This is a genomic window from Kitasatospora sp. NPDC059160 (genome assembly GCF_042755465.1).
Lineage (GTDB): Bacteria > Actinomycetota > Actinomycetes > Streptomycetales > Streptomycetaceae > Kitasatospora.
In genome coordinates this window covers 1-56,827 of sequence record NZ_JBHZCN010000062.1, presented here as the reverse complement: position 1 = coordinate 56,827, position 56,827 = coordinate 1, and the positions used below count along the sequence as shown (strand labels likewise).

Sequence of the window (56,827 nt, the reverse complement as noted above, 5' to 3'; positions counted from 1 at the left end):
CGATCATCGCCAGCCGGGCCCGGTTGGCCAGGACGGTGTAGGCGCCGGGTTCGTACAGCGCCTTCATGTCGGCGCCGACGCCGAACCACGGGAAGCGCCCGTTGAGCTGCTCGGCGTTCCAGACCTCGTGCGCGATGCCGCCGGTCTCCGCGGTCTGCCGGCTGAGGTCCACCACGCCGCTGGACTCGGCCCCGACGAAGACCCCGCCGGTGCGCATCAGCAGGGTGTCCCCGTACGCGGCCTCCAGGTCCGTCCACCGCTCGTGGGCGCGCTCCAGCAGCGGGAGGTAGTCGGTCCCCTCCCAGTAGGCCCGCCGGAAGATGCGGGTCTCGCCGTGCGAGGACCCGAAGCGGTGCGTCGGGCCGTGGGCGTCGACGGCGAGCACCCGCGCGCCCCGTTCGGCCAGTGCCTGGGCCGCCGCCGCGCCGAACACCCCCAGGCCGATGACCAGTACGTCGCCCGTTCTCACAGCCGTACCCCCTTCTCGACCGGTGCCGCGACCGGCCCGGACTGCGGACGCGCCCGGCGGACGCGCAGCGCCGATTCGATGACGATGGAGACCAGTGACAGCCAGACCACGGCGAAGCAGATCAGCGTGTTGGCGGACGGCCGCTGGTGGTACCAGACCAGCGCGACGACGAGCTGGGTCGTCGGCAGCACGTACTGGATGAACCCCGTCGCGGTCAGGCTGACCTTCTTCGCGCCGAAGGCGATCAGCCACAGCGGTGTGACGGAGACCAGGCCGCACACCGCGAGCAGCACGAAGTCCGTGTGCCCGGCGGACGGCCCCGGGTCGAGCGAGTAGCCCGTGGTGAGGACGGCGATCCCGATGCCGAGCGCCAGCAGGGCCGTCTCCAGGGTCAGCCCGGTGACCGGGTCGGCGGTGGTGAGCTTCTTGAGGAAGGTGTACACCCCCCACGTCAGGCCGATCGTGACGTACACCCACCAGTCGAGCTCGGTGCTGCGCACGATGAGCAGCACGACGCCCAGCAGGCACAGGCCGAGCGCGACGCGGCGCAGCCGCCCGAGCGGTTCGCCCATCACCAGCGTCCCGAGGACGACGGTGACCGCCGGGGCGATGAGGTAGCCGAGGCCGGTCTCGATGACCCGCCCGTGGATCGAACCCCAGATGAACGTGAGCCAGTTGATGCAGACCAGCACCGCCGCGGTCAGGTGCACCAGCACCAGCCTCGGGGTGGCGGCCGTGCGGGCGGCGGCCCGGAACCGCCCCAGCAGCGCGAGCGCGCCGCACAGCGTCACCAGCGACACCAGGATGCGGTAGCCGAGCAGCGTCTCCGGCGGCACGTGCGCCAGGGCCCGCCAGAACAGCGAGGACGAGCCGAGGATGACGTTGGCGACCGCGATCGCGGCCAGGCCCGCCGGAGCGCCCCGGCCGCGTACGCTACCCATCCGCCCGCCTCTCCCCCCGGCGGGCCAGGCGGCATTCGACGATCTCGTACGACCAGTAGAGGGTCCCGTCGCCGGCGATGCTGAAGGCCGCGCCGTGGTGCTCCTTCCAGTGGTGGAACTCCCTGGTCAGCACCTGTCTGGAGGCGTGCCACTCCCTGGTGTACAGGAACAGCGGGAAGCTGTGCCGCTCGATCAGCCGGAACTCCAGAGGGCCGGCGCTGCCCGCCGGCCCGCCGAGTCGGCGGAGCACGTCCTGGATGCCCGTCATGGAGTTGAGGCCGACGACGGCGCGCCCGGTGTCGGTCAGGTGGTGCGGGAGGTCGCGCAGGAAGCCGAGGAGGACCTCCTCCCCGGAGAACATGGCCGACAGTTCGAGGTCGGCGAGCCCCTGCTGCCGCAGTTCGCGCCGGCAGTCCGCGGACGGGGTGCGCCAGCCGGGCGGGTTGAAGACGACGAGGTCGAACCTGCGGTCCGCGGCCGGGCTCTGGAACAGGCTGCCCGCGTCGTACCGGACGATCCGGTCGCCGAAGTTGAGCTGCTCGTTCTCCGCGGCGGTCTTCAACGCGGGGATCGACACGTCCGTCGCCACGATGTCGCGGGCGCCCAGGCTGCGCATCAGCAGGGCCAGGGCCCCGCTGCCGGTGCCCATGTCGAGGACCGAACCGCCCAGGACGGACCGGTCGAGGGTGCGCACCAGGACGTCGCCGAGGCTCAGCCCGGCGGGGCTGACCTTGAAGACGCCTTGGCGGTCCTGGAGTCGGAGGCTGTGCCCGAGGCCGAAGTACACCTCGTAGTGCTCCTCGGAATGCACCGCCGCGGTTCTGTCGCCGGGATTGTGCTGCCGGATCACGCCCAGCATGATTCCCCCTCCAATGGAATTCTCGGTCGAGTTCTCGGCCGGTTCCCCGGCCGCACCGCATTCACCGGGGCGGCGGCCGCCGTGGCACGCGCATTCACCGGCCGATTCCGCCCAGTTCACGCGAACGGTCGGCGGAGCGGGTCAAACCCCCCACGAGCACGCCTTGCAGCCCCAGCTCCTGGAAATGGAAGATTCCCTGTTCGGTCGTTCCCCCCGGGGTCATGACCTGTCGGCAGAGCTCCTCGGGAGAGTGCTCGGTCGCATCCAGGAGTTCCGCGGTGCCGCGCAGTACCTGGGTGGTCATCGACCGGGCCTGGGCCCGGTCGAACCCGGCGGTGACGGCGAAGTCGATGAACGCCCCGGCGATGTGGGCGACGAAGGCCGGTCCACCGCCGCAGAGCGCGGTGGCGTCGTCGATGAGGGCCTCGTCGCGCACGGTGAGGGCCCGGCCGATCGAGGACAGCAGCCGTTCGGCGGTCCGCACGTCGGCCACCGGCACGGTGGCGCCGGGGCACAGCACTGTCATGCCCTGCGCGACCTCGGACGGCGTGTTGGGAATCGCCCGGACGACCCGGTCGGTGCGCAGCAGTGCCGTGATGGCCGCGATGCTCACCCCGGCCATCACGGAGATGACCAGGGCCCCCTCGAACGCCCCCGCCTCCTGGTCGGCCGCGAACCCCTCGAAGGCCTGCGGCTGGATGGCGAGGACCACGGCGTCGCCGGGCTGCGGGCGGTACCGGACGACGGGTTCCAGGCCGAATTCCGCGTGCACCAGGCGCGCCCGGGGTTCGGCCGTCTCCACGATTTCGAGCGGAAGGTCCGGAGTTCTCTTCAGGAGTCCGGAAATGATGGCGGTGCCCATGTGCCCGGCACCGATGACGACGACCCGGTCCACGCCGGTTGTCAGACTTTCCCCACTGGTCACATTTCCCCCACTGTCAACGGGCGTCACTCTGGACGCACCAAGCGACGGTCATCACGAATGTGCCTTTTCGGAAGCTTTACAACACCCGCGCCAGCCTATTTATGTGATCATGGACCGACAAGGGACCAAAGGCGGATGGACCGGACAGTTTTTACGACCGTACAAAAACCCATTCGACGGTCGGGCCGCACCACCGCGCCGCCCCTCGCCGTACGTCCGCGCCGCCCCTCGCCGCACCTCCCCCAACGCGAAGGAGCCCGCCGTTTCCGGCGGGCTCCTTCGTGGTGCGATCGTCGTCAGACCGCGATCACCGTGATCAGCGCGACCAGGCCGAGCAGCGCCGGGACGATCACCCACCAGCACCAGCGGACGACCACCGGGCCGGCGGCGTCGGGTCGGCGGCCGTTGCGCTCGGCCATCCCCTGGAGGACGTCGGTCACCTGGTCGGACCAGGCCCGGGTCGGGTCCGAGGACCCCTGGACGACCGGGTTGGTCCGGGCGGCGAGGCCCAGCCCCAGGCCCGTCCGGGAGGCGTGCTCGGCGTTGCCGCGGCTCAGCGCCCGGTTGGCCCGCTTGCGCTGGCGCAGCGACACCGGGACGGCCCACACCTGGTACTTCTTCTCGCCGGACAGCAGCTCGACCGAGTACCCGGCCCGCAGCGCGTCGACCGAGGCCCAGGGGACGGTGATGGTGCGCCAGGGGTTGCGGACCACCAGGCGCCGACTGTCGGCGAACACCGCCGGACGCAGCGTGTAGGCGATCACCGGGAGGGCGAACACCGGCAGCGCCGCGAGCGCGACGTACGGGGTCCTGCCGGTGCCGGTCACCGCCGCGTCGCCGATCAGCCAGGCGGCGACGGCGAGCAGGAACACTCCGGAGATCACGCCGGGGACGGAGCGGTACACGCGGTCCGCGTACTCGGGGTCCCCGTCGGGGGCGGCCGGGCCCTGGTGGGGCTTGCCGTCGGATTCGGTCATGGCGTCGATTCTGCCCCATGCACCCCTCACCAGCGGGTCTCGGTCCGGCCACGAATGGCGCCCCGACCCCGGCCGGGGCGCACCCCGGTCGGCACCCCGATCGGCACCCCGGGCCCGGCCGGGCCGCGGCCGGGCCGCGGCCGGGCGGCCCCGTTCGGCCGAGGTCTCGGTCCGGCCACGAAAGGCCACCGGAAAGGTGGGCGCTCTAGCGGTCGGCTACGCGCGTAGATATGCTGGTCTGGTGACTATGTCCACTGTTGCAGCCAATGCCCCCGGCGTTGCGGGCAGCGGCCTCGCGGACGTTGCGGCGTCCGAGGCCTCGCTCCGCCGCTTCCTGCACGGCCTGCCCGGCGTCGACCAGGTCGGCCTCGAAGCCCGCGCCGCGTCCCTCGGGACCCGCTCGATCAAGACCACGGCGAAGGCCCGCGCCATCGACCTGGCGATCTCCATGATCGACCTGACCACGCTCGAGGGCGCGGACACGGTCGGCAAGGTGCGCGCCCTGTGCGCCAAGGGCAGGACCCCCGACCCGACCGACCCGACCACCCCGCGCGTCGCCGCCATCTGTGTCTACCCGGACATGGTCGCCACCGCGAAGGACGCCCTGCGGGGCACCGACATCCAGGTCGCCTCCGTGGCCACCGCCTTCCCGGCCGGCCGCGCCGCCCTCCCGGTCAAGCTCGCCGACACCGCCGACGCGGTGGCCGCGGGCGCCGACGAGATCGACATGGTGATCGACCGGGGCGCCTTCCTCTCCGGCCGCTACTTCGACGTCTTCAACGAGATCGTCGCCGTCAAGGAGGCGTGCAAGCGCGCCGACGGCAGCTACGCCCACCTCAAGGTGATCTTCGAGACCGGCGAGCTGCAGACCTACGACAACGTCCGCCGGGTCTCCTGGCTGGCGATGCTGGCCGGCGCCGACTTCATCAAGACCTCCACCGGCAAGGTCGCCGTCAACGCGACCCCGCCGGTCACCCTGCTGATGCTGGAGGCGGTCCGCGACTTCCGCGCCGCCACCGGCGTCCAGGTCGGCGTGAAGCCGGCCGGTGGCATCAAGACCACCAAGGACGCCATGAAGTACCTGGTGATGGTCAACGAGACCCTCGGCGACGACTGGCTGAGCCCGCACTGGTTCCGCTTCGGCGCCTCCAGCCTGCTCAACGACCTGCTGATGCAGCGCCAGAAGCTCGCCACCGGCCGCTACTCCGGCCCCGACTACGTGACGGTGGACTGATCACCATGGCCAAGAAGAAGAACATCGAGGAGCCCGCGGCCCAGCCGGCCGGAGGCCTCTTCACCTACGCCCCGGCCCCGGAGTCCCCCGCCGCCGCCGGCGACATCGCGACCTCGTACGGCCACTTCATCGGCGGCGAGTTCGTCGACTCCTCCGGCAGCGAGGCCCTCAAGACGGTCAACCCGGCCACCGAGCAGGTGCTCGCCGAGTTCGCCCAGGGCACCGACGAGGACGTGGACCGCGCCGTCGCCGCCGCCCGCAAGGCCTTCGCCGACTGGTCGGCGCTGCCGGGCAGCGAGCGCGCCAAGTACCTGTTCCGGATCGCCCGGATCATCCAGGAGCGCGCCCGCGAGCTGGCCGTGCTGGAGTCGATGGACAACGGCAAGCCGATCCGCGAGACCCGCGACTTCGACATCCCGACCGTCGCCGCCTGGTTCTTCTACTACGCGGGCTGGGCGGACAAGCTCGACTACGCCGGCTACGGCGCCAACCCGCGCCCGCTGGGCGTGGCCGGCCAGGTCATCCCGTGGAACTTCCCGCTGATGATGCTGGCGTGGAAGATCGCACCCGCCCTGGCGACCGGCAACACCGTCGTCCTCAAGCCGGCCGAGACCACCCCGCTGACCGCGCTGCGCTTCGCCGAGATCTGCCGCCAGGCCGGTCTGCCGAAGGGCGTCGTCAACATCGTCACCGGCGACGGCCGCACCGGCGCCGCGCTCACCGCGCACCCGGACGTCAACAAGGTCGCCTTCACCGGCTCCACCCCGGTCGGCCGGGCGATCGCCAAGCAGCTGGCCGGCAGCCGCAAGAAGCTGTCGCTGGAGCTGGGCGGCAAGGCCGCCAACATCGTCTTCGACGACGCGCCGATCGACCAGGCGGTCGAGGGCATCGTCAACGGCATCTTCTTCAACCAGGGCCACGTCTGCTGCGCCGGCTCCCGCCTGCTGGTCCAGGAGTCGATCCAGGACGAGCTGCTGGACGCCCTCAAGCGCCGGATGGGCACCCTGCGGGTCGGCGACCCGCTGGACAAGAACACCGACATCGGCGCGATCAACTCGGCCGCCCAGCTGGCCCGGATCACCGAGCTGACCGCGGCCGGCGAGGCCGAGGGCGCCGAGCGCTGGTCGCCGGAGTGCGAGCTCCCGGGCACCGGCTTCTGGTTCAGGCCGACCCTGTTCACCGGCGTCAGCCAGGCCCACCGGATCGCCCAGGAGGAGATCTTCGGCCCGGTCCTGTCGGTGCTGACCTTCCGCACCCCCGACGAGGCGGTCCAGAAGGCCAACAACACCCCGTACGGCCTCTCCGCCGGCATCTGGACGGAGAAGGGCTCGCGCATCCTCTGGACGGCCAACCGGCTCAAGGCGGGTGTGGTCTGGGCCAACACCTTCAACAAGTTCGACCCGACCTCGCCGTTCGGCGGTTTCAAGGAGTCGGGTTACGGCCGCGAGGGTGGCCGCCACGGTCTGGAGGCCTACCTCGATGTCTGACACGACCTTCGCGCGTCTTGACGTCCTCAAGACCTACAAGCTGTACGTCGGCGGGAAGTTCCCGCGCTCCGAGAGCGGGCGGGTGTACGAGGTGACCGACGCAAAGGGCGAGTGGCTCGCCAACGCCCCGCTGGGTACCCGCAAGGACACCCGCGACGCCGTCCTGGCCGCCCGCGCGGCGGTCAAGGGCTGGGCCGGCACCACCGCGTACAACCGCGGCCAGGTGCTGTACCGGGTGGCCGAGATGCTGCAGGGCCGGCGCGAGCAGTTCGCCGCCGAGGTGGCCGTCTCCGAGGGCATCGGCCCGAAGAAGGCCGCCGCGCTGGTGGACGCCGCGATCGACCGCTGGGTCTGGTACGCGGGCTGGACGGACAAGGTCGCCCAGATCGCGGGCGGCGCCAACCCGGTCGCCGGGCCGTACTTCAACCTCTCCACCCCGGAGCCGACCGGCGTGGTCGGGATCGTCGCCCCGCAGGCCGGGTACGGGCACTCGCTGCTCGGCCTGGTCTCGGTGATCGCCCCGGCGATCGCCACCGGCAACACGGTCGTGGTCGCGGCCGCCGCGGACGCCCCGCTGCCCGCGCTGTCGCTGGGCGAGGTGCTGGCCACCTCGGACCTCCCGGGCGGCGTGGTCAACATCATCTCGGGCCGGACCGCGGACATCGCCCCCACCCTGGCCTCGCACCAGGACGTCAACGCGCTGGACCTCACCGGCGCCGTCGCCGCCGACGGCCCCGGCGCGGCGACCGCGCTGGAGGCCGCCGCCGCCGATACCCTGAAGCGGGTGGTCCGTCCGGAGCTGGACCCGTTCGCCCAGGACTGGACGGATGCGCCCGGTACCGACCGGCTACTCTCCTTCCTGGAGACGAAGACGGTCTGGCACCCGATGGGGATCTGACCCTCCGTCGGTTCCGCATCACAACTCCACAGACTGGCCGTCCCCAGCGCCCTCTCCCCCCAGGGCCCGGACGGTCATTGGACGGACCCGCACCTCTCCCCCCCTGGTGCGGGTCCGTCGACTTTCGTCACCGCCCGCGCGACTTTCGGCGCTCGCCGTGCGTGTGCGTCCGGACCAGAATCCCCGGTACCGACACCACCGAGGAGGCGCCGTGGGAGAGTTGATCGCCGAGCTGATGCCGCTGCTGACGGACGGGTTCGTCCGCCGCTGGCACGTCGCGCGGGTCCGCCGCCGCCTGGCCGCCGGGAAGCCCGCCCGACTGCCCTGCTCCGCCCGGTCCGACCGGCCGGGCTGGCAACACCGCTACACCAACGGCAGGTTGGACGTCACCCCGGGTGCCGCCGCGGTCACCTTCCGCGCCCGCGGGGCCCGCCCGCTCGAACTGCCCACCGGGGGCACCTTCCACGAGCCCGAGCCCGACACCTGGCACTCCCAGGACTGGGCCGCCACCGGCTACCAGCCGCCCGGCGGCGGGCGCCAGGTGTACCTCCAGCTCGACAGCCGCTACCTGCCGGCGCTCCACCTCGCCCTCGCCGGCCCCGACTTCCGGACGGCGTGACGGAGGGCGCCGGCCGGAAGGTGTGATGCAGAACGGTTTCGGCAACCGGCCGGGATGCGTCAGACTGGTGTCCCGTGAGTGACTCCCCCATGAATCCCGTCCCGACGGCCCACGCCCGGGTGATCCTGCTCTCCGGGCCCTCCGGATCGGGGAAGTCCTCGCTGGCCGAACGCAGCGGCCTCCCGGTGCTCCAGCTGGACGACTTCTACAAGGACGGGGACGACCCCACCCTCCCCCGGCTGCCCGACGGCGCCGTGGACTGGGACTCCCCGCTCGCCTGGCACCGCGACCAGGCCGTCGCCGCCATCCGCGCGCTGTACGAGCGCGGGCGCACCGAGGTGCCGGTGTACTCGATCCCGGACAACGGCCGGATCTCCACCCGCGCCCTGGACCTGGACGGCGCCACCGCGTTCATCGCCGAGGGCATCTTCGCCGCCGAGATCGTCACCGAGTGCACCGCCGAGGGCCTGCTCGGCGACGCCCTGTGCCTGCGCAACGGCGCGCTCACCACGGCCTGGCGCCGACTGCGCCGGGACGTCCGGGAAGGCCGCAAGTCGCTGCCGGTGCTGCTGCGCCGGGGCTTGCGACTGATGCGGGCCGAGCGGGCCATCGTCGGACGGCAGGTCGAGCTGGGCTCGTACCCGTGCGCCGGGCCGGAGGCGGAGCGGCGGGTCCGCGCCGCCTCGGGGCGGCGGGAGCTGTCGGCGGTCTGAGCCGCGCCGGGCGGGACCGCCCGAGGACGTACGACGACGGGCCCGGTGCGTCTCCCCCGCACCGGGCCCGTCGCCCACCGAACGGCTTGGGCTCCCCACGAGCGCCGCTCCCCCGAGCCGGCGCCCCCGAACCGCAACCGTCCGCTACCCGTCCCCCGACGGGAGTCCTGTCCCCTGCTCCCCGCTCGCCGCCGTCAGGCGACCAGCTCGCCGAACGCCCGGACGGTGTCGCCCGACTTGTTCAGGTGCTCGTCGTCGCGCAGCCGGCGCAGCGCGCGCCAGATGCTGCTCTTGACCGTGCCGACGCTGATCCCCAGCACGTCGGCGATCTCCGGGTCGGTCTTGCCCTCGTAGTACCGCAGCACCAGCATGGTCCGCTGGTTCTCCGGCAGCTTCGCCAGCGCCTGCCAGAGCACGGTGCGCAGCTCGGTGCCGCCCATCGCGTCGGTGTCGCCGGCCGTCTCCGGCAGCTCCTCGGTCGGGTACTCGTTGACCTTGCGGCGCCGCCAGGCGGAGATGTGCAGGTTGGTCATGGTGCGGCGGAGGTAGCCCCCGACCGCGGCCTTGTCGGTGATCCGGCCCCAGGCCCGGTAGGTGCTGAAGAGCGCGCTCTGCAGCAGGTCCTCGGCCTCGTAGCGGTCACCGGTGAGGTGGTACGCCGTGGCGTACAGGGAGGCGCGGCGCTCGCGCACGTACGCGGTGAACTCCGTGATGTGGTCCTCCGCGACGGCCGGGTGCTCCCCCTGCGCGTCTCCCTGTCCCGCCTCGGTGGTGCGGGCCGGCGCGGGGTTCAGCCGCAGCAGCGTCGCACCGGCGGCCCCGCGACCGGCCGGCTCCCCCGAGCCGACCGTCCGCAGACCGTTCTTCCTCTGGTCGCCCCCCCGGGCGTCCGTGCCCTCGACGCGGACGGGGAGGATCCCCCGCAGCGTGAGGGTGTTGCCGGAGTCGGCCGTACTCCCCAGTCGGCCGATCCCGTACAGCTCCCCCGTCCTGCCGCCGCCGCTCACCCGGCGGGCGACAGGGTTTCCACCGGTGCTGTGCGCGCACCCCCGTACGGTCACGGCACCGGAGTTCTCGTCGGTCCTGATCTCGTACCGGGTCCGGTGGGTGGTCGCTGAGGAACGCGCGGTGCGGACAGCCGGGTTGGTCCGGGTCTGAAGCATGGCGTTCATCGTGCGCCCCCTTGGTTCGGTACGAGCGGTTCCTGTTGCCGCCCTCCAGCCGGCCCTTGCGGCCCGCTGTCCTGCGGCGACATGGAAAATCCTGCCCGCCGGTTGTGATGGCGCTGTCCGCCGACTGTCACAGGGGTGTCACAGGGCCGGGCCCTTCGACCCGTTCCTCCTCCCGCCGTTCCGGACGCCGGCGGCCGTCCTTCCGGTTCCCGTACGGGCGGTGACCGGTCCGGGGGGTGATTCGGCGCTCCCGGTGGGCCAAAATGGGGCCGTGCCTTTCCTCCTACTGATCGAGGACGACGACGCCATCCGGACCGGCCTCGAACTCGCTCTCACCCGCCAGGGCCACCGTGTGGCCACCGCCGCCTCCGGCGAGGACGGTCTGAGGCTCTTCAAGGAGCAGCGGCCCGACCTGATCGTGCTGGACGTGATGCTGCCCGGAATCGACGGCTTCGAGGTCTGCCGTCGGATCCGCCGCACCGACCAGCTGCCGATCATCCTGCTCACCGCCCGCTCGGACGACATCGACGTGGTCGTGGGTCTGGAGTCCGGCGCGGACGACTACGTGGTGAAACCGGTCCAGCCGCGCGTGCTGGACGCCAGGATCCGCGCCGTGCTGCGGCGCGGTGAGCGGGAGAGCTCCGACTCCTCCGCGTACGGCACCGTCGTGATCGACCGGGCCGCGATGACCGTCACCAAGGACGGGCAGGACCTCCAGCTCACCCCGACCGAGCTGCGGCTGCTCCTGGAGCTCAGCCGCCGCCCCGGCCAGGCGCTCTCCCGCCAGCAGCTGCTGCGGCTGGTCTGGGAGCACGACTACCTCGGCGACTCCCGCCTGGTGGACGCCTGCGTCCAGCGGCTGCGGGCCAAGGTCGAGGACGTGCCGTCCGCGCCGACCCTGATCCGCACCGTGCGCGGAGTGGGCTACCGACTGGACCCGCCTGCCTGAGCCCCTCGCCCCCTTCCTGAACTCCCGTACGACGACAGGCTCTTGTGACTGACCATCAGCAGACTGCCCGACGGTTCTCGTCCGGCCCGTGGCGACGGCTGCGCTCCTTGCGGGTGCGGCTGATCGCGGTGTTCGCGGCCGTCGCGCTGCTCGCCGCCGTCTCGGCCTCCGGCATCGCGTACTGGCTGAACCGCGACGCGGTGCTCAAGCGCGCCCAGGACACCGCGCTGAACGACTTCCGGGTCTCGCTCAGCCGCAACGTCTCCGACCTGCCGCTGAACGCCAGTTGCCCGGACCTCGCCACGCTGGCCTCCAACGTGGCGAGCTCCGGCCTGTCCTACGACGTGGTCGTGGTCGACCCGGCGCACCCCGAGTGCCCGGCGGTCTCCTCCGCCCCGACGCGCTTCACCCTGGCCGACGTCCCGGCGGCGCTGCAGTCCACCGTCGCCAAGCCGCGCGAGGTCACCGAGAGCAACCCGTACCCGTACCACCTGTACTGGCAGCGGCAGAACCTGGACGGCCGCCCGTTCGTGATCGGCGGCACCAAGGTGCTGCCGAACGGCCCGACGGCGTACATGTTCAAGTCGCTGGAGAACGAACGGGCCGACCTCAACACCCTGGGCTGGTCACTGGCCATCGCGACCCTGCTCGCGCTGATCGGTTCGGCCCTGCTCGCCCAGGCCGCCTCCTCGACCGTGCTGCGGCCGGTCAAGCGGCTCGGGGAGGCCGCCAAGCGGCTCGGCGAGGGCCACCTGGACACCCGGCTGGAGGTCGAGGGCTCCGACGAACTCGCCGACCTGGCCCGGACCTTCAACCGGGCCGCGGAGTCGCTGCACGAGCAGGTCGAGGAGCTGAGCGCGCGCGAGGCGCAGAGCCGGCGGTTCGTCGCCGACATGTCGCACGAGCTGCGCACCCCGCTGACCGCGATGACCGCGGTGACCGACATCCTGGAGGACGAGGCCGAGTCGCTGGACCCGATGATCGAGCCCGCCGTCCGACTCGTGGTGAGCGAGACCAGGCGGCTGTCCGACCTGGTCGAGAACCTGATGGAGGTCACCCGCTTCGACGCCGGCACCGCCAGGCTGGTCGCCGACGAGGTCGACGTCGCCGACCTGATCATGTCCTGCATCGACGGCCGGGCCTGGTACGACGCGGTCGAACTGGACGCCCCGCGCGGCATCCTGGCCGTGGTCGACCCGCGCCGGCTGGACGTGGTCTTCGCCAACCTGATCGGCAACGCGCTCAAGCACGGCGGCTCGCCGGTGCGGGTCAAGGTCCGGCAGTCCGCGGGCTCGGTCGTGGTCGAGGTCTCCGACAGCGGCCCCGGCATCCCCGAGGACGTGCTGCCGCACGTCTTCGACCGCTTCTACAAGGCCGACCGCGGCCGGGCCCGCTCGGAGGGCAGCGGCCTGGGGCTGTCCATCGCGATGGCCAACGCCCAGATCCACGGGGGGACCATCACGGCGGCGAACGGGGAGGTAGGCGCGGTGTTCACCCTGACGCTGCCGCTGACCCAACAGCCGTCGCCGTCCGCGGGCGGGACCGAGCTCGGCCCCGCCGGCGACGCCGAGCTCAAGGACGCCACGTGACCGCCCCCACCCGCACCGCCCTGCGCCGCACCGCCGGCGTCCTGCTCCTGCTCGCGCTGGCCTCCGGCTGCGGCATCCGGCCGACCGCCGTACCGGTCGACGCCGGCGCGCCCGCCAGCCGGACGGCCTGCCCGAGCGCCCCGCACATACCGACCGCGCTGGCCACCCCGACCCCGCCCGCCCCGGCCGTCACCCCGTCCCGCGGCGCGGCCAAGGCGAGCCCGAGCCCCTCGCCCACCCCGGTGGTGCCGGGCTCGCCGCCGCCCGACAACGTGTTCGGCGCGGTGCCCACGGCGGCGCCCTGCCGGTAGGGCCCGTCCTCGGGCGAGGCGCCCCCCGTCGACTCCGTCGACCCCGTGTGACGGGAAACGGGGGCGCGCCCCGGAATGTTCACGCCCGGCGTGGAACCGCCGCGCCACCGGCCCACGTCCTTCCCCCCGTGCAGCGAGATGGCACCAGGACACGCGACGAGCGTTCCGGCGCACGGACCGAGAACAGGCCGGCGGCGGGCGTCCACCGACCCCTCCGGCACGCCGGACTGGCGGGCCTGGCCCTCCACCTGACGCTGGTGCTCTGGCTGGTGCTCAGACCCCTGCCGGTGGCCTGGGTGTACGACGCCAACCTGACGCCGCTGGCCTCGCTCCGCTCCTCCACCCCGTGGCAGGTGGTCGGCGAGTTCCTGCTGCTCGCCCCGCTCGGCGTCCTGCTGCCGCTGGCCGGCGGCCGGGTCCGGGCCCCCTGGCTGCCGTCCTTCCTGCGCACCACCGGTGTGTCCGCCCTGCTGGCGACCGGCCTGGAGTTCCTCTCCTCCTGGACGCCCGGGCACGTGCTCAACGTGGACCACATACTGTTCGCCGTGCTCGGCGTGATGATCGCCCACCTCGCCCTCGTCCCCGGCCTGCGCCGCCTGCTGCGGGAGCACCGGACCGCGGCCCGGGCCCGGCGGGCCGCCGTCCTGGCCGCCCCGCCGGTGGCCGCCGCCGTCACCCCGAAGGTGACCATGGCACCCGCGGCCCGTCCGCGTGCCTACGCGGGCCCCACCCCGCCGGCCGGCTAGGCCCTGTCCGGTCGATCTTGTCGGATCAGCCCGCGGCGGTGGGCGCCCGGCTGGGCGTGCGCCCGGATCGTCCTCGTACTGGGTGTACTCGGGCGATTCGGGCGTGCGGCCAGGCGGGATGCCCGGCGTCGCGGGCCCGGCAAGATCGGCCGGACAGGGCCTAGGCACGCACCACCCGGCCGCCGACCTCGACCAGCCCGCCCGGCCGCGGACCGGCCAGCAGCTGCGAACCCCGGCCCTGGGTGACGGTCAGCGCCCGCCCGAGCCGGCCGGCCAGCAGCAGGGCCGCCGCGCCGGTCGCCTCGTCCTCGTCGATGCCGTCACCCCGGCCCGGGAAGGCCCGCGCCCGGACCGTACCGGCCGCCTCGTCCTGCCAGGCCCAGGCGTACACCCACTCCCCCGGCGGCGGCACCTCCAGCGCCTCCACCTCGGCGGCCGAGCCGTACTGCCGCAAGGTCCGCCCCGGGGCCCACTCCGGCCGGGCCTCGATCCGGGTCAGCCCGCCCTCGCGCCGCACCGGCACCTCCCCGGCGGCGGTCACCAGCCGGTCCACCCCGAGCAGCCAGGCGGCGCCCACGCACGGGTGGCCGGCGAAGGGCAGCCGCACGCTCGGGGTGTAGATGTCGATCTCCCCGCGCTCCGCGTCGTCGACGAACACCGTCTCGCTGAAACCGAGTTCACCGGCGAAGGCCTGCCGCGCCGCCCGCCCCGGAACGGCGGCGCCGTCCCGCACCACACCGAGCGCGTTGCCGTACTGCCCGTCCGGCCCGCAAAAGACCCGCAGCACCTCATAAACAGTCATTTCCCACCTCGTCAATTACCGCTCCGGCGCAGCCGCGACCCGGCGCAACGACACCGTGATGAAAAGGCGACGACGGATGTCGGCCCCCTCCAGTACTGTGCGCTGTCGTCCCCGGACGGTTCCCGTCGTCATTCTCCTCCCACAGGAAATTCCCTTGAACAATCTCGACTTCACCAACGAACCCGGTTTCTCCTGGTACGTCGTTCTGCTGGCGCTCAGCGGCGCCATCATGCTGGTCCTCGGCGTCCTGCCGCTGCGCGGACTCAAGGTCGGCATGCGGATCCTCAACATCGTGATTGGCCTCGGGTTCGCGGGCTACGCCTACTACCTGGCGTTCGTCTTCGAGGGCGGCACCTACCGGATCTTCTTCCAGGCGCTGATCCTGCCGATCGCGATGATCGTCGCCACGGTGAAGGCCGTCGTCGAGCGCAGCAACGCCAAGAACGCGCCGCCCCAGCCGGTCACGCCGTACACCCCGCACGCGCCGTACAACCCGAACGCCCCGCACGACCCCAACGCCGCCGCCCAGCAGGCCGCGTTCAACCCGAACGCCCCGTACGCCCAGCCGGCCGGGCAGCCGGGCCAGCCGGTGCCGCCGCAGGGCGCCGTGCCGCCCCAGCCGGGCGCGCCGGCGCAGCCGGTGGCGGACAACCCGTACGCCCAGCCGCAGCCTCCGCAGCAGCCGGCGGGCTGAGCCCCGGAACGCCGCAAGGCCCGTCCGTCCCCGCCTTCGAGCGGGGACGGACGGGCCTCGTGCTGTCCGGGGTCAGTTCCCGGCGCCCTGGGCGCGCTGGCGGCGGCGGGCGACGACCAGGGTTCCGATGCCGAGGGCGATCGCGGTCGCGCCGGTGATCGCCATCGGGGCGGAAGAGGACCCGCCGCCGGTGGAGGCCAGCCGGGTGGCTTCCACGGCCGCCGGGGCCGGGGCGGCGGCCGCCACCTGCACGGGCTCGGCCGCGGGGCTCGGGGCGCCGGTGGTGACCTGCGCGGCCGGGACAGCGATGGCAACAGTGGCCGGGGCGGCCGGAACGAAGGTGACCGGGGTGGTGGGAGCCAGGGTGCCGGTGGCGGCCTCGATGGTGAAGTCCGCCCTCGGGCTGAACGACTCGGCGCCGCTCTCACCCGCGCCGGGCAGGCTGCCCACCCTGGCGAGCAGGGACTCGGCGACGACCGGCGCGTCCTTGGTGAAGGCCAGCCGGAGGTTGAACGTCCTCGTCCCGCCCTTCGGCAGGACGACGACGTCGGCGTCCTTGCTCCCCGCCCGCAGGCCCATGCAGAGCCAGGCCGGGTGGTCCGAGTCACCGCCGGGGGTGCCCTCCAGCCAGTCCCCGTTCGGCGCCTGGAACTCGAACCTGACCGTCCCGGAGGGGAGCAGGTCCTTCCCCTGGAACACGATCGCGGGCACCAGCCGGAGGTCCTTGCCACTGGTGTTGCCGAGGACGAGCTTGAACGGCTTCGACTCCGTGCCCGCCGTGAAGACGGCGGGCACCCCGTCGAGCCGGACGTCCGCCGTGGCAGCGGGCGTGGTCGCCGGCGTGGTCGGCGTGACCGCCGGGGCGACCACCAGGTTCGGGGAGGTGCTGAGCGCGGTCGAGATGCGCTGCTCGGGGGGCAGGGTGGGGTCCGACACGATGGCGTTGAAGCCCGGGCCCACCCGACCCGCCGGGGCATCGGCGGCGACGGTGAGCCGCAGCCGGTAGACGGCCTCGGCACCGGCCGCCACGTGCCGGCCGCCGTTGCGGTCGACGTCCCAGACAGCGGCACCGCGTTCCTCGGCGGCCTGCCACCCGGTCGTGCCGGGGGCCTGGTACTCCAGCTTGAACTGGCCCGGCTTGATGCCGAGGCCGGGGTCCGCGAGGGTGAGGACCGACCCCAGCACGTCCATCTGGTGGTCGACGGTGTTCTTGAGGGTCACGGAGAACTCGATCGGCGCGCCGCCCGCCTTGACCGAGTCGGGCAGTCCGCCGAAAGCGGCGGTGACCGGCGAGGTGGCCTGGGTGCCCTGGGGCGCGGCAGTGGCCGTCGGGGCCGCCAGTGCCGCCGGGGCCGAGGTCAGGGCGGCGCCGGAGGCCAGCGCGGCAGCGGCGGCCACGGCGAGGATTCTGCGGGACTGATTGCGCAAGGGGACCTCACGGGAGAATTCGGGCGCAGCCCGAGAGAAGTGCGAAATCGCAGGCGTGAGGGGCCTCTTGAGGCCGTGACGGCGCCGCCGGATTTCCCCCCACCATCAGCGACCGCGGAATCATATCCCTCCGCCCCGACACCTTCGCGAACGGGTTTTTCCGTACCCGCACCTCCGGGTCATCCCTGAGGCGGACCCCGATCCGGGTCTCCGTCTTCCCGGTGACCTACCGGGGTCGAGGATCGCCTGGTGGGTGGAGGTTTCCGGGCCGGCGGCGGCGGAGTATGGAGGTACGCCCGCCGGACCACCCGGCACCGGCAGCCAGCCAGCCAAGGAGTTCCCATGAGCGCCCGCCTCGCCCGCCCCCGCCACAACCGCGTCATCGCCGGCGTCTGCGCCGGGATCGCCGAGCGCTTCGGCCTCACCCCGTGGACCGTCCGACTGATCTTCCTGCTGTCGTGCCTGCTGCCCGGCCCGCAGTTCCTGATCTACCTCGCGCTGTGGGTGCTGCTCCCCCAGGAGCCGTGAGGCCGTACCGGCGGGCACGACGACGGGCCGCCCGCCTCCGGAGGAGTTCCGGGGGCGGGCGGCCCGTCGTCGTGCGGGTGGCCGGATCAGCCGCCCAGGCCGCCCAGCGCGCCGGCAACCCCGCCGATCGGGGTCTTGTCCAGGCCGGGGACGTTCGGCAGGCCGCCGACGCGCTGCTGGGTGAGGCCGGCGACCGGGGCGGCGGGCGCGGCCTCGGCGGCCGGAGCGGCGGCGGGCTGGCCGGCGCTCGGGGTCAGGGTGCCGAGGGTGCCGGCGACCTTGTCGCCGCCGGGCAGCTTGGCCGCGGTGTCGGTGACCGCACCGGTCACCGCGGGGTTCGTCACCGCGCCGGTGGGCAGCCCGAGGCCGCCGGCCGCCTGGCCGGCCGCCGCGGAGGCGGTGCCGGCGCCGACCGCCGCGATGGCGATGCCGAGCGCCGCGGTACCGGCGGCCTTGAGAGCCTGCTTCATGGTTCGTCCCCTTGGGTCCTCGTCGGTGGCCGACATCGCACGGGGCGACGGACGGGCGAGTGCCGCCACGGCCTGTCAGCATTGACTGGCACACCGTAGTGACAGGGTCGCGCGAGAACCAAAGGGCGTTCACTCACCCGAGTGAGTAGTCGGATGAACGCCAACTTCCGTACCCGGAAGCCGCGTTCATCCGACCGCAAGGACGGGCCGTCGGCTCAGCTGCCGGCGGTGCCCGCGCTGAACAGCCACTCCGCCTTGAGCTCGGCGTAGCCCGGCTTGATCACGTCGTTGATCATCGCCAGCCGCTCGTCGAAGGGCAGGAACGCGGACTTCATCGCGTTCACCGTGAACCACTCCATGTCGCCCAGGGTGTAGCCGAAGGCGTCCACCAGGTGGCCGAACTCCTGGCTCATGCTGGTGCCGCTCATCAGCCGGTTGTCGGTGTTCACGGTGACCCGGAACTTGAGCCGGCTGAGCAGCCCGATCGGGTGCTCGGCGTACGAAGCGGCGGCCGCCGTCTGGAGGTTGGAGGTCGGGCACATCTCCAGCGGGACGCGCTTGTCGCGCACGTACGCGGCCAGTCGGCCCAGCTCGACGCTGCCGTCCTCGTTCAGGGTGATGTCGTCGACGATCCGCACGCCGTGGCCGAGCCGGTCGGCGCCGCAGCACTGCAGGGCCTCCCAGATCGACGGCAGGCCGAAGGCCTCGCCCGCGTGGATGGTGAAGTGGTTGTTCTCGCCCTTGAGGTAGTCGAAGGCGGCCTGGTGGCGGGTGGGGGGGTAGCCCGCCTCCGCGCCCGCGATGTCGAAGCCGACGACGCCCGAGTCCCGGTGGCGGTTGGCCAGTTCGGCGATCTCCTGCGAGCGGGCGGCGTGCCGCATCGCGGTGATCAGGGTGCCGATGCGGATCCGGTGGCCGGCCGCGCGGGCGTTGGCCTCGCCCAGGCGGAAGCCCTCCTGGACGGCCTCGACGACCTCGTCCAGGCTCAGGCCGCCCTCCAGGTGCTGCTCGGGGGCGTAGCGGACCTCGGCGTAGACGACGCCGTCGGCGGCCAGGTCCTCGGCGCAGTCGGCGGCGACCTTGACCAGGGCCTCGCGGGTCTGCATGACGGCGCAGGTGTGCGCGAAGGTCTCCAGGTAGCGGACCAGCGAGCCGGAGTCGGCGGCCTCGCGGAACCACTCGCCGAGTTCCTTGGCGTCGGTGGTGGGGAGCCCCTCGTAGCCGGTCGCGGCGGCGAGCTCGACGACGGTCTCCGGGCGCAGCCCGCCGTCGAGGTGGTCGTGCAGCAGGACCTTCGGCGCGCGGCGGATCTGGTCGGGGGTGGGAATGCGCGGGCCGGTGCCCGCGGTGGTGACGGGGATCTGCTTCTCCATTGCGGAAATATAGCCCCTACGCGCGTAGACCTACCACCGGGAACACCACCGGATGGTCCAAAGCAGGACCGGAATTCCACCGCCCGGTCCATAGGATCCGCCAAACAGGCCGCATCGCGCCGACCACCTCAGTCGTGGTGCAGCAGCCGCCCCCGCCGGGACAGCACGAAGTCCCGGAACGCCGCCACCGGCGGCGTCAGCGGCCGCCCCGCCGCCCAGGCCAGGCCGATCGCCCGCCGGGTCCGCGGCGCGGTCACCTCCAGCTCCACCACCCCGGGCCGCGGCACCAGCGCCGGCGGCAGCAGCGCCACCCCCAGCCCGGCCGCCACCAGCCCCCGCAGGGTCTCGGCCTCCTCCCCCTCGAAGGCCAGCCGGGGCACGAAGCCGGCCTGCGCGCAGAAGCCGTCCGTGATCATGCGCAGCCCGTACCCCTGCTCCAGCCCGACGAACGGCTCCTCGGCCACCTCCGCCAGCCGGATCCGCCGCCGCCCCGCCAGCCGGTGGTCCGCCGGGACGGCCAGGTGCAGCCGCTGCTCGTCCAGCGGGCGGGCCGTGAAGGCCGGGTCGTCCGGCAGCGGCGCGACCAGGCACAGGTCCAACTCGCCCGCCCGCAACCGCTCCAGCATCGCCGTGCCGTAGTCCTGCACCAGCTGGAACCGCACCTGCGGGTGCGCCGCCCGGAAGCCCCGCAGCAGCGCCGGGACGGCGTCCGGGCCCATCGTGTGCAGGAAGCCGAAGGCCACCCGCCCCACCGCCGGGTCCGCCTCCGCCCGGGCCGCCTCCGCGCCGCGCTCCAGCTCCGCCAGCGCCCGCTCCACCGAGGCCAGCAGCAGCCGGCCCGCCCTGGTCAGCCGGACCGTCCGGCCCTGCCGGGCCAGCAGGCCCACCCCGAGCTCCGCCTCCAGCCGGGACACCGCGCGCGACAGCGTCGGCTGCGGCACCCCGAGCAGCGCGGCCGCCTGGGTCACGTGCTCCAGCCGGGCCACCGCGGCGAACCGCGCCAACCTGGGCGCCAGCAGCACGGCCGGCTCCTCCGGCCCCAACTCGGCCGCCCGGTAGGGCTGCTCCGTTCCGTCCGACCCGTCCGCCACGGCCATCCCCGTCCCACCTCGACTCATACACCGGCGCATCGATCATCCACTCTTCATGCATTGGACGCATCAGCCGCGCCAGGCCTAGCGTCGGAGCCATGCAGCCCTCCGATACCAGGGCATCCGCGGCCACCCCGGATGCCTCCACCGAGCACACCCTCGACCGGGACGACCGCCACCGCCCGGGCGGGCGCGGCTTCCGCCGCGCCAACCTCGCCCTGTTCGCCGCCGGTGTCGCGACCTTCGTCCTGCTCTACTCCACCCAGGGCCTGCTGCCGGTCCTCTCGGCCGACCTCGACCTCACCCCCGGCCAGGCCAGCTGGACGGCCTCCGCCGCCACCCTCGGCCTCGCCCTCGGGCTGCTCCCGGCCAGTGCGCTGGCCGACCGGTACGGCCGCACCGCGGTGATGACGGCCTCCGTCCTCGCGGCCTGCGCCCTCGCCGTCGCCCTGCCCCTCGCGCCCGACCTCACCACCCTGGTCGTGCTGCGCGTCCTCCAGGGCGCCGCCCTCGCCGGGCTCCCCGCCACCGCCATGGCCTACCTCGCCGAGGAGGTCCACCCCAGCGCGCTGCCCTCCGCGATGGGCCTGTACGTGGCCGGCAACAGCATCGGCGGCATGGGCGGCCGGCTGATCTCCGGCTGGACCGCCGCCGCCCTCGGCTGGCGCTGGGGCCTCGCCGCCTCCGCCGCCCTCGCCCTGCTCGCCGCGCTCGCCTTCCGGCTGCTGATCCCCGCCGCCCGGCACTTCACCCCGGCCCCGGTGGACCCGCGCGCCCTCGCCCGCACCGTCGGCCGGCACCTGCGCAACCCGCTGCTGGTACGGCTGTACGCGCTCGGCATGCTGTTCATGGCGGTGTTCGGCGCGGTCTACAACACCGTCGGCTACCGGCTGATCGCCGCGCCCTTCCACCTGCCCGAGTCGATCGCCGCCTCGATCTTCGTCGTCTACCTGGTCGGCACCGGCACCTCCGCCGCGGTCGGCCGCCTCTCCGCCCGGCTCGGCCGGCGCGGCACCCTCTACGTCGCCGTCGGCGTGACCGCCGCCGGGCTGCTGCTCTCGCTCGCCGACTCCCTGGTCTGCGCCCTGCTCGGCCTGGTGCTGATCACCGCCGGCTTCTTCGCCGGCCACACCACCGCCTCCGCCGCCGTCGGCCGCACCGCCACCGAGGGCCGCGCCCAGGCCTCCGCCCTCTACCTGATCGCCTACTACCTGGGCAATAGCCTCGGCGGCACCCTCGGCGCCGACGCCTACCACTCCACCGGCTGGCCCGGCGCCGCCACCGTCGGCCTCACCGCCATGACCCTCGCCGCCGCCGTCACCCTCCACGCCACCCACCAGGCCCGTACCACGAGGCGAGCGGTCGCGGACGCTTGACAGCGGGCGCGGATACACTCCGGAGTGTGAGTGTCGATCCTGCAGTGTTCGCCCGGCTGCTTGAGATCGCGGATCAGCTGCCGAAGGTGCCGGGGATAGGGAAGGTCGAGATCGCCGAGGGCGAGATCGTCATGATGACGTCACCGGTCATGCGACACGAACTCGCTGCACTGCACATCGCCAGGCAGCTCAATGCGCAGTTGTCGACGACCCACCCGGGCCATATCGCGTACCACGGTGCGGACCTAGTGGACCCTCGACACCGGCGTGCTGCGGACGTACGCCTGACACCCCGCCCGGCGGGCCCGTAAGTTTCCTCTCGTCAGTTCGTACGAACAGCAGAGGAATTCACCATGGCCACCTTCGTCCTCGTCCCCGGCGTCCTGCACGGCGGCTGGTGGTACCGGCCGTTGACCGGGCGGCTGCGGGCGGCCGGGCACGAGGTGTACCCGGTGACGCTGAGCGGGGTGAGCGAGCGCGGGCACCTGAACAACGGGGCGATCAACCTGGACACCCACGTCCAGGACGTGCTGGGCCTGCTGGAGGCGGAGCAGGTCACCGACGCCGTGCTGGTCGGGCACAGCTACGGCGGCATGGTGATCTCGGCGGTCGCCGACCGGGCGCCGGAGCGGGTGGCCGGGCTGGTCTACGCGGACGCCTTCGTCCCGCGCGACGGCGAGTCGGCCCACGCGATCGTCGACGACCTCTGGAAACAGCGGTACCTGGCCGGTGCCGCCGCCGGGAACGGGCACACCATGGTGGGACTCCACCCGGCCCTCGACCCGCGCGCGACCGTCCACCCGATGGGGACCCTGCTCCAGCCGGTGCGCCTCACCGGGGCGGTGGACGGGATCGCCCGCCGCGTCTACATCCACGCCGAGCGCTTCGAGGGCACCCCGTTCCTGGAGACCTACGAGCGCCTGCGCGACGACCCGACCTGGGCGGTGCACGCCCTCCCGGTCGGCCACGACCTGGTCCGGGAGGCGCCGGAGGAGTTCCTCAAGATCATGCTCGCCGCGGCGGAGTAGCCGGGCCGCGGGGGGCGCGGCGCGATGCGGTCGCGCCACGCCCCCGTCCGACCACTACGCGATGCGGTCGAGGACGATCGGGTTCGGGGTGAACGCCGTACCCGCCGGGGAGACCCCGATGCCGCCGGCCAGCGCCTCGATGGCGTACTCGTAGCGCTCCGGGGTGTCGGTGTGCAGGGTCAGCAGCGGCTGGCCGGCCACCACGGTGTCACCGGGCTTGGCGTGCATCTCGACGCCGGCGCCGGCCTGCACCGGGTCCTCCTTGCGGGCGCGGCCGGCGCCCAGGCGCCAGGCGCAGACGCCGATCGCGTAGGCGTCCAGCTCGGTGAGCACGCCGGAGGCGGGCGCCGGGATGACGTGCTGCTCGCGGGCGACCGGGAGCGGGGCGTCGACGTCGCCGCCCTGGGCGGCGATCATGCGGCGCCAGTGGTCCATCGCGGAGCCGTCCCGCAGCGCGTCGGCCGGGTCCTTGCCGTGCACGCCGGCGGCGGCGAGCATCTCGCGGGCCAGGGCGAGGGTCAGCTCGACGACGTCGGCGGGACCGCCGCCGGCCAGCACCTCGATCGACTCGCGGACCTCCAGCGCGTTGCCCGCGGTGAGGCCGAGCGGGGTGGACATGTCGGTGAGCAGGGCGACGGTGTTGACCCCGGCGGTGGTGCCCAGGCCGACCATGGTGCGGGCGAGTTCGCGGGCGTCGTCCAGGTTCTTCATGAAGGCGCCGGAGCCGACCTTGACGTCCAGCACGAGCGCGCCGGTGCCCTCGGCGATCTTCTTCGACATGATCGAGGAGGCGATCAGCGGGATGGCCTCGACGGTGCCGGTGACGTCGCGCAGCGCGTACAGCTTCTTGTCGGCGGGCGCGAGGCCGTCGCCGGCCGCGCAGATGACCGCGCCGGCGTCGCGCAGCACGTCCATCATCTCGTCGTTGGAGAGCAGGGCGCGCCAGCCGGGGATGGACTCCAGCTTGTCCAGGGTGCCGCCGGTGTGGCCGAGGCCGCGGCCGGACAGCTGCGGGACGGCGGCACCGCAGGCGGCGACCAGCGGGGCGAGCGGGAGGGTGATCTTGTCGCCGACGCCGCCGGTGGAGTGCTTGTCGCTGGTGGGCAGCGGCAGCGAGGAGAAGTCCATCCGGACGCCGGAGCGGATCATGGCCTCGGTCCAGCGGCTGATCTCGTGCGGCTTCATGCCGTTCAGCAGGATCGCCATGGCCAGCGCGGACATCTGCTCGTCGGCGACCTCGCCACGGGTGTAGGCGTCGATGACCCAGTCGATCTGAGCGTCGCTCAGCTCTCCGCGGTCGCGCTTGGTCCTGATGACGGAGATGGCGTCCATGCGTGCTCCAAGAGGGGTTTCAGATGCGTCGTGCACATACGTCGAGAAGATGCGTGGAAAGCGAAGAGTGCCGCGAGATGACCGGGTTACGGCCCACTCGCGACACTCTACGCGCGTAACAATTGCCGAGGCTAGAGCCGCTCCGGACCGAACGCGTCGGGCAGGACCTCGCTCATCGGCTTCACGCCGGAGGCCAGGTCGACCAGCAGTTCCGGCCCGCCGTGCTCGTACAGCAGCTGGCGGCAGCGCCCGCACGGCATCAGCAGTTCGCCCGCGCCGTCGACGCAGGTGAAGGCGACCAGCCGGCCGCCGCCGGAGGCGTGCAGCGCGGACACCAGCCCGCACTCGGCGCACAGCGCGAGCCCGTACGAGGCGTTCTCCACGTTGCAGCCGCTGACCAGCCGACCGTCGTCGACCAGCGCCGCCGCGCCGACCGGGAACTTGCTGTACGGGGCGTACGCGCGGCCCATGGCCTCGCGCGCCGCCTCGCGCAGCCGCTCCCAGTCGACCGCGGGGGCCGTCACTTGCCCTGGCCCTTGCGGTAGACCTGACCGTCGGCCTTGGGCATCCGCAGACGCTGCGAGGCCAGCGAGAGCACCACCAGGGTGATCAGGTACGGCGTGGCGACGATCAGCGGACGCTGCACCTCGTCGGTCAGCGCGTACCAGGCGCCCAGGCCGCCGGCCACCACGAAGGAGACCACGGTCGCGGTGAACTTGCGGCGGTACAGCTGCCACAGGGCGAACAGCGCCATCGCGATCGCGACGACCAGGATCAGCACGTGCACCGACTCCGGGTCGCGCAGCTGGAGGCTGTCGGTGAAGCCGAACAGGCCGGCGCCGATGGCGAGGCCGCCGGGCATCCAGTTGCCGAAGATCATCGCCGCGAGGCCGATGAAGCCGCGGCCCAGGGTCTGGCCGTCCTTGTAGAAGTGCGCGGCGACCAGCGAGAGGTACGCGCCGCCGAGGCCCGCGAAGGCGCCCGAGGCGATGACCGCCAGGTACTTGTACTTGTAGACGTTGACGCCCAGCGACTCGGCGGCCGTCGGGTTCTCACCGCAGGAGCGCAGCCGCAGGCCGAACACCGTGCGCCAGAGCAGGAAGTAGCTGGCCACGATCAGCACGGCCGCCAGCACCACGACCACCGAGAGGTTGGTGACCAGGCCGCCGAGCACGCCGGCGACGTCGGAGACCAGGAACCAGTGGTGGTTCTCGATGCTCTTCAGGCCGGAGGACAGCCCCGGGACGGTGATGTACGGCAGCGGGTCCGCCGGCGGGGACTGGTTCGCCCCGGCACCGGCCGAGATGTAGTCCTTGTAGTAGATCCGGTTGACGTACGCGCAGATGCCGGGGATCAGCAGGTTGATGCCGACGCCGGAGACGATGTGGTCGACGCCGAAGGTGACCGTGATGACCGCGTGCAGCAGACCGCCGAGCGCACCGCCGAGCATGCCGGCCAGCAGGCCGACCCACGGGTTGACCAGGTAGCCCGCCCAGGCGCCGCAGAAGGTGCCGGCGACCATCATGCCTTCGAGGCCGATGTTGACCACACCGGCCCGCTCGGACCAGAGACCGCCCAGACCGGCCATGCCGATCGGCACGGCGGAGCCGAGCGCCGCGGCGACCTGACCGGAGGAGGTCAGCGAGTGGTTGCCGGTGGCCATGCCCACGGCGGCGAAGAGGACCAGGGCGCCCGCGATCAGCAGGAGCACCACGGGCCAGGACAGCTTGCGCTTCTTCGCGGGCGCGCCCGGCGCCTTCGGACGAGCGGCAGTCGCCGTGCTCACGCGGACACCTCCTTCTTCTCAGTGGCCGCGAGCTGGGCGGCGAGCTGGGCGCCGACCTTCTGCTGCTGGCGCTTCAAGCCGTAGCGGCGCACCAGCTCGTACGCGACGACGACGCAGATGACGATGGTGCCCTTCATGACGTCGACGATCTCGAAGGGGAACCCGCCCTTGAGCGGCAGCTGCGAGCCGGTGGCGTCCAGGAAGGCGAAGAGCAGGGCCGCGAAGGCGATGCCGATCGGGCTGTTCCGGCCGAGCAGGGCGATCGAGATGCCCAGGAAGCCGAGGCCGGGCTGGAAGCTCTGGCCGTAGTAGTACGAGTTCTGCAGGAGTTCGGGCAGGCCGATCAGACCGGCGATGGCGCCCGAGACCACCATCGAGATGACCACCATGCGCTTGACGTTCACGCCGGACGCGGTCGCGGCGGACTCCGAGCGGCCGGTGGCGCGCAGGTCGAAGCCGAAACGGGTGCGGCTCAGGGTGAACTGGAAGACCACACCGACCAGGGCGGCGATGAAGATGAAGCCCCAGAGGTCCCCGCCGGCGGTGGGGATGGTGAAGAAGTGGCTGGACTGCGAGACCGGGTCGGTCTGGATCGAGTTGCTGGTGCCGCTGACCTTCGGGGCGAAGATGCCGGGCACGAGCAGCAGACCGACGATCGCGAGCGAGATCGAGTTCAGCATGATGGTCGAGATGACCTCGCTGACGCCGCGGTAGACCTTGAGCAGACCGGCGATGCTCGCGTACAGACCGCCGACCAGCATCGCGGTGACCAGCAGCAGCGGGATCTGGATGATCGCCGGCAGGTCGACCTGGGCGCCGACGAAGGCCGCGAACAGCGCGGCGACCTTGTACTGGCCCTCGACACCGATGTTGAACAGGTTCATCCGGAACCCGAACGCGGCGGCCGCGGCGGCCAGGTAGTAGGTGGTGGTCCGGTTGAGGATGCTCACCTGGCCGTCCGACTTGGTGGCGTACGTGATCATCACGTTCCACGCGTCGAACGGGTTCTTGCCCGAGGTCGCCAGCAGCACGGAACAGATCGCGACGGAGAGCACGACCGCGAGCACCGGCGCCGCCAGTGCGAGCACGATCCGCTCACCGCTGATCCGCTGCGCCAGGCTGCGCTTGGCGGCGGGGTTGGGACTGGTCATGGGTTACTCCCCCGCCTGCGGGTCGTCGGCGGTGTCGGTGTGCGGGTGCTCGGCCGCGGCCTCGGTGCCCTCGGCGGCGACGGCCTGCGCCTCGGCGACGGCCTCCGGCTCGGACTCGATGTGGCCGGCGGCGGCACCGGTCATCGCGGTGCCGAGGTCCTCGGCGGTGACGGTGGCCGGGTCGGCGTCGGCGACCAGGCGGCCGCGGTAGATGACCCGGATGGTGTCGGAGAGGCCGATCAGCTCGTCCAGGTCCGCCGAGATCAGCAGGACGGCCAGGCCCTCCCGCTGGGCGACCCGGATGTGCTCCCAGATCTGCGCCTGCGCACCGACGTCCACACCGCGGGTGGGGTGGGCGGCGATCAGCAGCTTCGGCTGGTGGCTCATCTCGCGGCCGATGATCAGCTTCTGCTGGTTGCCGCCGGAGAGCGAGGCCGCGGTGACCTCGATGCCGGGGGTACGGACGTCGTACTCCCGGACGATCCGCGCGGTGTCCTCGCGGGCGGCGGCCGGCTTGAGCAGCACACCGCTGGAGTTGGGTGCCTCGGTGACGTGGCCGAGGATCCGGTTCTCCCAGAGCGGGGCCTCCAGCAGCAGGCCGTGCTTGTGGCGGTCCTCGGGGATGTAGCCGATGCCGGCCTCGCGGCGGGCCCGGGTCTGGGTGCCGGAGAGGTCCTTGCCGTCCAGGGTGACGGTGCCGCCGTCCAGCGGCAGCATGCCCATGATGGCCTCGACGAGTTCGGCCTGGCCGTTGCCCTCGACACCCGCGATGCCGAGGATCTCGCCCTTGTGGATGCGCAGCGAGATGTCGTCCAGGACGACGCGCTCGATGCCCTCGGCGTCGGTCTTGGCGATCCTCAGGCCCTCGACCTTGAGCATCTCGGTGGTGGTGACGGTCGACTCGCGGCTCTCCGGGGAGGGCAGCTCGGCGCCGACCATCAGCTCGGCCAGCTGGCGGGCGGTCACGGCCTTCGGGTCGGCGTCGCCGACCGTGGTGCCGCGCCGGATGACGCTGATCGCGTCGGCGACCGCGAGCACCTCGTGCAGCTTGTGCGAGATGAAGATGACGGTGACGCCCTCGGCCTTGAGCTCGCGCAGGTTGTCGAACAGCGCGTCGACCTCCTGCGGGACGAGCACGGCCGTCGGCTCGTCGAGGATCAGGATCTTGGCGCCGCGGTACAGCACCTTGAGGATCTCGACGCGCTGGCGGTCGGCGACGCCGAGGTCCTCGACCAGGGCGTCCGGGCGCACGCCCAGGCCGTACTGGTCGGAGATCTCCTTGATCTTCGCCTTCGCCTTGGCACCGATGCCGTGGAGCTTCTCGCCGCCGAGGACGACGTTCTCCAGCACGGTGAGGTTGTCGGCCAGCATGAAGTGCTGGTGCACCATGCCGATGCCGCGCGCGATGGCGTCACCGGGGGTGTTGAACTCGCACAGCTCGCCGTTGATCGCGATGGTGCCCTCGTCCGGCTTCTGCATGCCGTAGAGGATCTTCATCAGCGTCGACTTGCCGGCGCCGTTCTCGCCCATGAGGGCGTGCACCGTGCCGGTGCGGACGGTGAGGTTGATGTCGTGGTTGGCCACGACACCGGGGAAGCGCTTGGTGATGCCGCGCAGTTCGACGGCCGGGGTCGCCGTCCCCGCGCTGGGGGTTCCGTCCTTGCGCAGGGGGACGGGGTCTGATGCGGTGATGGCGGTCTCCTGGTGGTCTGGAGGCGCGTCGTTGCGCTCGGAGGGCCAAGGGGGGACAGGGGGGAAACGTGGAGACGGAACGGGGCCCGGGGGTGCGCGTCGAGCGCACCCTGCCGGGCCCCTCCCGTTGATCGAGTCGATCGTCACGCTGCCGGGCAGGCGGCAGCGTCAGGTCGCGTCCCGGGACGCGCCGGCCTCAGGAGGTCGGCGCGGTCGGGATGGTGGTCGCGCCGCTGGTGATGGCGTCGCTGGCGGCCTTGAGCTTGTCCTGGATGTCGTCGATCTTGCCGCCGGTGGTGGCGAGCGAGACACCGTTGGCCTTGAGGTCGAAGAGCTTGATGCCGGTGAACGGCGTGCCCTTCTTGACCGAGTCGATGTACGCGAACACCGCGTTGTCGACGTTCTTGACCATCGAGGTCAGGATGCTGTTCTTGAACTTCGCCAGGGCCGGCTGGTTGGCCTGGTCGGAGTCGACGCCGATGGCCCACTTGCCCGCGTTGGCGACGGCCTCGATGGAGCCGTTGCCGGAGGAGCCGGCGGCGGCGTAGATGACGTCCGCGCCCTTGTCGAGCTGGCCCTGCGCGGCCTCCTTGCCCTTGTCGGGCGAGTTGAAGCCGGTGAAGTCCGGGGGGGTGGTCAGGTAGGTGGTCTCGACCTGGATGCTCGGGTCGACGGACTTGGCACCCGCCTTGTAACCGGCCTCGAACTTCTTGATCAGCTCGGACTGCACACCGCCGATGAAGCCGATGTGGTGGGCCTTCGACTTGCTCGCGGCGGCGACGCCGGCGAGGTACGAACCCTCCTGCTCGGCGAAGAGCAGCGAGGTGACGTTGGACGGCTGGTCCTTGTCGTTCGAGTCGATGATCGCGAACTTGACGTTCGGGTTGTCCTTGGCGACCTTGTTGACCGCCGGCTGGTAGACGAAGCCGACCGCGATGATGGTCTTGTAGCCGGCGTCGACCAGGTTCTTGAGGCGGGTCTCCTTGTCGGCCTCGGCCTCGCCCGACTTGGCCTCGGCCTCGGTCACGGAGACGCCCAGGTCGGCCTTGGCCTTGTCGAGACCGCGCGCGGCGGAGTCGTTGAAGGACTGGTCACCGCGGCCGCCGATGTCGTAGGCCATGCCGACCTTGAGAGCGTCGGAAGACCCGGCGGAGGCGTTGGTGTCATTGCTCTTTGCGCCGCAAGCGGCGAGCGAGGCCATGCCCAGGGAACCCGAGAGCACAACCGCGGCGAGCTTCATTGAACGGCGCAAGGGAGTTTCTCCTTCTCACACGCACCCGATTAGCGTGGTCGGACGCCACCGTAACGCGCGTAGAACACGGTTGGGTTACGGGCTGCCGGAGCATTCGGGTTGTTATCAAACCGTGGTCTGACGGCCGTCCCCGAGCCCTTTTCCCGTGCGCGGACGGTGAATCCGAGACTTGGTCCGGCCCAGTCTACGGAACCGTTTCGAAACCCCGGATCTCGACAACGTGCTCACGCGTCGCCCGCAAACCCCCTTGAAACGGTCAGATCCGGTCATCCTCCAGGGCCAGCGCCGCGAACAGCTCCACACCCACGCCGATCGCCCGCTCGTCCACGTCGAACCGGCCCTGGTGCAGGTCACGGACGGTGGTGTCGCCGGGGGCCCGGACGCCCAGCCGGGCCAGCGCGCCCGGGGCGTGCTCCAGGTACCAGGAGAAGTCCTCGCCGCCCAGGCTCTGTTCGGTGCCCTCCACCACCTCGGCGCCGTCCCCGCCGAACCGGGCGGTCATCGTCTCCTCCAGCCGCGCGACCGAGACCGCCTCGTTGACCACCGGCGGCACCCCGCGGTGGTAGTCCAGGGTCCACTTGGCCCGGTAGGTCTCGGCGAGCTTGGCGATCAGCTCGTGCAGCAGGTCCGGCGCCTCGCGCCAGCCGTCCAGCTCCAGGCAGCGGACGGTGCCCTCCAGTTCGGCGTGCTGCGGGATGACGTTGGGCGCGGAACCGGAGGCGATCCGGCCCCAGACCAGGCTGACGCCCCAGCGCGGGTCCATCCGGCGGGCCAGGGCGGCCGGCAGGTCCGCGGCCATCCGGGCGATCGCGGTCACCAGATCGGTGGTCAGGTGCGGGCGGGCGGTGTGCCCGCCGGGGCCGTCCAGGTGCAGCACCAGGCGGTCGCAGGCCGAGGTGATCGCGCCGACCCGCAGGGCGATCCGGCCCACCTCCACCTTGGGGTCGCAGTGCACCGCGAAGATCCGGCCGACGCCGTCCATCCCGCCCGCCTTGATGACGTCCAGCGCCCCGCCGGGCATGACCTCCTCGGCCGGCTGGAACACCAGCCGGACCGGGCGGCGCAGCTCGCCCGAGCGCAGTGCCCCGGCCAGCACCAGCCCGGTGCCGAGCACCACCGAGGTGTGCACGTCGTGGCCGCAGGCGTGGGCCCGGCCGGGGACGGTCGAGCGGTACGGCACGTCGGTCTTGGCGTCGTCGATCGGCAGCGCGTCGATGTCGGCGCGGAAGGCCAGGAACTCGGTGCCCGGAGCGGTGCCGGCCGGGACGAGGTCGACCAGCAGCCCGGTGCCGCCGGGCAGCACCCGCGGCTCCAGGCCCGCCGCGACCAGCCGGTCGCGCAGCAGGTTGGTGGTGCGGAACTCCTGGCGGCCGAGCTCCGGGTGCCGGTGCAGATCACGGCGGAAGGCGATCAGCTCGGGCTCCAGCCTCCGCACCCGGGCGCGCAGTTCGGCGGCGGGGCGTGCGACGGCGGGAGTGACGCCCGGCTGAGCGGGCTCAGGACGGTTCATCTCCCCAAGAGTAGGCCCGTTGGGGGGATTTGGCCCGACTTCCGGAAAACTAGTCCCCGGATGGGCGCATACCGGCCTGACAGGTGGGTATGACATCTCGTTTCAGCCGCCTTCCCCGGGTTGCTTGCCCTGTGCAACGATCACCCTGGCCGGCGGTCACGGCCGCCACCGGCTTGACGGCCGGGCCCCCTGACGGCCGCTCAGCGGGCCCGTTCTGCGGCCGCTCCCCCCGTCGTACGCCCGGCGCCCGGCTGACGGGCCGGACCGGAGCGCTCGCTCCGCGCACCCGGTTGAGATGATCGGACGAACGACCGGATGAGCCCCAGGGAGTGGCAATGACCGAGCAGAAGGTGGCCGTGGTCACCGGTGCCAGCAGCGGAATCGGCGCGGCGACCGCCCGCCGGCTGGCCGCCGAGGGCTTCGAGGTGGTGCTGACCGCGCGCCGGACCGAGCGGATCGAGGCGCTGGCCAAGGAGATCGCCGAGCGGGGCGGTTCGGCCAGGGCGCTCACGCTGGACGTCACCGACCGGGCCGCCGTGGACGCCTTCGCGGCCGAGGTCGGCCGGGTGGACGTCCTGGTGAACAACGCGGGCGGCGCGATCGGCGCGGAGAGCGTCGAGCACGGCGACCCGGCCGACTGGCGGGCCATGTACGAGGTGAACGTGCTCGGGGTGCTGCACGTGACCCAGGCACTGCTGCCCGCCCTGCGCGCCACCGGCGACGGCACCGTACTGGTGCTCTCCTCGACCGCCGCGCTGACCGCGTACGAGGGCGGCGGCGGGTACGTCGCGGCCAAGCACGCCGCCCACACCATCGCGGCGACGCTGCGGCTGGAGCTGTGCGGGGAGCCGATCCGGGTGATCGAGATCGCGCCCGGGATGGTGAAGTCCGAGGGCTTCGCCGTCACCCGCTTCCGCGGTGACGAGGAGAAGGCCGCCGCCGTGTACGCGGGCGTGGCCGAGCCGCTGACCTCGGAGGACATCGCGGACACCGTGGCCTGGGCGGTCACCCGGCCCTCGCACGTGAACATCGACCTGCTGGTAGTCCGCCCGCGGGCGCAGGCCGCCAACCACAAGGTCCACCGCGGCTGACCGGCCCCTCCCCCGGCGGGCGGCCCGACGACACCCCCTGATCGAACACGTGTCGTACACGAGTGGTACACACGTGCGATGACGATCTTCCGGGCCGCCCGCCCACGGGTGCTGCTGACCGCCTTGGCGGCAGGCACCCTCCTGCTCACCGCCGCCTGCGACAACACCGTGACGACGGCCCAGGACAAGGCCTCCGGCACCACCGCGCCCGCCGCCGGCAGCCCGACGACGGCCTCGACGCCCACCCCCGGGCCCAAGGGCGAGGCCGACCCGGCGCTCAAGGCCTTCTACGGCCAGCAGATCACCTGGGCGGACTGCCCGGCCGACCCCAAGGCCGACAAGGCGAAGATCGACACCTCCGGCATGCAGTGCGGCAAGCTGCACGTCCCGCTCGACTACGCGAACCCCGCCACCGACGCGATCGACCTCGCCCTGATCAAGTACGCGGCGGCCGACCGGGGCAAGCGGGTCGGCTCACTGATGGTCAACCCCGGCGGCCCCGGCGCCTCCGGCGTCGAGATGGTCAAGTACGGCGCCAAGGACTTCGACGGCACCCTGCACGACCGCTTCGACGTGATCGGCTTCGACCCGCGCGGCACCGGCGACAGCGCGCCCGTGGTCTGCTACGACGACAAGCAGCTCGACGCCGCCAACCAGGAGGACGCGCCGGACGACCCCGCCGAGCGCAGGGCCGCCCACGTCAAGCAGTCCACCGACCACGCCGCCGCCTGCCAGGCCAGGTCCGGCAAGCTGCTGCCCTTCGTCGGCACCCGCAACACCGCCCGCGACCTGGACGTGCTGCGCGCCGCCGTCGGCGACCGGAAGCTCAACTACCTCGGCATCTCCTACGGCACCTACCTCGGCGCCCTGTACGCCGAGGAGTTCCCGCAGAACACCGGCCGGCTGGTCCTGGACGGCGCCGTCGACCCGGCCCAGGACACCCTGGACCACGGCGTCGACCAGCAGGTCGGCTTCGAGAAGTCCTTCGAACGCTTCGCCGCCGACTGCGTGGACAACCACCCCGACGAGTGCCCGCTCGGCACGGACCGGACCAAGGCCGCCAAGAAGGCCGCCGACTTCCTGGACGGCCTCCACGACCACCCGCTGACCACCAAGGACGGCCGCAAGCTCGGCCGCGACATGGCCTGGACCGGCGTCATCTCGCTGCTGTACGGCGACGAGAAGACCTCCTGGCAGTACCTGCGGGCCAGCCTCGGCTGGGCGATGAAGCGCGACAAGGGCGACTACCTGCTGGCCTTCGCCGACGACTACAACGGCCGCGACGAGAACGGCCACTACAGCCCGATGGACGAGGCCAACAGCGCGATCAGCTGCGCCGACGCGGCCCGCCCCGCGCCGACCCCCGAGCACGCCCGGCAGGCCGTCGAACGGCTGCGGGCCGAGGCGCCGCTGCTCTCCAAGGACGTCACGGTGGACGACTACACCGAGCCCGGCTGCGCCTACTGGCCGTTCAAGACCCAGGAGAAGCCGCACACCATCCGCGCCGAGGGCGCCGCCCCGATCCTGGTGGTCGGCACCACCGGGGACCCGGCCACCCCGTACTCCTCCGCCCAGAAGCTGGCCCAGGGCTTCGCCAGGGCCACCCTGCTCACCCGGGTGGGCGAGGGCCACGGCGCCTTCGGCAAGGGCAGCGCCTGCACCGACCTCGCCATGGCCGCCTACCTGGCCGACGGCACCATGCCGGCCGAGGGCACCCGCTGCGGCTGAGCCGCTAGCAGATCCGTACGGGGAGGGCGCTGACGAGAAGGTGTCAACGTCACAACTTGATAGCTCGTCCGGATGAATTCCGCGCGCGCCCTCCCCAACTGATGAGCGCTCAACTACCTTTGAGGAGCTGCCAGAACGGCGCCGCGCGCCCCCTCCGCAGCCCCATACTCCACCTGCTCCACCACCCCACACCAGCCGCTTCCCGCCCTCACGAGGAGGACCCGCTGGCCAGCGACATCCCGTCACAGCGGCCCGACGTCCGCAGCGAGCCGACCCTCCTCGGCCTGCACCGCTTCAACGAGGCGGACGCCGGCGCTGCCGAGGAGGCCCTGCTGGCCTGCTGCGGCAGCCACCGCTGGGCCCTGCGCCTCACCGCCCACCGCCCCTACCCCGACATAGAGTCCCTGCTGGCCGCCGCCAGCGAGGCCTCCTACGACCTGCGCCCGGCGGACCTCGCCGAGGCCCTGGCCGACGAGAGCTGGATGCCGCAGCCGCTGCTCGGCATGCGCGCCCCCGGCAGCCAGGCCGCGCACACCGCGCTGCGGGCCGCCCACGCCGCCTACGAGGCCCGGTTCGGCCACGTCTTCGTGGTCTGCCTGGACGGCGTCGACCCGGAGGAGATGCTCGACGCCGTGCTCTCCTCCATCCGCACCCGGCTGGCCAACGACCCGGACGAGGAGCGGCTGACCGCGGCGGACGAGCTCCGGCGGATCGCCCTCACCCGACTGGAGCACCTGGTCGCCACCCACTCCGAGGCCGGAGCGCGCTGAGCCCCCGCCCCCGTCGCGCCACGCCGGGGGCGGTGCGGCCGGAGCCGATTTCATCCCCCCGGGTGAATCCGATCGCCGCCCGTCACCATGAAGCCCCAGGCTTGTCACTCAGCGTGACCGAAGTGGCCCGGGTTCCCTCCGTACTAGGCCAGAAGTGCCTGATTGATCACACCTGGGTACCCCGGAGGCGGTTCCCGACGAGGCGTCGATAGGATGCTGGCGGCCGGTGGACCGTACCCGGCCGGGCTGACCGACACCGAAGCCGGCCGAGCCCCCAATCGCTTCCGGAGGGTTTTTCCGTGCCGGCTGGAACGCTGTACCGCGGCCGGGAAGGCATGTGGAGCTGGGTGGCTCATCGAGTCACCGGCGTCCTCATCTTCTTCTTCCTGTTCGCCCACGTCCTGGACACCGCCCTCGTGCGAGTGTCGCCGGAGTCCTACGACACCGTCATTCAGACGTACAAGACTCCGCTCGTGAACCTGATGGAGTACGGCCTGGTGGCCGCCATCCTGTTCCACGCGCTCAACGGCCTGCGCGTCGTCGCGGTGGACTTCTGGTCCAAGGGCCCGAAGTACCAGAAGCAGATGCTGTGGACCGTCGTCGGGGTCTGGGTCGTCCTGATGGCCGGCTCCTTCTACGGCATCCTGCAGCACACGCTGATCTCCTGGTTCGGGAAGTGAGCTGACTGATGTCCACGGACTACTCCGACGCGATCGTCGTCCCCTCCAAGCAGGCGCACACCGGCAAGGGCCTCGGCACGGGCAACCCCGCCGACGCCTTCGTCATCGAGCCGCCGCGCAAGCGGACCGGGAAGACCCCGCGCCGCACCCGCACCAACTTCGAGATGCTGGCCTGGCTCTTCATGCGCCTGTCCGGTGTCGTCCTGGTCGTGCTGATCCTCGGCCACCTGCTGATCATGCTGGTCCTGGACGGTGGCGTCTCCAAGATCGGGTTCGCCTTCGTCGCCGGTCGCTGGGCCTCGCCGTTCTGGCAGGGCTGGGACCTCCTGATGCTCTGGCTCGCCATGCTGCACGGCGCCAACGGCATGCGTCAGGTCATCAACGACTACGCCGAGAAGGACTCGACCCGGCTCTGGCTCAAGGGGCTCATGGGTACCGCCACGGTCTTCACCGTGCTGCTGGGCACCCTGGTGATCTTCACCTTCGACCCCAACATCTGAGCCGCGAGCACCATCGACCATCGGCAGAGGCCAGAGGCGAGTTAACCCCCCATGCAGATTCACCAGTACGACACCGTCATCGTCGGCGCCGGCGGCGCCGGCATGCGCGCGGCCATCGAGTCGACGCAGCGCAGCCGCACCGCCGTCCTGACCAAGCTCTACCCGACCCGGTCCCACACCGGCGCGGCCCAGGGCGGCATGTGCGCCGCCCTGGCCAACGTCGAGGAGGACAACTGGGAGTGGCACACCTTCGACACGGTCAAGGGCGGTGACTACCTGGTCGACCAGGACGCCGCCGAGATCATGTGCAAGGAGGCCATCGACGCCGTCCTCGACCTGGAGAAGATGGGCCTGCCCTTCTCCCGCACCGAGCAGGGCCGGATCGACCAGCGCCGCTTCGGCGGTCACTCCCGCAACCACGGCGAGGCCCCGGTCCGCCGCTCGTGCTACGCGGCCGACCGCACCGGCCACATGATCCTCCAGACGCTGTTCCAGAACTGCGTCAAGCACGGCGTCGAGTTCTTCAACGAGTTCTACGTCCTCGACCTGCTGATCAACGAGGGCAAGACGGCCGGCGTCGTCGCCTACGAGCTGGCCACCGGCGAGATCCACGTCTTCCAGGCCAAGTCGGTCGTGTTCGCCTCCGGCGGCACCGGCAAGTTCTTCAAGGTCTCCTCCAACGCCCACACCCTCACCGGTGACGGCCAGGCCGTGGCCTACCGCCGCGGCCTGCCGCTGGAGGACATGGAGTTCTTCCAGTTCCACCCGACGGGCATCTGGCGCATGGGCATCCTGCTCACCGAGGGCGCCCGCGGCGAGGGCGGCATCCTGCGCAACAAGGACGGCGAGCGCTTCATGGAGCGCTACGCCCCCGTCATGAAGGACCTCGCGTCCCGTGACGTCTGCTCCCGCGCGATCTACACCGAGATCCGCGAAGGCCGCGGCTGCGGTCCGGACGGCGACCACGTCTACCTGGACCTGACCCACCTGCCGCCGGAGCAGCTGGACGCCAAGCTCCCGGACATCACCGAGTTCGCGCGCACCTACCTCGGCATCGAGCCCTACACGGACCCGATCCCGATCCAGCCCACCGCGCACTACGCCATGGGCGGCATCCCGACCAACGTCGAGGGTGAGGTCCTGCGCAACAACACCGACGTCGTCCCGGGCCTGTACGCGGCCGGCGAGGTCGCCTGCGTGTCCGTGCACGGCGCCAACCGCCTCGGCACCAACTCGCTGCTGGACATCAACGTGTTCGGCCGTCGCGCGGGCATCGCCGCCGCCGACTACGCCAACGCGAACGAGTTCGTCCCGCTCCCGGAGGACCCGGAGGCGCTGGTCCAGGGCATGGTCGACAGGCTCCGCGAGTCGACCGGCACCGAGTCCGTGGCGCAGATCCGCAAGGAGCTGCAGGAGACCATGGACGCCAACGCGATGGTCTACCGCACCGGCGCCACCCTCAAGCAGGCCGTCGAGGACATCGCCGCCCTGCGGGAGCGCTACAAGCACGTCTCCATCCAGGACAAGGGCTTCCGGTACAACACGGACCTCCTGGAGGCCATCGAGCTGGGCAACCTGCTCGACCTGGCCGAGGTGCTGGCCGTCTCCGCGCTGGCCCGTGAGGAGTCCCGCGGCGGTCACTACCGCGAGGACTTCCCGACCCGTGACGACGTGAAGTTCATGCAGCACACCATGGCGTACCAGGAGGTCGCCGCCGACGGCAGCACCTCCATCCGCCTCGACTACAAGCCGGTCGTCACGACCCGCTACCAGCCGATGGAGCGTAAGTACTGATGAGCACTCCGACTGTGGAGCACTCGGCCGCTCTGGACGCGGTCGAGGCCGGTGGCGTACAGCTGATCACCGTCACCTTCCGGATCCGCCGGTTCAACCCGGAGGAGCACCCGGACCCGGTGTGGGTCGACTACCAGCTGACCCTGGACCCGAAGGAGCGCGTCCTGGACGCGCTCAACAAGATCAAGTGGGAGCAGGACGGCACCCTCACCTACCGCCGTTCCTGCGCGCACGGCATCTGCGGCTCCGACGCCATGCGGATCAACGGCCGCAACCGGCTGGCGTGCAAGACCCTGATCAAGGACGTCGACCCGGAGAAGCCGATCACGATCGAGGCCATCAAGGGCCTGACGGTCCTCAAGGACCTGGTCGTGGACATGGACCCGTTCTTCCAGGCGTACAAGGACGTCATGCCGTTCCTCATCACCAAGGGGAACGACCCGACCCGCGAGCGCCTGCAGTCCGCCGAGGACCGCGAGCGCTTCGACGACACCACCAAGTGCATCCTGTGCGCCGCGTGCACGTCGTCCTGCCCGGTGTTCTGGAACGACGGCCAGTACTTCGGCCCGGCCGCCATCGTCAACGCGCACCGCTTCATCTTCGACTCGCGCGACGAGGGTGCCGAGCAGCGCCTGGAGATCCTCAACGACCGTGAGGGCGTGTGGCGTTGCCGCACCACCTTCAACTGCTCCGAGGCCTGCCCGCGCGGCATCGAGGTCACCAAGGCGATCCAGGAAGTGAAGCGGGCGCTGGTCACCCGCCGCTTCTGATCCCCGCCCGACACCCACGGAGGCCCCCGTCCGATCCTTCCGATCGGACGGGGGCCTCCGTGTTCCTCACTTCAGCGCACCGGCACCGGAGGGGTCGCTCCAGCCGCTGTAGTACACCAGGTGCCGGTCGGCCGTGACGGCCCACAGGTCCGGCTTGCCGTCACCGTCCACGTCGCCCGAGCTGCCGAGCGTCGGGTACTTGTCGACGGTGAAGCCGCTCGCGACGACGCCCGCCTTCGGGTCGGCGAGGGCGGAGAAGTCGAAGGTGCCGTCGGCCTTCTTCACGATCGGGTAGGCGTGCAGCTCCCCGGTGGCCCGGTCACGCGCCCAGAGGGCGAGGTTGCCGGCCGCGTCCGGGCCCGGGGCGACCAGGTCGTAGCCCGCCCAGGCGCCGTCGGTGGTGAGCTGGCGGGCGGTCCGCAGCCGGTAGGAGAAGCCGGGGTTGGCGAACAGCCAGAGGTTGCCGTCCTCCACGGTCATCAGGGAGGAGACCATCCGGCTGTCCAGGGAGCCGATCAGGGCGATCTGGTCGGCCTTGTGCCAGTCGGTGGCGAAGCCGGCCGGGCAGGCGGCGGCCGTTCCGGCGGGGTTCTGGCAGGCGGACGGCCGGGAGATCGCCGACGGGTACCCGGTGAACGAGGCGTAGTCCTGGTTGCTGTAGAAGTACAGCGCCGGCGAGCCGCTCGGGTGCATCAGCAGGTCGTCCATCGGCGCGTGCATGTTGGCGTCCCAACCGCGGTGCGCCACCTGGACGTTGGACCAGGAGGTCTGGTTCGGGGACTGGACGGCCCGGATCACCGCGGACGGCGTGGTGTCACCCGAGCCGCTGCTGATGATCTGCAGGTTGCCCGCTGCGTCCGGCAGCAGGACGTCCGGGACGCCGTCCCCGTCGACGTCGCCGGGCGCCTTGGGCGGGTTGGGGTTCGACGGGGCGTAGAAGGTGTAGCCCGCCCCGCCGACGTTGCCCGCGTCGTCGATCACCTGGACGTTGAGGGTGTTGGTGCCCCAGTTCAGGACCCGCAGGCTGACGGTCGCCGTGCCGTCGTCCTCCGGGACGACGGCGTCGGGCGAGTCGCAGCCACCGACGCCGAGGTTGCCCCAGCCGTAGCGGATGCAGGCGATCCCGGAGGACTCGCCGCCGGCCGGCACCGGGTCGGTGGTCCTGACCACGAAGGTGCCGACCTGGCCCGCGAACTTGGGGGCGGTGCCGCTCGCCGGGAAGTCGGTCGAGGAGACCGTGGCGGTCGGGCTGGTGGTGTCCACCGTGAAGTGGCAGTCCGCCGACGGGGCGGAGACCTGGGCGCCCTGGAGGGCCCAGGCGTGCCAGGCGTAGCTGTGGCCGTCCAGCAGACCGGGGACGGTGAGGCCCGCCTGCGGGGCCCCGTTGGCCTGGGCCTCGCCGGTGAACACCGGGTCCTCGGCGCCGGTGGTCACGTCCCAGACCCCGAACCGGGCGCCGGTGCCGGCGACCTTGACGTTGAGCGCCGGCCCGTTGACGCTCCGGCCGATCCAGGCCGGATCGCCCGCCGGGCCGCAGGCCCCGAGGTGCTGGGCGTCGACGCCCTGGCTGGTCCCCAGGACGGCCGGCCCGGCATCGGCCACCGCCACCGTCGGCGTGGCCAGCAGCCCGGCGGCCACGGTCGCCGCGGCGACCCCGCCGAATCTGCGCAGGTGCACGTGCTTCATCGAAATTCCCCCCACCCATCGTGCTCGGCGCGTCCGGTACGCGCGTACGAGCGGAGAGGATCTTGCCAGCGGAGAACCACCGGCGGCAACGGGGATTCCGACCGGTGGCCCGCGCACGGCACGGAGGCCCCGCCCGAGTTGATCGGGCAGGGCCTCCGTCGGCGGATCAGTTCAGCGGGCCGAGGTCGTTGGCGTCGGTCCAGCCGCTGTACATCACCAGGTGCCGGTCGGCCGTGACGGCCCACAGGTCCGGCTTGCCGTCACCGTCGGCGGCGCCCGAGCTGCCGAGGGTCGGGTACTTGTCGACGGTGAAGCCGGTGGCGACGACGTCCGCCTTCGGGTCGGCGAGGGCGGAGAAGTCGAAGGTGCCGTCGGCCTTCTTCGGGACCGGGTAGGCGTGCAGCTCGCCGGTGGCCCGGTCACGCGCCCAGAGGGCGAGGTTGCCGGCCGCGTCCGGGCCCGGGGCGACCAGGTCGTAGCCGCTCCAGGCACCGGAGGTGGTGAGCTTGGTGATCTTGTCGAAACCGGAGGTGGCCCCGGCGAGCAGCCAGAGGTTCCCGCTCTCCAGCGTCAGGAGTGACGGCGAGGTGCCGCCGGCCACCGGGCCGAAGGCGACGATCTGGTCGGTCTTGGACCAGTCGGCGGCGAAGCCGGCCGGGCAGGGCTGCGGCTCGAACGGGTCGCCGCACACGCGGTCGCCCGAACGGTCGAAACCCTTGGTCATGCCTCCGTAGTCCCAGTTCCGGTAGACGGTCAGGGAGGCGTCGCCCGGCTTGTGGATGAACAGGTCGTCCGAGGACGGCGCGTGGTAGTCCCACCCCCGGTGGGCGATCTGGTAGGGCGCCCAACTCTGCCCGGAGGGAGCGAGGTTGGCCGCGATGACGGCGTTCGGCGTCGTGTCGGTCGCGTTGACGCCGATGTACTGCAGGTTGCCCTGGGCGTCGGGGAGCAGGATGTCCGCGACACCGTCCCCGTCCACGTCGCCGAGGGTCTTCGGCGCGCTGGGGTTCGACGGGGCGTAGAAGGTGTAGGTCGTCCGGCCGACGTTGCCCGCGTTGTCGATCACGTTGACGACGAGGTTGTTGCTGCCCCACTGCAGGACCTTGAGGTCGATCTTCGCCGTACCGTCGGCATCCGGCTCGACGGCCTCCGGCGAGTTGCAGTCGGTCCCGGCGTACATCCAGGCGTACCGGAAGCACGCGATTCCGGAGGCCTCACCGCCCGCGGGGACCGCATCGGCGCCCTTGAGGACGAAAGTCCCCTTCTGCCCCGCGTACTTCGTGGCGGTGCCGCTCGCCGGGAAGTCGGTCGAGGAGACCGTGACGGTCGGGGCGGTGGCGTCCACGGTGAAGTGGCAGTCCGCCGAGGGGGCGGAGGCCTGGGCGCCTTGGAGGGCCCAGGCGTGCCAGGCGTAGCTGTGCCCGTCCGCCAGGCCGGGCACGCTGAGGCCTGCCTGCGGGGTTCCGTAGGTCTGGGCCTCACCGGTGAACACCGGGTCCTCCGCACCCGTGGTCACGTCCCAGACGCTGAACCGGGCACCGGTACCGGTGACCTTGGCGACGAGGTCGGTGCCGGTCCCGCTCCGGCCGATCCAGGCCGGATCCATGGTCGGACCGCAGGCCGCGGTGTTCCGGTCCGCGCCCTGGGCGGTACCGACGACGGCCGGCGCGGAGTCGGCCGAGGCCGCCGGCCCGGTGAGCAGGCCGGCGGCGAGAGCCGCCACGACGACCCCGCCGAGTCTGCGGGCACGCGAAAATGTCATGAAGGTTCCCCACCCCTTGTGTTCGGCGCGTCCGGTGCGCGCGCGAGAACGGTGGGGATCCTGCCAGGAGGAATCGGCGGCGGCAACGGGGATTCGGGGTCAGTCCGTGGCCGTGGCCGGGGTGCGGCGGGTGGCGCGGAGGCCGCGGAGGCCGCGGAGGCCGATGGTGCCGACGGCGATGCCGAGGAGGAAGGAGGTGACGGCGAGGAGCAGGTGGATCCAGAAGAAGGCGGTGGGCTGGGAGTGGTCGCCGTTCACGAAGGCCTGGTTGCCGGAGTCCTTCCACAGGTTCTTGACGAAGGTGGTCCAGATGATCATCGACCAGACGCCGAAGGCGGTCAGGAACCAGGAGGTGCGGCGGCTGAGCTTCATGGGGTGGTCCTCGGCGGGGGTGCGGTGGCGGCGGGGTGCCTCCCCAGTATGCGCGGGCCGCCGATCGGCGTAGGGCGGGCCCCTCCTGCGGAGGACCGGTCCGGTGTGGCGGACGGCGGCGCTCCGCAGTGGGTACGGTCAGCTGGTGTCCACACCCCGTCACACCTTCGCGCAGTTGTGCGCCGCGGTCACCGCGGCCCTCCCGGTCCTGCTCGCCGCGCCCGTGGCGGTCGCGGCTCCGCAGGCGCCGCCCCCGCCGTCCGCGATCGGCGGTGAGCGGCTGGGGCTGCCCGGGGTCCAGGTCAATCCGCTGACGGGGGCGCCGGCCCTGCCGACGGACCTCACCGGCCAGTCCTGGATAGTCTCCGACGCCACGTCGGGGGACGTGCTGGCGGCCTACAACCCGCATCTCAGGCTGCCCCCCGCGAGCACCTTGAAGATCCTCTTCGCGGACACCGTGCTGCCCAAGTTCGACCGCAACGCGGTGCACCGGGTCGCCGACGAGGAGATCCAGAACATCGGCGCCGGCAGCAGCCTGGTCGGCATCAAGGAGAACCTGGACTACCGGGTCGAGGACCTGTGGCGCGGGGTGTTCCTGAGTTCGGGCAACGACGCCGTGCACGTCCTGGCCCACATGAACGGCGGCATCCAGCCGACCGTCAACGAGATGCAGGCCCGGGCCGAGGCCCTCCAGGCGCGGGACACCAAGGTGATCTCCCCGGACGGCTACGACATGGACGGCCAGCTGTCCTCGGCCTACGACCTGTCGCTGTTCGCCCGCTCCGGCCTGCGCAACCCGGACTTCCGCGGGTACTGCGCGACCCGGGACGCGATGTTCCCGGGCGCCGTCGACAAGAACACCGGCCAGCGCGGCAGCTTCGGGATCGCCAACACCGACCGGCTGCTGGGCAAGTACCCCGGGCTGATCGGGGTGAAGAACGGCACCACCACCAACGCCGGTTCGACCTTCGTCGGCGCCGCCGAGCGGAACGGGCGGACCCTGCTGGTGACGGTGATGCACCCGGCCAGCTACCAGAAGGTGTACGACGAGACGGCCGAGCTGCTGGACTGGGGCTTCGCCGCGGCGGGCAAGGTGCAGCCGGTCGGCCGGCTGGTCGACGAGCAGCAGGCCGGCGGCGAGGAGCCGACCGGTCAGGCGGGTGGCGCCGCCGGTGCCCCCGCGCCGCCGCCGCACCCCTCCCCCACCGCGGGCCGGGCCGCCGCCGGACCGGCCGGGGACGACGGGCCGGGCCCGGGCACCTGGACGGCCGTGCTGGTCGGGGCCGTGGTCGCGGCGGGCGCCGTGGTGGCCCTCCGGCGCCGGGCGTCGGGCCGCGCCGGGGACTGAGCCGCGGTCCGACGCCCCGGTCCCGGCCTCAGGTCCGGGGCCGGGGCGTCGCCGTGGGCGTGGTGTCCTTCGCCTCGGCCTCGTCGGCCGCGGCCAGCAGCGCCCGGCCGTGCTCCCTGGTCCGCTCCCGGGCCGCCGCCGGGTCGGCGGTGGCCGTCCAGGCCACGCAGTACATCAGCAGCCGGCTCACGAAGTTGATCCACAGCAGCAGCGCCACCGGGGTGGCGAAGGCCCCGTACAGGCTCCGCCCGGCGACCGAGCCGAGGTAGGAGGAGAGCAGCAGTTTCAGCAGCTCGAAGCCGACCGCGCCGATCAGGGCGCCGGTCAGCAGGTCGCGGCGGCGCTGGTCGGTGATCCCGGGGAAGGGCGCCAGCAGGTAGGCGAAGAGCAGCATGTCGCACGCTATGGCGATCAGCACGCCGACCCCGGTCAGCAGGTAGCCGCTGCCCAGGCCGATCGCGTCGGCGATCCGCCCGGCGAGCGTGGTGCCGGCGGCGGAGGCGGCCACCGAGAACAGCGACACCAGGCCGAGGCCGGCCAGCACCAGGACGTCCCAGGCCTTGCGCAGCACCGGGTTGCCGTCCTCCTCGGGCAGCTGCCAGAGGTCCCTGATCGAGGTGCGCATGGTGTCCACCCAGCCGAGGCCGGAGACCAGCAGCAGGGCGCCGCTGACCAGCCCGAGGGTGCCCGCGTTCGCCACCAGGGACGGCAGGTTGAGCGAGTCCGACAGGCCGGGCAGCTGGTCGGAGATGTGGTGCTGGAGGTCGTCCACCTGACTGCCGTTCAGCGTGGCGACGGCGATCGCCAGGCCGACCGTGAGCAGCGGGAACAGGGCCAGGAAGCCGAAGAAGGTGACGGCTCCGGCCAGCCGGTTGCCGCGGGCGGCGGAGAAGTACTCGTACACCCGGTAGGGGCGGCTGCGCAGTACCCGGGCCACGAGCGGGCCCAGGACCGGAAGGCGGGTCAGGAAGTCCACCCGACCGGTTATACCTGCCCGTCCCCCGAACGGCCGTCAGGCGCGGGCCGGATCCGGGGGACGGGCTTACCGGTTGACGAGCCGTCGGGCCTTCGCCAGGGCGCGGACGGCCTGGTAGGCGGCGTACCGCCCGTGGCCGAGCAGTTCGGTGCGCACGCCGTCCACGCCGGGCGGCGGGCGGTAGCCGGCCGGGCGCAGCCGGGCGCAGTGCGCGGCGGAGCGGCGGAAGTACTCGCGGCGGTCGCCGGGCGGGATCCGGCCGGGCTTGGCGACCACGGTGTTGAGGTGGTTGAGCATCTTGCCGAAGACCACCGGGCGCCACCGGTCCAGGTCGGGGCGGCGGTCCAGGAAGGCGAAGACCAGGTCGTACTGGGCGAAGACGTCGAAGTGCTTGCGGCTGGCGGTGGCCAGGATGTTGCCGCCCTCCTGGCGCTGGCGGTAGTGCACGCCGACCCGGTCGAGCAGGGTGATGCTGGCGGCGGCGAGCAGCGCCGGGTACGTCCAGGGGGTGTCCTCGTAGTAGCCGGCCGGGAACTCCAGCCGCTGCTCGGTGACGAACCCGCGGCGGTAGGCCTTGTTCCAGACGACCTGGAGCAGGTCGAGCAGGTCGGGGCGGGCGGCGAGGTCGAAGACGTCCGGGGAGTCGGCGCCGAAGACGTGGCCGGCGGCGGCGCGGGTGGTCCGGCCGTCGGCGTAGGTGCGGGCGTAGTCGTAGACCAGGACGTCCGGGTCGCCGGTGGCGGCGAGGCGGTCCTCGACGGCGGCCAGCAGGCCGGGGGTGAGGGTGTCGTCGCTGTCGAGGAAGAGCACGTAGTCGCCGGTGGCGACCTCCAGCCCGGCGTTGCGGGCCCGGCCCAGGCCGACGTTCTCCGGCAGGTGCAGCACCCGGACCCGGGGGTCGGCGGCCGCGGCCTCGTCCAGCATCGCGCCGCAGCCGTCCGGCGAGCGGTCGTCCACCGCGATCAGTTCGAAGTCCGGTCCGCCCTGGCCGAGGACCGATTCGAGGCACTCGGCGAGGTAGTCCTGGACCTGGTACACGGGGACGATGACGCTGAAGCGGGGCACGGGGGCCAGCGTAGTGGGCCCGAGGGGGTCCGGGCCCCGGAGGTAGGATCGGGGGGCACGTACGCACCGATCCAAGTGCGGCCAGACCCCCTGCGGGCTGCCACGCTCCTCCCGAGAAAGGCCTGCGTAGCCGATGGCTCCCCGCCTCTCCATCGTCGTTCCGATCTACAACGTCGAGCGTTATCTCGTCGAATGCCTCGACTCGATCGCCGCCCAGACCTTCACGGACTTCGAGTGCGTCATGGTCGACGACGGTTCGAAGGACGGCAGTGCGGCGCTCGCCGATGCGTACGCAGCGAAGGACTCGCGGTTCCGGCTGGTCCGGCAGGTCAACAAGGGCCTCGGCGCGGCCCGCAACACCGGCATCCGGCACATCGACCCGGACTCCGAGTTCCTGTGCTTCGTGGACAGCGACGACTCGATGCCGCCGAGCGCGTACGAGCTGATGATCAACACGCTGGACGAGACCGGCTCGGACTTCTGCACCGGCAACGTGCTGCGGTTCCGCGCGGTGGGCTACTACCAGTCCGGCGGGCACTCCAAGCCGTTCAAGGAGACCCGGCTCAAGACCCACATCACCGAGCTCCCGGCGCTGGTCACCGACCGCACCGCGTGGAACAAGGTGTACCGCCGCTCCTTCTTCGACGCCGCCGACCTGCTCTACCCCGAGGGCATCCTGTACGAGGACGCGCCGGTCAGCGTGCCGCACCACTACCTCGCCAAGAGCGTGGACGTGCTCTCCGAGCCGATCTACCACTGGCGCGAGCGCGAGGTCGGCGAGATGTCGATCACCCAGATGCGCACCAACCCGAAGGGCCTGGTCGACCGGGTCGCCTCGGTCGAGCTGGTCCGCGCCTGGTTGAAGAAGCAGACCGAGCCGCGCTTCGCCGAGTACCTGCGCTCCTACGACGAGAACACCCTCGTCGAGGAGATCCCGATGTTCTTCTGGTCCGTCGTGGACGGCGACAAGGAGTACCGGGACGCCTACGTCCAGAGCGTCAGCCGACTGCTCCGCTCGATCGGCCAGGAGCAGGTCCGCAAGCTGCGCGCGCCGCTGCGGCTCAAGTACCACCTGACCCTGCAGAACCGGGTCGACGAACTGGTCGAGCAGATCAAGTACGAGGGCGAGAGCGGCGGCGGCGTGCAGGCCCGCGGCCTGCTGCGGCCGTACGCGGACTACCCGTTCCTGCGCGGCGGGCGCAAGAGCGTCCCGTCCGGGGTGCTCAAGCTGGACAACTCGCTGGTCATGCGCAGCCGGCTGTACGGCAGCGCCTGGGTCGGCGGGAAGCTGGAGCTGACCGGGCACGCCTACCCGGAGCAGCTGGGCGCGGCGAACAAGCACGACATGGTGCGCACCCTGGTGCTGCGCGAGGCCAAGGGCCGCCGGGCGATCGCGGTGCCGATGAAGACCCAGTACAGCCCCGAGGCCACCGCGAGCTGCAACCACGACCTGTACAACTGCGACTGGTCCGGCTTCTCCGTCGCCGTCGACCCGAAGAAGCTCAAGCACCGCGGCCAGTGGAAGGACGGCCACTGGCGCGTCCTGGTGGCCGGCGCGGGCAAGGGCGGGATCTACAAGGGCCGGATCTCGGCCGGCTGGAGCGACAGCGCCGCGTCGATCCCGCAGCACTGGGTCGAGCCGGACGTGCGGATCGTGCCGTGGGTCCGGGACGGCTTCGTCTACCTCCAGGTGGAGACCGTCAAGGCCCGGGTGACCGGCCTGGCCGCGCACGGCGGCCGGATCGAGGTCTCCGGTGCCGCCCGTTCCGGGGCGAGCTTCGCCGGGGCCCGACTGCGGCTCACCCACCTCGAGTCGGACCGCGAGCTGACCTTCCCGGTGGAGCTGGGCACCCCGGCCGGCACCCTGCAGCCGTTCACCTCCTCGGTCGAGGTCGCCGAGCTGACCGCCGTCCGCGAGGCCTGGGCCGAGCTGGACCCGGTGGCCGCCGAGCGCGTCCGCGACCGCTGGAAGACCGCGCTGCTGCTGGCCGACGACAGCGTCCTCCCGCTGGTCTGGGACGACCGCAACGCGCCCGAGCAGCTGCACGTCCCGCTGGACCCGCAGGCGCCGGTCGAGCTGCGCCGGGCGATCTACACCAAGCCCTCCCCTAGCGGCCACCTCCAGCTCTCCGACCAGCTGCTGCAGCCGATCGTGGACGAGGTGTCGGCGCGCGGCGCCGACGGCTTCCTGCTGAGCGGCTCCTTCCCGCAGCCCGGCGCGCACCGCTGGGAGCTGGTGGTCCGCCACCACTGGCGCGAGGAGGAGCACGTCTACCCGGTGGAGATCTCGGACGGCCGGTTCCGCACCGCGCTGCCCGCCGTCCCGACCGCCACCTTCGCCGGCCGGGTGCCGCTCGCCCAGGGCACCTGGAACGTCTTCTTCCGTCCGGTCGGCGTGCCGGCCTCGGCCCTGCCGGACAGCCACGTGCAGATCTCGCCGGACTGCTTCGGCGCCCTGCCGGTGGAGGTGGAGTCCCGCGGCAAGCGGATCGCGCTGGAGCGCCGCTACCACGACGGCCTGTCGCTGGAGTCGTACTCGGCGCTGCTGCCCGAGGAGCGGTCCGGCTTCCGCCAGCGCCGGCTGCGCACCACCGACTACCCGGCCGCCCGCCGCCTGCCGGTGCGCGACACGGTGCTCTACAACGCCGGGCACGGCAGCGCCTACGCCGACTCCCCGCGGGCGATCCACGAGGAGCTGGTCCGCCGCGGCCTGCCGCTGGAGCACCTGTGGGGCAGCGACGACATGCAGACCGAGCTGCCGCGCACCGCGCAGCCGATCCGGCTGTGGAGCCCGGAGTGGTTCGAGGCGCTGGCGACCGCCAAGTACATCGTCACCAGCACCCACCTGCCCGACTTCTTCGTCCGCCGCCCCGGCCAGGTGGTCCTGCAGACCCGGATGGGCAGCCCGCTCAAGCAGGTCGGCCTCGACTTCGAGAAGGTCTGGTTCACCGACTCGAACTACCTCAAGGGCCTGAGCCGCGAGGTGCCGAACTGGAGCCTGCTGGTGGCCGGCAACAGCTGGTCCGCCCCGGTGCTGCGGCGCGCCTTCGACTACCAGGGCGAGATCCTGGAGAGCGGGGCGCCCCGGAACGACCTGCTGTTCGCGGCCGACCGGGAGAAGACCGCCGAGCAGGTCCGCGAGCGGCTCGGCCTGCCCGAGGGCAAGAAGGTCGTGCTGTACGCGCCGACCTGGCGCGAGGACCGGCGCCGGCCGAACGGCGGCTACCAGATCGACCTGCGGATCGACCTGGAGGCGGCCAAGGCCGCGCTGGGCGACGACCAGGTGCTGCTGGTGCGCCGGCACAACATGATGTGCGGCCAGATCCCGGGCGCCGGCAACGGCTACATCTGGGACGTCGGCAGCTACCCCGACATGGCGGAGCTGCTGCTGATCGCCGACGTGCTGGTCACCGACTACTCGTCGAGCGTCTTCGACTTCGCCACCACCGGGAAGCCGGTGCTGTTCTTCACCCACGACCTGGAGCACTACCGCGACAACCTGCGCGGTTTCAGCCTGAACTTCGAGGCCGAGGCCCCGGGCCCGCTGCTGGCCACCTCCGAGGCGCTGGTCGACGCGCTCGGACGGGTGGACGCGGTGGCGGCCGAGTACGCGGACAAGGCGGCCGCGTTCCGTGAGGCGTACTGCGACCTGGACGACGGCAAGGCCTCCGTCCGGGTGGTCGACGCGATGCTCCGCAAGGAGTAGTCACCGGTCATGACAGCGGGGCGCCCGGCGTGATCGACGCCGGGCGCCCCGCTGCTGTCTGGGAATTCCCTGAGAACTACCTGTCCTTTACGTCCAGTTTGCACTCGAACTCACGTTTAGTCGAAGAATTTCAAAGGAAATTCTACGAACCGTACAGTTGACCCGGGGTGGCTTCCCGGGGTGGGATGACAAATCGGCCCCGGTCCGGCCGACACCGGCACGGCGGCCTCCCGGCCACCGCCATGACCGGGATCCCGTCCCGAAGGGCCCTTCGCACCATGTCTCCGCTCACCCGGTTCGTTCTGCCGCACGCCGCCCCCCCGGTGGCCGACGGTCGGCCTGCCGTCGACGAGGACGTGACGTTCGGGCTGCTGCGCGCCCGCTGGCACGGCCGCGGACTGGAGCTCACCGGCTTCGCCCGCCCGCTGGACCTGGACACCGGCCGCCCCGGCTCCGCCTGGACCTGGCTGACCCTGCGCCACGAGGACGCGGCCGAACCACCGCTCCACCTGCGCTCCAGGCCCCGCAGGCTGCCCGAGGTCACCGACGACAGCGCCCAGCCGGAGCACAACCACGACTGGTCCGGCTTCACCGTCCTGCTGGAACCCTCCCGACTGCGCCGGGACGACCGCTGGCTGCTCGGCGACTGGCAGATCGGGACCACCCTCTTCACCCGCCCCCGCCCCACCCGGCTGCGCCGCCAGTACGGCACCCTCGCCCCCCACTGGTGCGGCTCCGGCGAGTACCCGCCGGCCCGCTGGGTGGACCGTGACGTCCGCCTCCAGCCGTACTTCGAGGACGACCGGCTGCAGCTGCGGCTGGAACGCCCCGGCGCCCGGCTCGACCGCGCCGAGCCGGCCGCCGACGGCATCCGGCTGGGCGGCGTCGCCGACCACTGCCCGACCGGCACCGTGCTGCGGCTGCGGCACCGGCAGAGCGACGCGGTGATCGAGCAGCCGCTCACCCGCGCCGGCAACACCTTCGCCGTCGAACTGCCGTACCGGCCGCTCACCGCCGACGGCCGCGGCCGCGAGGACCTGGAACACTGGGACGTCGAGCTGCTGCGCCCCGACGGCGGCACCGAACAGCTCTGCCTGGACGAGCGCGGCGGCCCGGTGGCCGGCCAGTACCCGCTGCCGCACACCCCGGACCGGGTGCTCTACCTCAAGCACCTCGCCGACGGCCGACTCCAGGTCTGCGTCCAGCCCGCCGCCGGGATGGTCGACCGGATCGCGGTCCACTTCGGCGGCTTCGAACTGTCCGGCCACTGCCCGGACCCGGCCGCCGGGCGACTGGAGCTGGTCCTGCGGCACGGCGGCACCGCGGGCGAGGTCCGCACCCCCGTCGAGCCCGAGCCGGACGGCCGCTTCCGGGTCCGGGTGCCCGCCACCCGTACCGGCTCCGACGGCGCCGTGCTGCCGCTGCGCAAGGGCGTCTGGGAGGCCGCCCTGGAGCCGGCCGACCGCTCCGGGCCGGCCCGGCCGCTGCTCGCCGCCCCGACCGTGCTGCCCGCCCTGCCCGCCACCGCGACCACCGGCGGCAAGGACGTCCTGCTGCAGCGCCGCTGGCACGACACCCTGCTGGTGGACTCCACCCCGGTGCTCGACGCCACCGAGCGCAGCGCCTGGGCCCAGGCCCGGCTGCGCACCGAGCAGTACCCGGCGGCCCGCCGCGAGCCGCTGCGCGAGGCGGTGCTGTACGACGTGTTCGGCGGCCGCGGCTACGCCGACTCCCCGCGCGCGGTGCACGCCGAACTCGTGCGCCGCGGCGAGCCGTTGGAGCACCTGTGGGTGGTCGACGACGGCCAGGCCGAACTGCCGCCCGGGGTCGTCCCGATCCGGATCTGGAGCCCCCAGTGGTACCGGGCCCTGGCCACCTGCCGGTACCTGGTCGGCAACACCCACTTCCCGGACTTCCTGGAGCGCCGCGAGGGCCAGGTCGTGGTGCAGACCTGGCACGGCTCGCTGCTCAAGCGGATCGCCCACGACGTCGACAACCCCTGGCTCGCCGACCACGGCTACCTGGAGGCGCTCGACCGGGAGACCCCGCAGTGGAGCCTGCTGCTCTCCCCCAGCCCCTTCGCCACCCCGATCCTGCAGCGCGCCTTCCGCTACGACGGCGAGGTGCTGGAGTCCGGCTACCCGCGCGGCGACGTGCTGGCCCGGTCCGAGCCCCGGGCCGCCGCGGCCGTCCGCCGCCGGCTCGGCATCCCCGAGGGCAAGCGGGTCGTGCTGTACGCGCCGACCTGGCGCGAGGACCAGCAGCGCGGCGACGGCGACGGCTTCCGGCTCGACCTGCGGCTCGACCTCGACCACGCCCGCCGGCTGCTCGGCGAGGACCACGTGCTGCTGGTCCGCCCGCACTCGCACGTGCGCGACCCGCTGCCCGGCGCCGGCGACGGCTTCCTGTTCGACTGCGGGGACTTCCCCGACCCGCAGGACCTGCTGCTGATCGCGGACGTACTGGTGACCGACTACTCGTCGATCATGTTCGACTTCGCGATCACCGGCCGCCCGGTCTACTTCTTCACCTACGACCTGGAGCACTACCGCGACACCCTGCGCGGCTTCTACTTCGACTTCGAGGCGGACGCGCCCGGCCCGCTGGTGCCGGACTCCGCGGAACTGCTCGGCGCGCTGCGCGAACTCGCCGACAGCGGCGAGCGGTCGGCGCCCGGCTACGCGGAGCGCTACCGGCGCTTCCGGGCCGCGCACTGCGCCCTGGACGACGGCGGCGCGGCCCGCCGGGTGGTCGACCGGATGATCGAACTCGGCCGCACCGCGGGGTAGTTCAGGAGAACCGGTAGGCCCGCCAGGGCCGCCAGACCTCGTCCGCGTCGAACCGGGAGAGCGAGAAGCCCGGCACCGGGAAGGACGCCCGGAACCCGCGCGCCTGCTCGTACGCGCGATCCAGCGCGTCCTCCGACAGGCCGTGGGCCACCGTCACGTGCGGGTGGTACGGGAAGGCCAGCTCGCGGGCCAGCGGGCCGGACCGCACGCCCGCCTCCAGCAGCCGGCACTCGTGCGCGCCCTCCTCGACCCGGACGAACACCACCGGGGAGACCGGCCGGAAGGTGCCGGCGCCGCGCAGCAGCATCCGGAACGGCCGGTGCGCCGCGGCCACCGCCGACAGGTGGTCCTCGATCTTCGGCAGCAGCTCGGCCGGCACCTCGGTGGGCGGCAGCAGCGTGACGTGCGTCGGTATCGAGCGGGCCTGCGGGTCCCCGAGCCCGGCCCGGGCGTCCTGGATCCGCGCGCCGTGCGGGTCCGGCACGCTCACGGACACGCCGATGGTGACGACCTCCGGGAGGTCGCCACCATCGGGCATGCGCGAGAGCGGAGTCACCGCTTGGCGGCCGGGAGGAAGCCGATCCGGTCGTACACGGTCGCCAGCGTCTCGGAGGCCACCGCGCGGGCCTTCTCGGCGCCGATCGCCAGCACCCGGTCCAGCTCGGCCGGGTCGTCCAGGAAGGTACTGGTGCGCTCCTGGAAGGGGGTGACCCACTCGGTGAACAGCTCGGCCAGCTCGGTCTTGAGGGCGCCGTACATCTTGCCCTCGAAGTGCGCGACCAGCTGCTCGACCGACTGCCCGCTGAGCGCGGAGTGGATCCGCAGCAGGTTGGAGACGCCCGGCTTCTGCTCCTCGTCGTAGGAGACCACGGTGCCGGTGTCGGTGACGGCGCTCTTGAACTTCTTGGCGCTGACCTTCGCCTCGTCCAGCAGGCTGACCAGGCCCTTGGCCGAGGAGGCCGACTTGCTCATCTTGATGCCCGGGTCCTGGAGGTCCATGATCTTCGCCGTCTCCTTGAGGATGTACGGCTTCGGGATCGTGAACGTGGGGGCGTAGCGCGAGTTGAACCGCTCCGCGATGTCGCGGGTGATCTCCACGTGCTGGCGCTGGTCCTCGCCGACCGGGACGGCGTCCGCCTGGTAGAGCAGGATGTCCGCGATCTGCAGGATCGGGTAGGTGAACAGGCCGACGGTGGTGCTGTCGGCGCCGTACCGGGAGGACTTGTCCTTGAACTGGGTCATCCGGGAGGCCTCGCCGAAGCCGGTGAGGCAGTTCATCACCCAGCCGAGCTGCGCGTGCTCGGGCACGTGCGACTGGACGAAGAGGGTGCAGTGCTCCGGCTCCAGACCGGCGCCGAGCAGCTGGGCGGCGGACACCCGGGTGTTCTGGCGCAAGGTCACCGGGTCCTGCGGCACGGTGATCGCGTGCAGGTCGACGACCATGTAGAAGGCGTCGTTCTCCTTCTGCAGGTCGACCCACTGGCGCACGGCGCCCAGGTAGTTGCCGAGGTGGAACGAGCCGGAGGTGGGCTGGATCCCGGAGAGCACCCGGGGGCGATCCTTGACCGGACCGGTGACCGCTGCGTTGACCATGCGGGCCATTCTTCCAGTTCCCCCGGTCGCTCAGGAAACCTCCGGCCCCGCAGGCTCCTCCGGTGTGACCGCACTCACCCTCACCCGGGCGATCCGCCGGCCCTCCACCTTGGCCACCGTCAGCAGCACCGCGCCGCCGCCCTCGACCGGGATCCGGGCCTGGTCACCGTCCCGGGGCAGCCGGCCGAGCGAGGCCACCAGGCAGCCGGCCACCGTCTCGTACGGGCCCTCGGGCAGGGTGACGCCGGTCTCCTCGGTGAAGTCGCCGAGGTTGAGCAGGCCGTCCAGCTCCGTGCCGCCGCCGGCCAGTCGGCGGGTCGGCGCGGACTCCGGCCGGTCGTACTCGTCCCGGATCTCGCCGATCACCTCCTCGACCAGGTCCTCCAGGGTGACGATGCCGGCGGTGCCGCCGTACTCGTCCACCACGATCGCCAGGTGGTGGCCCTCCCGGCGCATCTCGCCCATCGCCTCCAGCACCCGCTTGGTGCCGGGCAGCAGCTTGACCGGGCGGGCCAGGTCGCGGACCTTGACGGCCTGCTCGCCGCGGGCGCCGTAGAGGTCCCGGACGTGCACGAAGCCGACCACCGCGTCGGCGCTGCCCTCGACCACCGGGTAGCGCGAGTGCGGCGAGGTCTCGGACTGGTGCCGTACGGCGGCCAGCGGGCGCTCCGCGTCCAGGAAGGTCACCTCGGTGCGCGGGACCATCACCTCGCGCAGCTGGCGCTCCCCCGCGGCGAACACGTCCGCGATCAACGCCCGCTCGTCGCTTCCCAGTTCGGTGTTGGAGGCGACCAGGCCGCGCAGTTCCTCGGAGCTCATCGAGCCGCGCCCGGCCGCCGGATCGCCGCCGAACAGCCGGACCATCAGGTTGGTGGAGTGGCCGAGCAGCCAGATCACCGGGCGCAGCGCCACCGACATCACGTCCACCACGGGGGCGGCGATCACCGCGATGGACTCGGCGCGCTGCAGACCGATCCGCTTGGGGGTGAGCTCGCCGAGCACCAGCGAGACGTAACTGATCAGCAGGGTCAGGCCGACCAGGGCGAGGGCGTCCGCCACCCCCTGGGACAGCCCCGCCCGGACGAAGAGCGGGGCGACCTTGCCGGCCAGGGTGTCCGCGCCGAACGCGGCGGACAGGAAGCCCATGCAGGTCACGCCGACCTGGACGGCCGCCAGGAAGCGGTTGGGGTCGGCGGCCAGGTGCGCGGCCCGGGCCGAGCGCCGGGTGCCGTGCGCCTCCAGCGTCCGGATCTGGCCCTCGCGCAGCGAGATCAGCGAGATCTCCGCGACGTTGAACAGGCCGCCCAGCAGGATGAAGACGAGGACGAGCGCGGCGTCCCCGAGGGTTTCGTTCACAGCGGGCCAGTGTAGGCGGCCGAGGTGTCCCGGCCCGGGCCTCCACCCCGGGGGCGAGCGGGCGAACACCCGCCCCGCACCGGGTCGGAGCGCCCCGGAGGCGAGCGGGCGAACACCCGCCCCGAGCCGAAGGGGCGCGCCGGTGCCGAAAGGGAGAGCGGGCGAACAGCAGACGGCCCGCCGCCCCCGGCGGGGGTGGCGGGCCGTCGCAAGGGCCGTGCGGCGGGGCTCAGATGAGGCCCAGCTCCTGGACCGCGTCGCGCTCCTCGGTCAGCTCCTTGACCGAGGCGTCGATGCGGGCGCGGGAGAAGTCGGAGATCTCCAGGCCCTGGACGATCTCGAACTTGCCGTCCTTGGTGGTGACCGGGAAGGAGGAGATCAGGCCGGCCGGGACGCCGTAGGAGCCGTCGGAGACGACGCCCATGGAGGTCCAGTCGCCCTCGGCGGTGCCGTTGACCCAGGTGTGCACGTGGTCGATGGCGGCGTTGGCGGCCGAGGCGGCCGAGGAGGCGCCGCGGGCCTCGATGATGGCCGCGCCGCGCTTGGCGACGGTCGGGATGAAGTCGTTCTCCAGCCAGGCCTGGTCGCTGCCGACGGCCTCGAAGGCCGGCTTGCCGGCGATCTCGGCCTGGAAGATGTCCGGGTACTGGGTCGCGGAGTGGTTGCCCCAGATGGTGACGCGCTTGATGTCGGAGACCAGGGCGCCGGTCTTGCCGGACAGCTGGCCGACCGCGCGGTTGTGGTCCAGGCGGGTCATCGCGGTGAAGCGCTCGGCCGGGACATCCGGGGCGTTGCGCTGGGCGATCAGGGCGTTGGTGTTGGCCGGGTTGCCGACGACCAGGACCTTGATGTCGTCCGCGGCGTGGGCGTTGATGGCCTTGCCCTGCGGGCCGAAGATGCCGCCGTTGGCCGACAGCAGGTCGCCGCGCTCCATGCCGGCGGTGCGCGGGCGGGCGCCGACCAGCAGGGCGACGTTGGCGCCGTCGAAGGCCACGTTCGGCTGGTCGGTGATGGTGATGTCGCGCAGCAGCGGGAACGCGCAGTCGACGAGCTCCATGGCGGTGCCCTCGGCGGCCTTGAGGCCCTGCGGGATCTCCAGGAGGCGCAGGTTCACCGGCACGTCGGCACCGAGCAGGTGGCCCGAGGCGATGCGGAAGAGCAGCGCGTAGCCGATCTGGCCGGCCGCTCCGGTGATGGTGACGTTGACGGGGGTGCGGGTCATTTCTACCTTCTCCAGCAAATCGCCAGGTGCCCCAGGCACACCGGCGCACTGGAGCCGAGGATGATCTCTCGACATCGAGAGACCGGCGTCAGGTTATCGCAAAGGGAAGCGTACGCCGCGTGTGCGGGCGTGGCTGATGCGTCACAGCGGGCTCCGCCCGGGAGGGCCCGGAACGCGCCGCGGCCCCGTCCGGGAGTCCCGGACGGGGGCGCGGCGG

51 protein-coding genes (1 of these 51 cut by a window edge) are annotated in these 56,827 nt (G+C 72.2%); 24 read left to right on the top strand and 27 right to left on the bottom strand.

The window, feature by feature from the left end; translation table 11 throughout:
- The 5 genes from solA to ACFXOZ_RS25370 all read right to left on the bottom strand — a co-directional run.
- Window positions 1–469: the start of an N-methyl-L-tryptophan oxidase gene (gene solA, locus ACFXOZ_RS25390; RefSeq protein ID WP_380531383.1), read on the bottom strand. The gene continues 692 nt to the left of window position 1, outside the view; the window shows 469 of its 1,161 coding nt (coding positions 1–469); it begins with the start codon at window positions 467–469; its stop codon lies off the left edge, out of view.
- Complete coding sequence (locus ACFXOZ_RS25385; RefSeq protein ID WP_375894703.1) at window positions 466–1,410, bottom strand: EamA family transporter; 945 nt, start codon at window positions 1,408–1,410, stop codon at window positions 466–468. Before ACFXOZ_RS25385 ends, solA begins: the two co-directional genes overlap by 4 nt.
- A complete protein-coding gene (locus tag ACFXOZ_RS25380; protein ID WP_380592805.1) occupies window positions 1,403–2,269 on the bottom strand; it encodes a methyltransferase in 867 nt (288 codons plus the stop codon). Before ACFXOZ_RS25380 ends, ACFXOZ_RS25385 begins: the two co-directional genes overlap by 8 nt.
- A gap of 94 nt (window positions 2,270–2,363) precedes the next feature.
- On the bottom strand, window positions 2,364–3,164 hold the full coding sequence (gene proC, locus ACFXOZ_RS25375; protein WP_380592803.1) for a pyrroline-5-carboxylate reductase: 801 nt from the start codon (window positions 3,162–3,164) through the stop codon (window positions 2,364–2,366).
- A gap of 326 nt (window positions 3,165–3,490) precedes the next feature.
- Complete coding sequence (locus ACFXOZ_RS25370) at window positions 3,491–4,171, bottom strand: PH domain-containing protein (RefSeq protein WP_375894695.1); 681 nt, start codon at window positions 4,169–4,171, stop codon at window positions 3,491–3,493.
- Between the two features lie 247 nt (window positions 4,172–4,418).
- Between ACFXOZ_RS25370 and deoC the strand changes: the two genes are divergently transcribed.
- From deoC to ACFXOZ_RS25345, 5 genes are all read left to right on the top strand, one after another.
- Window positions 4,419–5,405, top strand: a complete 987-nt coding sequence (deoC, locus tag ACFXOZ_RS25365; RefSeq protein WP_375894692.1) for a deoxyribose-phosphate aldolase — start codon at window positions 4,419–4,421, stop codon at window positions 5,403–5,405.
- A gap of 5 nt (window positions 5,406–5,410) precedes the next feature.
- On the top strand, window positions 5,411–6,892 hold the full coding sequence (locus ACFXOZ_RS25360) for an aldehyde dehydrogenase family protein (protein ID WP_375894689.1): 1,482 nt from the start codon (window positions 5,411–5,413) through the stop codon (window positions 6,890–6,892).
- Window positions 6,885–7,790 carry an aldehyde dehydrogenase family protein gene (locus ACFXOZ_RS25355; RefSeq protein ID WP_380531374.1) on the top strand — a complete coding sequence of 302 codons (906 nt, stop codon included), beginning with the start codon at window positions 6,885–6,887 and terminating at the stop codon, window positions 7,788–7,790. Before ACFXOZ_RS25360 ends, ACFXOZ_RS25355 begins: the two co-directional genes overlap by 8 nt.
- A gap of 211 nt (window positions 7,791–8,001) precedes the next feature.
- A complete protein-coding gene (locus tag ACFXOZ_RS25350) occupies window positions 8,002–8,409 on the top strand; it encodes a hypothetical protein (protein WP_380531372.1) in 408 nt (135 codons plus the stop codon).
- A 74-nt stretch (window positions 8,410–8,483) separates the two neighbouring features.
- Window positions 8,484–9,122, top strand: a complete 639-nt coding sequence (locus tag ACFXOZ_RS25345) for an ATP-binding protein (protein ID WP_380531369.1) — start codon at window positions 8,484–8,486, stop codon at window positions 9,120–9,122.
- A 194-nt stretch (window positions 9,123–9,316) separates the two neighbouring features.
- Here ACFXOZ_RS25345 and ACFXOZ_RS25340 read toward each other — a convergent pair whose 3' ends face one another.
- Entirely contained in the window at window positions 9,317–9,979 is a 663-nt protein-coding gene (locus ACFXOZ_RS25340; RefSeq protein WP_375894809.1) for a SigE family RNA polymerase sigma factor, read from the bottom strand.
- Window positions 9,980–10,565: 586 nt separating this feature from the next.
- Between ACFXOZ_RS25340 and ACFXOZ_RS25335 the strand changes: the two genes are divergently transcribed.
- The 4 genes from ACFXOZ_RS25335 to ACFXOZ_RS25320 all read left to right on the top strand — a co-directional run bounded on the left by ACFXOZ_RS25335 (window position 10,566) and on the right by ACFXOZ_RS25320 (window position 13,889).
- Window positions 10,566–11,243, top strand: coding sequence for a response regulator transcription factor (locus tag ACFXOZ_RS25335; protein WP_063349065.1), 678 nt, complete (start codon window positions 10,566–10,568; stop codon window positions 11,241–11,243).
- Between the two features lie 44 nt (window positions 11,244–11,287).
- On the top strand, window positions 11,288–12,832 hold the full coding sequence (locus ACFXOZ_RS25330) for an ATP-binding protein (RefSeq protein WP_380592801.1): 1,545 nt from the start codon (window positions 11,288–11,290) through the stop codon (window positions 12,830–12,832).
- A complete protein-coding gene (locus ACFXOZ_RS25325; RefSeq protein ID WP_375894678.1) occupies window positions 12,829–13,143 on the top strand; it encodes a hypothetical protein in 315 nt (104 codons plus the stop codon). The genes ACFXOZ_RS25330 and ACFXOZ_RS25325 overlap by 4 nt, the downstream gene beginning before the upstream one ends.
- A 128-nt stretch (window positions 13,144–13,271) precedes the next feature.
- Window positions 13,272–13,889, top strand: a complete 618-nt coding sequence (locus ACFXOZ_RS25320; RefSeq protein ID WP_375894675.1) for a VanZ family protein — start codon at window positions 13,272–13,274, stop codon at window positions 13,887–13,889.
- A gap of 160 nt (window positions 13,890–14,049) precedes the next feature.
- On the opposite strand, the gene ACFXOZ_RS25315 is transcribed toward ACFXOZ_RS25320, so the two are convergent.
- Window positions 14,050–14,691, bottom strand: a complete 642-nt coding sequence (locus ACFXOZ_RS25315) for a PhzF family phenazine biosynthesis protein (protein WP_375894672.1) — start codon at window positions 14,689–14,691, stop codon at window positions 14,050–14,052.
- Window positions 14,692–14,845: 154 nt separating this feature from the next.
- Here ACFXOZ_RS25315 and ACFXOZ_RS25310 point away from each other — a divergent pair, with 154 nt between their 5' ends.
- On the top strand, window positions 14,846–15,385 hold the full coding sequence (locus ACFXOZ_RS25310) for a hypothetical protein (protein ID WP_375894670.1): 540 nt from the start codon (window positions 14,846–14,848) through the stop codon (window positions 15,383–15,385).
- Window positions 15,386–15,457: 72 nt separating this feature from the next.
- Here ACFXOZ_RS25310 and ACFXOZ_RS25305 read toward each other — a convergent pair whose 3' ends face one another.
- Window positions 15,458–16,783 carry a hypothetical protein gene (locus ACFXOZ_RS25305; protein WP_380592798.1) on the bottom strand — a complete coding sequence of 442 codons (1,326 nt, stop codon included), beginning with the start codon at window positions 16,781–16,783 and terminating at the stop codon, window positions 15,458–15,460.
- A 372-nt stretch (window positions 16,784–17,155) separates the two neighbouring features.
- Here ACFXOZ_RS25305 and ACFXOZ_RS25300 point away from each other — a divergent pair, with 372 nt between their 5' ends.
- The gene (locus tag ACFXOZ_RS25300) at window positions 17,156–17,341 is read left to right on the top strand and encodes a PspC domain-containing protein (RefSeq protein ID WP_207813471.1); all 186 of its coding nucleotides are present in this window, start codon (window positions 17,156–17,158) and stop codon (window positions 17,339–17,341) included.
- An 86-nt stretch (window positions 17,342–17,427) separates the two neighbouring features.
- On the opposite strand, the gene ACFXOZ_RS25295 is transcribed toward ACFXOZ_RS25300, so the two are convergent.
- From ACFXOZ_RS25295 to ACFXOZ_RS25285, 3 genes are all read right to left on the bottom strand, one after another.
- Window positions 17,428–17,811, bottom strand: coding sequence for an ATP-binding protein (locus ACFXOZ_RS25295; protein WP_375882306.1), 384 nt, complete (start codon window positions 17,809–17,811; stop codon window positions 17,428–17,430).
- Window positions 17,812–18,026: 215 nt separating this feature from the next.
- On the bottom strand, window positions 18,027–19,184 hold the full coding sequence (locus ACFXOZ_RS25290) for an adenosine deaminase (protein ID WP_375882303.1): 1,158 nt from the start codon (window positions 19,182–19,184) through the stop codon (window positions 18,027–18,029).
- Window positions 19,185–19,312: 128 nt separating this feature from the next.
- A complete protein-coding gene (locus ACFXOZ_RS25285) occupies window positions 19,313–20,281 on the bottom strand; it encodes a LysR family transcriptional regulator (protein WP_380397277.1) in 969 nt (322 codons plus the stop codon).
- Window positions 20,282–20,373: 92 nt separating this feature from the next.
- Between ACFXOZ_RS25285 and ACFXOZ_RS25280 the strand changes: the two genes are divergently transcribed.
- The 3 genes from ACFXOZ_RS25280 to ACFXOZ_RS25270 are packed head-to-tail and all read left to right on the top strand — an operon-like array spanning window position 20,374 to window position 22,679.
- Window positions 20,374–21,651, top strand: a complete 1,278-nt coding sequence (locus tag ACFXOZ_RS25280) for an MFS transporter (RefSeq protein ID WP_380592796.1) — start codon at window positions 20,374–20,376, stop codon at window positions 21,649–21,651.
- Between the two features lie 26 nt (window positions 21,652–21,677).
- Window positions 21,678–21,962 (top strand): hypothetical protein, encoded by a 285-nt coding sequence (locus ACFXOZ_RS25275; protein ID WP_380592794.1) that lies wholly within the window; start codon window positions 21,678–21,680, stop codon window positions 21,960–21,962.
- Window positions 21,963–22,004: 42 nt separating this feature from the next.
- Window positions 22,005–22,679 carry an alpha/beta fold hydrolase gene (locus ACFXOZ_RS25270; protein ID WP_380592792.1) on the top strand — a complete coding sequence of 225 codons (675 nt, stop codon included), beginning with the start codon at window positions 22,005–22,007 and terminating at the stop codon, window positions 22,677–22,679.
- Window positions 22,680–22,733: 54 nt separating this feature from the next.
- Here the strand turns inward: ACFXOZ_RS25270 and ACFXOZ_RS25265 are convergent, their stop codons facing one another.
- The 7 genes from ACFXOZ_RS25265 to ACFXOZ_RS25235 all read right to left on the bottom strand — a co-directional run bounded on the left by ACFXOZ_RS25265 (window position 22,734) and on the right by ACFXOZ_RS25235 (window position 31,402).
- Window positions 22,734–24,011, bottom strand: coding sequence for a thymidine phosphorylase (locus ACFXOZ_RS25265; RefSeq protein WP_380397285.1), 1,278 nt, complete (start codon window positions 24,009–24,011; stop codon window positions 22,734–22,736).
- Between the two features lie 131 nt (window positions 24,012–24,142).
- Window positions 24,143–24,535 carry a cytidine deaminase gene (locus ACFXOZ_RS25260; RefSeq protein WP_375882289.1) on the bottom strand — a complete coding sequence of 131 codons (393 nt, stop codon included), beginning with the start codon at window positions 24,533–24,535 and terminating at the stop codon, window positions 24,143–24,145.
- Window positions 24,532–25,797, bottom strand: coding sequence for an ABC transporter permease (locus ACFXOZ_RS25255; RefSeq protein ID WP_375882286.1), 1,266 nt, complete (start codon window positions 25,795–25,797; stop codon window positions 24,532–24,534). Before ACFXOZ_RS25255 ends, ACFXOZ_RS25260 begins: the two co-directional genes overlap by 4 nt.
- Complete coding sequence (locus ACFXOZ_RS25250; protein WP_380592790.1) at window positions 25,794–26,948, bottom strand: ABC transporter permease; 1,155 nt, start codon at window positions 26,946–26,948, stop codon at window positions 25,794–25,796. Before ACFXOZ_RS25250 ends, ACFXOZ_RS25255 begins: the two co-directional genes overlap by 4 nt.
- 3 nt (window positions 26,949–26,951) lie before the next feature.
- Window positions 26,952–28,532, bottom strand: a complete 1,581-nt coding sequence (locus tag ACFXOZ_RS25245; protein ID WP_380592788.1) for an ABC transporter ATP-binding protein — start codon at window positions 28,530–28,532, stop codon at window positions 26,952–26,954.
- Between the two features lie 304 nt (window positions 28,533–28,836).
- Window positions 28,837–29,892, bottom strand: coding sequence for a BMP family protein (locus ACFXOZ_RS25240; protein ID WP_375882277.1), 1,056 nt, complete (start codon window positions 29,890–29,892; stop codon window positions 28,837–28,839).
- Window positions 29,893–30,148: 256 nt separating this feature from the next.
- Entirely contained in the window at window positions 30,149–31,402 is a 1,254-nt protein-coding gene (locus ACFXOZ_RS25235; protein ID WP_380521158.1) for an amidohydrolase, read from the bottom strand.
- A 335-nt stretch (window positions 31,403–31,737) separates the two neighbouring features.
- Between ACFXOZ_RS25235 and ACFXOZ_RS25230 the strand changes: the two genes are divergently transcribed.
- The 7 genes from ACFXOZ_RS25230 to ACFXOZ_RS25200 all read left to right on the top strand — a co-directional run bounded on the left by ACFXOZ_RS25230 (window position 31,738) and on the right by ACFXOZ_RS25200 (window position 38,735).
- Complete coding sequence (locus ACFXOZ_RS25230) at window positions 31,738–32,493, top strand: SDR family oxidoreductase (RefSeq protein ID WP_375882271.1); 756 nt, start codon at window positions 31,738–31,740, stop codon at window positions 32,491–32,493.
- A gap of 78 nt (window positions 32,494–32,571) precedes the next feature.
- A complete protein-coding gene (locus tag ACFXOZ_RS25225) occupies window positions 32,572–34,221 on the top strand; it encodes an alpha/beta hydrolase (RefSeq protein ID WP_380592786.1) in 1,650 nt (549 codons plus the stop codon).
- Window positions 34,222–34,340: 119 nt separating this feature from the next.
- Entirely contained in the window at window positions 34,341–34,991 is a 651-nt protein-coding gene (locus tag ACFXOZ_RS25220) for a 2-oxo-4-hydroxy-4-carboxy-5-ureidoimidazoline decarboxylase (protein ID WP_375882266.1), read from the top strand.
- A 299-nt stretch (window positions 34,992–35,290) separates the two neighbouring features.
- Window positions 35,291–35,671: a succinate dehydrogenase, cytochrome b556 subunit gene (gene sdhC / locus ACFXOZ_RS25215; RefSeq protein ID WP_033332398.1), complete on the top strand. Its 381-nt coding sequence runs from the start codon at window positions 35,291–35,293 to the stop codon at window positions 35,669–35,671.
- Between the two features lie 8 nt (window positions 35,672–35,679).
- Entirely contained in the window at window positions 35,680–36,171 is a 492-nt protein-coding gene (sdhD, locus tag ACFXOZ_RS25210) for a succinate dehydrogenase, hydrophobic membrane anchor protein (RefSeq protein WP_375882263.1), read from the top strand.
- 51 nt (window positions 36,172–36,222) lie between these two features.
- On the top strand, window positions 36,223–37,965 hold the full coding sequence (gene sdhA, locus ACFXOZ_RS25205) for a succinate dehydrogenase flavoprotein subunit (RefSeq protein ID WP_380521163.1): 1,743 nt from the start codon (window positions 36,223–36,225) through the stop codon (window positions 37,963–37,965).
- Window positions 37,965–38,735 carry a succinate dehydrogenase iron-sulfur subunit gene (locus ACFXOZ_RS25200; RefSeq protein ID WP_375882257.1) on the top strand — a complete coding sequence of 257 codons (771 nt, stop codon included), beginning with the start codon at window positions 37,965–37,967 and terminating at the stop codon, window positions 38,733–38,735. The genes sdhA and ACFXOZ_RS25200 overlap by 1 nt, the downstream gene beginning before the upstream one ends.
- A gap of 66 nt (window positions 38,736–38,801) precedes the next feature.
- Here ACFXOZ_RS25200 and ACFXOZ_RS25195 read toward each other — a convergent pair whose 3' ends face one another.
- From ACFXOZ_RS25195 to ACFXOZ_RS25185, 3 genes are all read right to left on the bottom strand, one after another.
- Window positions 38,802–40,421: a hypothetical protein gene (locus ACFXOZ_RS25195; RefSeq protein WP_380592784.1), complete on the bottom strand. Its 1,620-nt coding sequence runs from the start codon at window positions 40,419–40,421 to the stop codon at window positions 38,802–38,804.
- 166 nt (window positions 40,422–40,587) lie between these two features.
- Window positions 40,588–42,183 carry a hypothetical protein gene (locus ACFXOZ_RS25190; protein WP_380592782.1) on the bottom strand — a complete coding sequence of 532 codons (1,596 nt, stop codon included), beginning with the start codon at window positions 42,181–42,183 and terminating at the stop codon, window positions 40,588–40,590.
- 99 nt (window positions 42,184–42,282) lie between these two features.
- Window positions 42,283–42,555 (bottom strand): SCO4848 family membrane protein, encoded by a 273-nt coding sequence (locus ACFXOZ_RS25185; protein WP_380592780.1) that lies wholly within the window; start codon window positions 42,553–42,555, stop codon window positions 42,283–42,285.
- A 145-nt stretch (window positions 42,556–42,700) separates the two neighbouring features.
- Between ACFXOZ_RS25185 and ACFXOZ_RS25180 the strand changes: the two genes are divergently transcribed.
- The gene (locus tag ACFXOZ_RS25180) at window positions 42,701–43,903 is read left to right on the top strand and encodes a D-alanyl-D-alanine carboxypeptidase family protein (protein WP_380592778.1); all 1,203 of its coding nucleotides are present in this window, start codon (window positions 42,701–42,703) and stop codon (window positions 43,901–43,903) included.
- 28 nt (window positions 43,904–43,931) lie between these two features.
- Here ACFXOZ_RS25180 and ACFXOZ_RS25175 read toward each other — a convergent pair whose 3' ends face one another.
- Together ACFXOZ_RS25175 and ACFXOZ_RS25170 are read right to left on the bottom strand one after the other, a co-directional pair.
- Window positions 43,932–44,879 (bottom strand): YihY/virulence factor BrkB family protein, encoded by a 948-nt coding sequence (locus ACFXOZ_RS25175; RefSeq protein ID WP_380521168.1) that lies wholly within the window; start codon window positions 44,877–44,879, stop codon window positions 43,932–43,934.
- Window positions 44,880–44,945: 66 nt separating this feature from the next.
- A complete protein-coding gene (locus ACFXOZ_RS25170) occupies window positions 44,946–45,944 on the bottom strand; it encodes a glycosyltransferase family 2 protein (RefSeq protein WP_380521170.1) in 999 nt (332 codons plus the stop codon).
- Window positions 45,945–46,077: 133 nt separating this feature from the next.
- Between ACFXOZ_RS25170 and ACFXOZ_RS25165 the strand changes: the two genes are divergently transcribed.
- Both ACFXOZ_RS25165 and ACFXOZ_RS25160 read left to right on the top strand, forming a co-directional pair.
- Entirely contained in the window at window positions 46,078–49,650 is a 3,573-nt protein-coding gene (locus ACFXOZ_RS25165) for a CDP-glycerol glycerophosphotransferase family protein (RefSeq protein ID WP_380521172.1), read from the top strand.
- Between the two features lie 278 nt (window positions 49,651–49,928).
- Complete coding sequence (locus ACFXOZ_RS25160) at window positions 49,929–52,439, top strand: CDP-glycerol glycerophosphotransferase family protein (RefSeq protein ID WP_380592776.1); 2,511 nt, start codon at window positions 49,929–49,931, stop codon at window positions 52,437–52,439.
- A 1-nt stretch (window position 52,440) separates the two neighbouring features.
- Here ACFXOZ_RS25160 and ACFXOZ_RS25155 read toward each other — a convergent pair whose 3' ends face one another.
- The 4 genes from ACFXOZ_RS25155 to ACFXOZ_RS25140 form a co-directional block, all read right to left on the bottom strand.
- Complete coding sequence (locus tag ACFXOZ_RS25155; RefSeq protein ID WP_375882236.1) at window positions 52,441–52,977, bottom strand: 2'-5' RNA ligase family protein; 537 nt, start codon at window positions 52,975–52,977, stop codon at window positions 52,441–52,443.
- Window positions 52,978–52,991: 14 nt separating this feature from the next.
- The gene (gene trpS / locus ACFXOZ_RS25150; protein WP_375882234.1) at window positions 52,992–54,032 is read right to left on the bottom strand and encodes a tryptophan--tRNA ligase; all 1,041 of its coding nucleotides are present in this window, start codon (window positions 54,030–54,032) and stop codon (window positions 52,992–52,994) included.
- A 30-nt stretch (window positions 54,033–54,062) separates the two neighbouring features.
- The gene (locus ACFXOZ_RS25145; protein WP_375882231.1) at window positions 54,063–55,388 is read right to left on the bottom strand and encodes a hemolysin family protein; all 1,326 of its coding nucleotides are present in this window, start codon (window positions 55,386–55,388) and stop codon (window positions 54,063–54,065) included.
- A gap of 229 nt (window positions 55,389–55,617) precedes the next feature.
- Window positions 55,618–56,610, bottom strand: coding sequence for a malate dehydrogenase (locus ACFXOZ_RS25140; RefSeq protein ID WP_375882229.1), 993 nt, complete (start codon window positions 56,608–56,610; stop codon window positions 55,618–55,620).
- Window positions 56,611–56,827 lie beyond the last annotated feature (217 nt).

Excerpts from the sequence above, each read along its gene's own strand:
- ACFXOZ_RS25385 (WP_375894703.1), bottom strand. The coding sequence starts at position 1,410 with ATGGGTAGCGTACGCGGCCGGGGCGCTCCGGCGGGCCTGGCCGCGATC.
- ACFXOZ_RS25380 (WP_380592805.1), bottom strand. The coding sequence starts at position 2,269 with ATGCTGGGCGTGATCCGGCAGCACAATCCCGGCGACAGAACCGCGGCG.
- ACFXOZ_RS25370 (WP_375894695.1), bottom strand. The coding sequence starts at position 4,171 with ATGACCGAATCCGACGGCAAGCCCCACCAGGGCCCGGCCGCCCCCGAC.
- deoC (WP_375894692.1), top strand. The coding sequence starts at position 4,419 with ATGTCCACTGTTGCAGCCAATGCCCCCGGCGTTGCGGGCAGCGGCCTC.
- ACFXOZ_RS25360 (WP_375894689.1), top strand. The coding sequence starts at position 5,411 with ATGGCCAAGAAGAAGAACATCGAGGAGCCCGCGGCCCAGCCGGCCGGA.
- ACFXOZ_RS25355 (WP_380531374.1), top strand. The coding sequence starts at position 6,885 with ATGTCTGACACGACCTTCGCGCGTCTTGACGTCCTCAAGACCTACAAG.
- ACFXOZ_RS25315 (WP_375894672.1), bottom strand. The coding sequence starts at position 14,691 with ATGACTGTTTATGAGGTGCTGCGGGTCTTTTGCGGGCCGGACGGGCAG.
- ACFXOZ_RS25300 (WP_207813471.1), top strand. The coding sequence starts at position 17,156 with ATGAGCGCCCGCCTCGCCCGCCCCCGCCACAACCGCGTCATCGCCGGC.
- ACFXOZ_RS25295 (WP_375882306.1), bottom strand. The coding sequence starts at position 17,811 with ATGAAGCAGGCTCTCAAGGCCGCCGGTACCGCGGCGCTCGGCATCGCC.
- ACFXOZ_RS25290 (WP_375882303.1), bottom strand. The coding sequence starts at position 19,184 with ATGGAGAAGCAGATCCCCGTCACCACCGCGGGCACCGGCCCGCGCATT.
- ACFXOZ_RS25285 (WP_380397277.1), bottom strand. The coding sequence starts at position 20,281 with ATGGCCGTGGCGGACGGGTCGGACGGAACGGAGCAGCCCTACCGGGCG.
- ACFXOZ_RS25280 (WP_380592796.1), top strand. The coding sequence starts at position 20,374 with ATGCAGCCCTCCGATACCAGGGCATCCGCGGCCACCCCGGATGCCTCC.
- ACFXOZ_RS25270 (WP_380592792.1), top strand. The coding sequence starts at position 22,005 with ATGGCCACCTTCGTCCTCGTCCCCGGCGTCCTGCACGGCGGCTGGTGG.
- ACFXOZ_RS25265 (WP_380397285.1), bottom strand. The coding sequence starts at position 24,011 with ATGGACGCCATCTCCGTCATCAGGACCAAGCGCGACCGCGGAGAGCTG.
- ACFXOZ_RS25250 (WP_380592790.1), bottom strand. The coding sequence starts at position 26,948 with ATGACCAGTCCCAACCCCGCCGCCAAGCGCAGCCTGGCGCAGCGGATC.
- ACFXOZ_RS25235 (WP_380521158.1), bottom strand. The coding sequence starts at position 31,402 with ATGAACCGTCCTGAGCCCGCTCAGCCGGGCGTCACTCCCGCCGTCGCA.
- ACFXOZ_RS25230 (WP_375882271.1), top strand. The coding sequence starts at position 31,738 with ATGACCGAGCAGAAGGTGGCCGTGGTCACCGGTGCCAGCAGCGGAATC.
- ACFXOZ_RS25225 (WP_380592786.1), top strand. The coding sequence starts at position 32,572 with ATGACGATCTTCCGGGCCGCCCGCCCACGGGTGCTGCTGACCGCCTTG.
- sdhD (WP_375882263.1), top strand. The coding sequence starts at position 35,680 with ATGTCCACGGACTACTCCGACGCGATCGTCGTCCCCTCCAAGCAGGCG.
- sdhA (WP_380521163.1), top strand. The coding sequence starts at position 36,223 with ATGCAGATTCACCAGTACGACACCGTCATCGTCGGCGCCGGCGGCGCC.
- ACFXOZ_RS25200 (WP_375882257.1), top strand. The coding sequence starts at position 37,965 with ATGAGCACTCCGACTGTGGAGCACTCGGCCGCTCTGGACGCGGTCGAG.
- ACFXOZ_RS25195 (WP_380592784.1), bottom strand. The coding sequence starts at position 40,421 with ATGAAGCACGTGCACCTGCGCAGATTCGGCGGGGTCGCCGCGGCGACC.
- ACFXOZ_RS25190 (WP_380592782.1), bottom strand. The coding sequence starts at position 42,183 with ATGACATTTTCGCGTGCCCGCAGACTCGGCGGGGTCGTCGTGGCGGCT.
- ACFXOZ_RS25185 (WP_380592780.1), bottom strand. The coding sequence starts at position 42,555 with ATGAAGCTCAGCCGCCGCACCTCCTGGTTCCTGACCGCCTTCGGCGTC.
- ACFXOZ_RS25165 (WP_380521172.1), top strand. The coding sequence starts at position 46,078 with ATGGCTCCCCGCCTCTCCATCGTCGTTCCGATCTACAACGTCGAGCGT.
- ACFXOZ_RS25160 (WP_380592776.1), top strand. The coding sequence starts at position 49,929 with ATGTCTCCGCTCACCCGGTTCGTTCTGCCGCACGCCGCCCCCCCGGTG.
- ACFXOZ_RS25155 (WP_375882236.1), bottom strand. The coding sequence starts at position 52,977 with ATGCCCGATGGTGGCGACCTCCCGGAGGTCGTCACCATCGGCGTGTCC.
- trpS (WP_375882234.1), bottom strand. The coding sequence starts at position 54,032 with ATGGTCAACGCAGCGGTCACCGGTCCGGTCAAGGATCGCCCCCGGGTG.
- ACFXOZ_RS25140 (WP_375882229.1), bottom strand. The coding sequence starts at position 56,610 with ATGACCCGCACCCCCGTCAACGTCACCATCACCGGAGCGGCCGGCCAG.